Origin of the sequence: Pseudoalteromonas sp. P1-13-1a, from assembly GCF_001401875.1 — a bacterium.
Taxonomy (GTDB): domain Bacteria; phylum Pseudomonadota; class Gammaproteobacteria; order Enterobacterales; family Alteromonadaceae; genus Pseudoalteromonas.
Genome location: NZ_LKDV01000004.1, coordinates 115343 through 173013 on the forward strand (window position 1 = coordinate 115343; position 57671 = coordinate 173013).

Here is a 57671-nt window from a genome sequence, read left to right on the forward strand (position 1 = left end):
TTTTATTCCCAAGTAATTGAAGCCATTGTGTGTTTATCAAATCTTCCGGTGATTGTGGGTAGCCGTTACGGCTAAAATACTCTTTACTACCAAATACTCCTTGCCATAACATGCAGAGTTTTTCTTGGCGTTGGCTGGTCTCTGGGAGAGAGCCCATACAAAGTAAAATATGATCTCGCCACTGATTTGAATTTGCCTTTATATCTGTTTTTAAAGTCACGCTCACATCAGGAAAGCGCGTTAAAAACTGAGCAACCACATCGCCTAGCCAACCTCTTAATAAACCATTATCAACATACACAACCACCTCGCCTTGTATCTTTTCATCGAGTGTAGCTAGTTCATGTTTGGCCTCATTAGCAATGCGAAGTATTTGCTCGCAATAACTATAAAAGCGCAGCCCTGCCTCCGTAGGGACTAAGCTTTTAGGCATTCTTTTTAATAAAGTATAACCTGTATCTTGCTCTAAATTTTTTAGGTGTCGGCTAAGAGTTGATTTAGATAACTGAAGCGTTTTTGCAGAACTTGATAAACTGCCCGAACTAACAACAGACACAAAACTATGTAATTCTTTAAACTGTAACACTATAACCTCCTGCAACGTTTGAAATAAAAAACAGGCTTATACCTACAGTTAAACCTGTTTGTCATAAACAAACGAGTGCAATGTGTTGCGGCTTTTGCAACACATTGTTCCATTCAATTTTCTTTACATGATAACAATAAGAATTATCATTTGCACTTTATAAATAAAGGTCTACACGTAAAGGAGAACATTTTAATGTGCAACCGCTCATTGTTTAAGCAAGCACCATTGACCTGTAAAAAGTTGCCTTTGGCTATTTTTGTCCCTTTAGCCATGGGAGCTTCGGCCACAGAAAATAACAACGAAATGGAAACAATGGTTGTAACAGCAACCGGTTACCAACAAAAAATTATAGACGCCCCTGCTTCTATCTCGGTCATATTACAAGAAGAGTTACGTAAACAGTCTTATACCACTGTGGTGGATGCTGTTCGCGATATACCCGGCGTATACGTCAGTGGGGGCGGTAATATGCAAGATATTAGTATTCGTGGTATGGATGATCAGTACACCCTATACCTTGTTGATGGCCGCCCTATTTCAGCGGGTCGCTCTGTCAATACCAACGGTGCCGATGGAGGCAAACAAATTGGTATTCCACCGCTTGCAATGATTGAGCGTGTAGAAGTTATTCGCGGCCCTATGTCATCGCTTTATGGCTCAGAGGCAATGGGGGGTGTAATTAATATTATTACCCGTGCAGCCCCTCAACACTGGTCAGGCAGTTTGGCGGCCAGTTATACCTCATCGATGAATGATGTAAGTAATGATGAGTACAATAGTGACTTTTATCTGGGCGGCGCTTTAATAAAAGACGTATTAGGCGTTGAGCTTACAGGGTCTTTACAGCATACCGATGAAAGTGGTTATTCAGGCGGTGGAGACTCTGCTGCAAGCCGCCCTGATTCGGATACAACGCAATTAGGTGTAAAATTTAATTGGGCTGTAAATGCTAAAAACCGAATGAGCTTAGCTTACAATACATCAAACATTGATTTTAAGCATACGCCAGGTGAGTCTATTGCGGCTGATGCCGAAGGGTCTCAATACGAATATGAGAAGCAAATGTATGTAGTTACTCATAATGGTAATTATGGCAAGCTAACTACAAATACGTATCTTCAGCAAGACTTATCGGAACGTGTTCAAAATGAAGATAAAAAAGAAGAAGTGATCACGCTAAATAGTTCGGCAACTTACGCAGGCGATAAGCACATTTATACTGTTGGCGCACGCTATAAAACAGAAGAGCTCGTTGATGAAACCAACGGTTTACTTGATGCTAATGTTGCTATTGCAAGTGACACGGTAGATCGGTGGATTGGTGCTTTATTCACAGAGGTTGAGTGGAACTTTATTGACGACTTAGCCATAACAACAGGCTTAAGATACGATAACGATGAACAATTTGGCTCGCATTGGTCACCCCGCCTGTATGCCAACTGGCATACCACTAATAATTTTACTATTAAGGGCGGTGTTTCTACCGGGTATACGCAACCTTCACTCTCTCAAGCCACAGCTGGCTTTGGACGCGGTACTGGTGGCGGCGGGTCGCCTAATTTATCTGCAGATGGGACATCAATTTCACGTGCCTTGATCATAGGTAATCCTGATCTAGAGCCTGAAACCAGCGTAAACTACGAAGTAGGTTTTATTTATAACGACCCCAAAGTAGGTCTATCCACTAGCTTAACGCTTTATCAGACAAACTTTGATGATAAAATTGCAGAAGATAGATACTGTGTTAGCGAAAATATTGATAGGAATGACTTTGAAAACTACCAATGTGAATTCAGCGGCAATACCTATCAGTTTTTAAGTACGCAAAAAAATATCTCAAAAGCGCAGATGCAAGGGTTAGAAGCAACGATAAGCTACCGTATTAACCAAAGTTTACGTGTTAAAGGCGACTATTCTTACACTGATTCTGAGCAAAAAACAGGTGACTTTGCAGGCGAGCCTTTAAATAAAATACCAAAGCAAATGGCTAACATTAGCTTAAATTGGGATGCCAGCGATACTGTAAATTTATGGAGCCGTGTAAATTATCGTGGCGAAACAACCGACTACTTAAGTCGTACCAGCCTAAGTGATGGCACTCCGGGTTACACCATGATGGATATAGGTGCTCGTTATTGGATTACTGATGACTTAAAACTCATGGCTGGCTTATATAACGTAACAGACCGTGTAGTTACCAACGAGACTTATGGCGTTGTATTAGATGGTAGAAGGCTTACTCTAAGCTTTAACTATGACTTTTAATACACTCTAATTTAATAGGGGCGTTTAACACGCTCCTATCTTCCCTATTTTGCCAATTTATTTAAATAACCTTACAAATCCCTATCCACGTTGATTCATTATAAAACTTGCCATTAATGGCTTTGATAACCTACCGCCCCTTATGCAGCATTTAATTAAATTACATGAAATTTATTAAACGGCTAAACAGTACAAAAAAAATAAGAACAAAGTTATACTGGCGCTAATTTGTCTGGCGAATAAAGCTATAAGTAATACGATTAAATTACCCCAATTAGGAGTTGTACATGGAACATATTATTTCGGGCGTGGCTAAGTTTCAAAAAGAAGTTTACCCATCAAAAAAAGCAGCGTTTCAAAAACTAGCCAATGGTCAAAACCCAGAAGTGTTATTTATCACCTGTGCCGACTCACGTATCGACCCTAACTTAGTAACTCAAACCGAACCCGGTGAATTATTTATTTGCCGTAACGCGGGCAATATTATCCCGCCGCACAGTAATCAAACCGGTGGCATGACTGCCTCAATTGAATTTGCAGTGGCAGCGCTGGGCGTATCACACATTATTATTTGTGGACACTCAGACTGTGGAGCAATGAAAGGCGCTATAAATACTGAGGGGTTATCAAGCTTGCCGCACGTAAAAGAGTGGCTTGGTCACAGCCGCGTAGCAACAGAAGTTGTAAAAGAAAAATGCGGTTGCGCAGAGCTAAATAATAACGACCACCTAGGCTTGGTAATCGAAGAGAACGTAGTACAACAGTTACAGCATATAAAAACACACCCTGCTGTGGCTGCAAAAATTGCAACTGGTCAAATTAAGCTACACGGCTGGGTATATGATATTGAATCTGCAGAAATTAAAACCTACGATGAAGCAACAGGCAGCTTTAAACCTGTTGAAGATACCGATGTAGAAACCCTGGCAAAGCAAAGTAAGTAAGCCGCTTTACAGTATTAATACGCCTAGTGTTTTTTATCTCAAAATAACATTAGGCGTATTTTTTTATTCATACCCTAAACGTCTCCCCCGTTATTAGTTAACAGCACAAAATGCACTTTTTTGACTACTTAGCACGTCGTAACCTCTTTATTTGCACTTCTATAGTGCTAGCACCGCACCAAAACCACTCAAATATGTGTAAATAAAACCATTCAAAAGCAGTGTAGCTCTTAAAAAACAAACACTTATAAAATTGGTCGTATTTTTGCTTACAAGATAACCATACTGTTCGTTATTAAAACGACACACATTTAGGTTGTTATGACCACAGGCAAAGAAGCCCGCTCGCAGTTACATTAACTTGTATCTGTGGCGGGCTTTTTTGTTTTAAATTAAACCGTCATTGAGGGGATACCAATGCAAACACCAACAAAAATACTCATTATTGGTAATGGGATGGTTGGGCACCATTTTGTAGAGCAAATGCGCCAAAGCGACGCTAATGCACACATTACCGTACTGTGCGGGGAAGCAAATTTAGCATATGACCGTGTTTACTTATCCAGCGTATTTGATGGTAAAACAGCCGCCGATTTAGCCCTCACCACCTTTGATAATTACCAGCAGTTAAATATAAATGTACATACTAATCAGTGGGTTAATGAAATAGATAAAACAAACAAAGTAGTTAACACTCAAACTGGTGATACGTTTAGTTACGATAAGCTTATTTTAGCAACAGGGTCATACCCGTTTGTACCGCCTATTAAAGGGAATGACCAACCCCATTGCTTGGTTTACCGTACCCTAGAGGATTTAGAGCAAATAAAAGCAAGCGCCGCTCAAAGTAAAAGTGGCGTAGTGATAGGTGGCGGTTTATTAGGACTTGAAGCGGCCAATGCAATTAAGCAACTTGGACTTGATACACATGTTGTTGAATTTGCACCGCAACTTATGGCAGTCCAACTCGACTCTCAAGGTGGCACGCTGTTAAAAAATAAAATAGAAAAGCTGGGCGTGAGCGTGCATACCGCTAAGGTCACCAGCGAAATAGTAAAAGGCGAAACAAGCCGTTACAGACTAAATTTTTCAGATAGCACGTTTTTAGAAACCGACTTAATTTTGTTCTCGGCCGGTATTCGCCCTTACGATGAGCTAGGTAAAGTAGCCGAGCTAGAACTAGGAGAGCGCGGCGGTATTGTAATTAATAACCAATGCCAAACATCAGACCCTGATATTTATGCCATTGGTGAGTGCGCCCTTTGGGATAAAAAACTTTTTGGTTTAGTAGCACCTGGCTACAACATGGCCCGCGTTGCAGCAAGTCAACTCACAGGCGGCAACCTTGAGTTTTTAGGCGCCGATATGAGCACAAAATTAAAGCTCCTTGGTGTAGAGGTAGGTTCTATTGGCGATGCGCACGCTAAAACCCCCGATTGCAAAGTGCTCATTTATCAAGATCCTATTCGTGATTGTTATAAAAAAATTATTTTAAATGAGGCCGGCAATAAGTTATTAGGCGCAGTACTTGTTGGCGATACTAGCGATTACGACACACTGTTGCAGTACATGTTAAACGACATGGAATTACCCGCACACCCTGAGTGCCTCATTTTACCTGACAGCGAAGGCGCACCTGTTTTAGCTGGGAATGCCCTGCCCGATACCGCCACCATTTGTTCATGCCACAATGTAAGTAAAGGCGATATAGTGGGTGCCATTGATGGCGGCTCATGCGATTTATCTGCAGTTAAAGCGTGCACCAAAGCCGCCAGTGGCTGTGGCGGCTGTGCCGCGTTATTAAAATCGGTAGTCGACAGTGAGCTTGAAAGCCGTGGCGTTGAAGTAAATAACCATGTGTGTGAGCATTTTGCTTATTCACGCCAAGAGCTACTGCATATAGTAAAAGTAGAAAGCATTAAAACCTTTGATGATTTACTCACTAAGCATGGCAGCGGTCATCACGGCTGTGAAATATGTAAACCCGCAGTGGCTTCTATTTTAGCCTCAACATGGAACGACTTTATTTTAGAGCCTGCTCATGTTGGCCTGCAAGACACTAACGACACTTACCTTGCTAATATGCAAAAAGATGGCTCCTACTCAGTAGTGCCTCGTATTGCTGGTGGTGAAATTACCCCCGACAAACTCATTGTTATTGGCCAAGTGGCCAAAGACTTTAATCTGTATTGTAAAGTCACCGGTGGGCAGCGTATTGATTTATTTGGTGCACGCCTTGAAGAGCTCCCTATTATTTGGGAAAGACTTATAGCCGCAGGTTTTGAAACAGGCCATGCGTATGGTAAATCGCTCAGAACGGTTAAATCGTGTGTTGGCAGTACGTGGTGTCGCTATGGTGTACAAGACAGTGTTGGCCACGCAATAGCGATTGAAGACCGCTACAAAGGATTACGCGCACCGCATAAAATTAAAATGGCCGTTTCCGGCTGTACTCGCGAATGTGCTGAGGCACAAAGCAAAGATATAGGCGTAATAGCGACCGAAAATGGCTGGAACTTATACGTGTGTGGTAATGGCGGTATGCGCCCACGCCATGCTGATTTATTTGCGACCGACTTAGATACCGACACACTCATTAAATACATTGACCGTGTGCTCATGTTTTACATTAAAACCGCCGATAAGCTACAGCGCACCTCAGTGTGGTTGGAAAATTTAGAGGGCGGGTTAGATTATTTAAAAAGCGTAGTAATAGACGACAGCTTAGGTATTTGCCACGAACTTGAAACACAAATGGCGCTTATAACTAAAACTTATGCCTGCGAATGGAAAAAAGCAGTCGAAAGTCCTGAGGCCTCAAAACGGTTCCGCCAATTTATTAATAGCCCAGATGCCGATAGCAATATTTTATTTGTACAAGAGCGCAACCAAATTCGCCCTGCTACTGAGTCTGAAAAACGTAACCAACAAAATTCAACAAACCGTATCCCCGTAATGGAAATTGAGCAGGAGCAAGCTGATGTATTGGCATAAAATTGGAACAACCGATGACCTAGTTGCTAATAGTGGCGTATGCGCATTAGTAAACAACCAGCAAGTGGCCATATTTTATGTTCCACAAAATAGTGAGCCTGTGTTAGCCATTAGCAACTACGACCCGATAGGCAAAGCCAATGTACTATCGCGCGGTATTATTGGCTCTATTGATGGCAAATTAGTAGTGGCCTCCCCTTTGTATAAGCAACATTTTTGTTTAAATACTGGCGAATGCCTAGAAGCAGAGGCAATACAGCTCCCCGTATTTGAAGCCAAAATAGACAATGGCAATGTCTTTGTTAGTGCTGAGCCAAAAGCCATTACAGCATTAGCATGAGGAGCATAAAATGAGTGTTCTTTCATATTTTTCAGGTATTGAAAGCCCATGGCTAAACAAATTTGTTAATAAGCTAACTCAAAATACAAAGCACAAAGCTGAACACCCAAAAAGCGGCCACGTGTATTTAATAGGAGCAGGCCCGGGCGATGCTGAGCTTATAACGGTTAAAGCGCAGCGCCATATTGCAGCAGCCGACGTAGTATTGTACGACAGCTTAGTAAGCGAAGCGCTTTTAGATACCATACCTAAACATGCACAGCGTGTATATGTAGGTAAACGCGCTGGTAAACATTCTATGCCCCAAGCTGCCATAAGTGCCCTATTAGTAAAATATGCACAACAAGGGTGTAAAGTTGTTCGTTTAAAAGGGGGTGATCCGAGTATTTTTGCGCGCATCAATGAAGAGGCGAGCGCCCTAACAGAGCATAATATTAATTTTGCTATTATACCTGGCGTTACCACAGCCTGTGCTGCCTCAGCGTATACCGGTATCCCCCTTACCGCCCGCGATGTAGCCCGAAGTGTTACGTTTTTAACGGCACAATTTGCCGATCCTAATAAACTCCCAAATTGGCACAATTACAGCTATGTGCAAAACGCCAATAATCCCACATTAGTTGTCTATATGGGATTAGCACGATTAAGCGCATTAAGCACGGGCTTGCTATCAGTTGGCTGGCCTAAAACAACCCCTATCGCACTAATAGAAAATGCGACAACGAATAAACAAAAGATAATAACCAGCACGCTTGAGCATATTGTCAGTGAAGGTGCAGTTCATACATTAACAGGCCCTACGCTCATTATGATAGGCGAGGTAATAAATCATAAAATGGCTGTTAGCCCAGAGCTACTTAAGTATAGCGAGGTATAAATTCCCCCTCTGGTGTTTGCTCTGTGTAGTTTACAGAGTAAACACTTTTTTTTCTTATTTTACAAAGGACGCAATGGGGTGCATAAATCACAAATTTTGCACCAAAAAGGTTTATTACTGTATTAAATACACAACAGTTAATAGGCAAACACATAAAAACAATGGCTTTAAGAGACTGTTTTAATTTAGTTTTAAATTCAATCAATGCATTTTTAAATGTTTGGAACAGTGGTTGCACTTTAAAAACAAAAAAATGCGGAATAAGTCCTATGTTATCGAGCAATCCTCTCACAAAACAGTTTTTATTAGCAGCAAAATACCAAGAGATTCATGCCTTAAAACAGCTTCAAAAAAGCTGTGCATCACTTACTAAACTGGGCGATTTTATACATCAGTTACAAAAAGAGCGCGGCATGAGCAATATTTATCTCGCCTCAAACCGCAAGCGTTTTACTTCGCAGCTAAAGCAACAGATTAGCTTAACAGAACAAACGCAAACACAGTTTTACAAGTCAATAAAAACGACTTTTATTACCGATAACGCCGACACAGGTCACACCCGTTTATACAATTTAATTACCCATAGTTTGCAATCGTTAGATGCGCTACCAAACCTTAGAGTGCAAATAGCAAATCAAAAAGTGAGTCCTGTGCATGCTACGCAATCATACACACAGCTTATATCGTATTTACTTAATATTATTTTAGAAGCCGCCGATGGCGCAAGCGACCCACGCGTTACTCGCTTGCTTGTTGCCTACTTTAACTTTATGCAAGGTAAAGAATATGCTGGGCAAGAACGTGCATGTGGCGCGCAAGCGTTTGCATCAAGTAAGTTTACTGTAGAGCAAAAACAACAGCTTGCGCATTTTGTTCAACAACAGCACCACAGCTTTACGTTTTTTAACGAGTACGCCGACGACCATGTATTAAAATGCTACCGATCTTTAACTGATCACCCCGTCAATAAACAGGTAGATCAGCTGAGGGGGCTTTTACAAAATTTAGATGACGAAAACGCGCAGCCGCTCTCTCAACTTAGTGAAGTGTGGTACGAGGTGACAACAACGCGCATAGATATTATGCACAAGATTGAGCAAAACCTCAGTGACTACCTTATTGACTCTGCGGCTATGCAAATAGCTCAGGCACAGCGAACTTTAAATTCAAACAAACAGGTTATAAGCAGCCTTGAAGAGCAATACATGCCAATTACTGATGGCCAACTCGCGTTTAAGCAAAGCACACCCCAAAATACCGCCGCCAATAAACTCAATAGTAATAAAAGTATGTACGACTTAATCATGGAGCAAAGCCAGCATATTAAGCAAATAAATCAGGCTTTAGTTGATGCTAAACGAGTAATAACAGAACAAAAAGTAATACATCAAGCAAAGTATATTTTAATTGAACAGTTAAGCCTTAGCGAAGAGCAAGCTCATAAAAAGTTACAACAGCAAGCAATGAACTCGCACTGCTCGCTTTATAATATTGCACAAAAAATTGTAGAGCTAAGCGATTAAAATCGGGCGTGTGGTTAGCGCCCAAAACCGCCTTAAAGTAAGGGTTTTAAAAAGCGGTTTTTACGCGGTAAGTAATAATCGTCGTAATCAAGCGACACAATAATGCGCTCTGCTTTGCCAAGTAGTTCGCTGCGAGGAATTAAACCAATCACACGCGAGTCAGCACTGTGGTCGCGGTTATCACCCATTGCTAAATAATAATCATCTGGAATGGTTATTTTATTAAAACCCGATAGCTGCGAAGGCGTATGCGCAACACGAATCGTGTGCTTATGACCATTTAAGTCTTCTATTTTATCTAAAGAATCAATATTGCTTTGCAGATTATTGTAATTAACTTTAACGCCATTAATGACAAGCTCGTTATTGTAAAGCGCAACAGTATCGCCAGGTACACCAATTACGCGTTTAATTAACCGATTTTCTGCAGCTTGTGAATCAAATACAATAATATCGCCTGTTTTTGGGTCGGCTAATTTTACTAAAGGTATATGCGTAAATGGAATGCGAATATCGTAGGCCATTTTATCAGTTAATATTCTATCGCCTTCTAAAATAGTGGGTTTCATCGAGCCTGTCGGTACTTCATACCAATCGGCAACCGCGCTTCTAAACACGCTCATAAGCGCAATAAATAAAATTAACGAACGGTTATTTTTCCAAAATTTATAAAGTGCCTTCATACCTAGTCCCTACCTATCATAAGTACTAGTATGACTCGCTTAATACCAAGCAGTTCCATGAACAATGTAACAAAAAGTGTGTGGAACTTAAGGCAAGATTACCAAGGCTTATGCCTTGGTAATGAGTAACTTGTAGGGCTTATTGCTGGTTTAGCTTATCTTTCGCTTCTTTTACCTTTTCAAAGTCTAAGCCTAGCTCGTCGGTAGCCTCTTTAATTAAATGCGGTTGAGTCATTACCACCGCCATTAATTGCTGTAGTTTTTCAGGTGGGATACCAAGCTCTTGCACTAGTGCCATAGCCATCATTGGGTTTTGCGTAAAGGCTTCGAATAGTGCTTTTACTTTTTCGTCGCTTACGTTGTGCTCTTTAAGTATTGCTAGTATTGGATTCATTATTAACCTTATGTGTTTTTTATAGGGCTTAGTATATGGGCTAAACCCTAAAATTAAAGAGTTACTCTACCAGTAGTACCACTTTACCTGCATTTTCATTACGCTCTAATATTGCGTGCGCTTCGCTTGCATCGCTCCACGGTAATGTTTTATACACGTTAAAGTCGTACTTTCTAGTTGCAATATCATTGTAAAAACGCGCGACTAAATCATCGCGTAATTGGCGTTTAAACTCAATGCTCCGGTTTCTAAGTGTTGAGGCATGAAACGAAATACGTTTGCGTAACAACGCTGCAAAATCAACCTCAGCAAAACGCCCATCTAAAAAAGCAAGCATAATAATTTGGCAATCCATGGCGGCAATAGCCGCATTTTTATTTAAATAACTGCCCGAAACAGGATCTACAATTACATTTGCTGAAAGCTCATTTGCTTGCATATATTTTACAAAGTCAGTTGTTTTGTAGTTAATGGCATGATCGGCGCCAAGCGCTTTTGCATGTTGGCATTTTTCATCTGAGCCGGCAGTAATAACCACCGTTGCACCTGCACTTTTAGCCATTTGAATAGCCGCCCCACCTACTCCACTTGCCCCTGCATGAATAAGCGCTGTTAGGCCTTGTTGTAATTTACCAAGTTCAAAAAGGGCGCCAAATGCTGTTAGGTATACTTCGCTAATGGCAGCACCTTCTACCATGGTTAGCTCATCGGGTAATGCCATTAATTGTTTGGCATCTATAGCTACGTACTCGCTGTAAGCCCCACCTGCGCACAAGCTAAAAATACGTTTATGAAGCCAGCTTTTATCCACTTCACTGCCAAGTTCAACCACTGTGCCTGCGCACTCTAAACCTAAAATGGGGCTATCCCCAGCTGGCGCTGGATATTTACCTTGGCGCTGCATGCAATCAGCGCGATTTACACCTATAGCAGATACTTTTACTAGCACTTCGTGGCTTTTTAAAACCGGTTTATCGGTTTCACTAAATGCTAGGGTGCCATCCTCATGAGAAATATATTTCATTAATGCTCCGTATTTAACCTTTTAATTAGGGCCTGTTAACCTTTCAGGATTAAAATTTGTTCGCCTGTTTGGCATTTATGCTACGTTATCGCCTATTTATGGGGAACAACCAAACAGACGGCTGCAAATTTAACCTCGAAAGATAAACAGGCCCTAGCTAGACATGGGGTTAGTTATTTTTATTTAAACCGCCAGCTTTGTTTATATGGGTACACATCGGGCAAATAGCCTGATTTGATTTGTTGTTGGCAAGCTTGCCAAAAATCGGCTAAAAACAGATCGCTATGTTCATCGTTAAAATAGTTAAATGCCGTTTCGTTTGCACTAAAAAACACCTTAAACTGGCTGGGGAATATATCGTTTTCTGCTATATCAAAGTAAGTATTACTACTTAACTCCTCAAGCGCATTTTGCGCAATAGGCACATCTCTAAAGTGACAATCAGTAAGTGGGCAAATTTCATCATAGTCGTAAAAAACCACACGACCCCAACGGGTTACACCAAAGTTTTTCATTAGCATATCCCCTGGGAATATATTAGCACCCGCTAAGTCTTTAATCGCTTTACCGTAATCGGTCATAACCTGTTGTAATGCTTTGTCAGAGCAGTGATTAATGTATAAATTAAGCGGCGTCATTTTTCGTTCAACATACACATGCTTTAAAATAAGCGCCTTACCCGATATAACCATGCTACTGCCAATTTGTGCCTTCATTTGCTTAAGTAACTCGTCGCTAAAGCGGCTGAGGTCGAACGCTAAATACCTAAATTCGTGTGTATCAACTAAGCGCCCTACACGGTCGGCTTGCTTTACAAAATTGTACTTGGCTTTTACTTGTGCTTTTGTTGCTGTTTTGGGTGCACTAAATTTATCTTTTATTACTTTATAAACGTAGTCTAGCCCTTCAATGGTAAATACCAGCATAACCATGCCGGGTGTACCTGGTGCTGTCACGTATTTAAAATGAGTCGGGCTATTTTTAGTGGTATCAACTTTGTATCGATAAAACTCTGTTTTGGCATGCTTAATAAAGCCAATCGCATTAAATAATTCAAACCGTTTTTTATGAGGCATTAGCACGCTTAAGTAATCGACATAACGTGCGGGCTGGTCGGTATCAACCATAAAATAGGTGCGAGCAAAACCAAACAGTAAACTTAACTGATCGGCGCCCATCATTACGGCATCAAGCTTTAACCCTCTATTAGTATTTAATATGGCGATAGCAAAAGGCATATTATCACCATTTTTAGCAATGCAGCGCCCTATTAAGTAACAGGCTTTGTTTCTAAAAAATAATGAATTTGCGTATTCTATATATCCATTATTTAAATTTATAAGCTCATACACTTGTTTACATTGCTGCTTTGCACCGGCTATTAAGGTTGTTTGCAATGCCTGTAGTTCGGCGTCTAAATGACTAAAAGGCACTCTAAATGCTTGGCGAGCAATAAGCGTTTTTACAGCATGGTTAAACCCATCTTTAAACGATATTCTACTCACTAAGTTTTCATACGAACGCGGCTCGCTTCTGTATTTTGCTTTTAATACAAACAAATGTACGGTACGTATTTTTTTATCGTCCCAAATTGCACCAAAGGTAGAATTAAAAAAGGTATGCGCTATGGGTTTATTTTCATGGTTTTGCACCATATCGCCGTATATATTCTTAGCTAGCTGCCATGTTTGCGGGCACGTTAGTTCAGCGTAAGCAATTACTCTGACAGCTTCACTGACATTTTTTACTTCACGTTCGTACACTTGTAAGCGTTCGCGCATGGCAGTTTGCACATCGTGATATTTTTGTTGTTCAAACCGGCTTTGCGCACCTAGCGTAATGTTTAAAAACTGCGCAAACATGGCTTCAAAGCCTGCAAAAACAGCGCGGGCCAACTTAGTAGCAATAACTTGCTTTAGCGCATTATTGGATTGATTAGTTAACGATTTTGACATGATTACAGCACTTTTATTTTTACCACTTATAGCGGTTATTTTTTATTAATTGTTTACACCTTAGCAAGCAGGCTTTAATTTAGGTAATTAATAAAGCATATAAATAAAATTTATTGGGCGTATTGACCTTTCGAGGTTAATTTTGCAGCCGTGAATTTGGCTTTTAAGCAAGGCAAAGCACATGTAGTGTGGTTACTCCCCATAAATGTACTTTAACGCCGCATAAAGGCCAAATACACACTGCCCTGAGGGTTCTTCCTAGGGACGATTAACTCTTTGTTGCACGATTTTTACTTAGCCCACTAGGTGGCAGATCTCGCGCCGCGATTTAACCGTCCCTAGATTGAACAAATTTCAACCCTGAAAGGCCAACACGCCCACATGAATATACGTAACGTCGATCTCAACTTATTAGTGTACTTAAATGTGCTCATTGATGAAAAAAGTGTTTCAAAAGCGGCTAATAAACTCGCGCTAACACAACCTGCCATGAGTAACGCACTTAAACGATTACGTGATTTATTTGACGACCCACTACTGGTGCGTGCCGCAGGCTCTATGACCCCCACCAGCAAAGCACTTAGCTTAAAGCCTGAAATAGAGTCTCTTTTAAAAATGGCAGAGGCGATTACTCAGCCCAGTGAGCAATTTAACCCAGCAACGGCAGAGGTGACCTTTAGAATAATGGCAAACGACTACATGGAGTCGACCTTAATTGCCCCCTTTATCACTGAGCAGTTAACTAAAAACCCAGGGATTAATTTTGATGTACTTAGCCCAAGCGATGTAAATCTGCAAGATATGGAAAAAGGCACTATCGATTTAGCTATTAATCGTTTTAACGGCCTACCACGCTCGTTTCATCAAGCCAGCGTTTGGCGAGATAATTACTGCTGTTTAACCCATCCTAAAAATACCTTTTTACAGCTTTCAAGCCTTGATGATTACCTACAAAAAGAACACATTTGGGTAAACCGTGCTGGTTGGGGACCAGAAGCCGCCGTTACCAACAAATCAGGTAAGCAAAAGCTAGGCTGGGTAGATGAAGCACTTTGGCAGTTAGAGCAAACCCGAAAAATACGGGTGTTTACCCGCCACTACATGATTGCAAGTTTGCTTTGCCAATCTGAGCAACTTATTGCTACCTTGCCGCGCAGGCAAGCTAAATTGTTAACCACACATACCGATTTAGTCATTAGCCCAGTACCGTTTCAAATAGTCCCTATTGAGGTAAAAATGATATGGAGCCCGCTACTTCACCATGCACCCGCACACCAGTGGTTACGCCGTGAGTTGCTTGAGTTTGCTAAAACAGTGGCTGATAGGTAATTAGTAATTTTCTTTAATTTAAAATTCTGATTACAGCTCAAAATGTATTAAAAAGATTTAAGGAAAATCATTATCAACATTGATTACTCTAATTATTCTCTTAAAGAATTACATGAAGCACTTGAAACTATTGATGCAAACAAGTACCCACAAAGATACAAGCGCATAATAGAAGAGCTCAACAACCCAAAGAGAGTAGATCCTAAAGTTTTAAAGCAATTAGAAATATCAGAGCAAAACTCAAAGCAAGAAACAAAAGCATACGTAACTATTTTACTGGGCTTGTTTTTCATTCTATGGAGCTACTTTACTTATAACGATGGCGTTATACATAATAAAGGAGGGGAACGGGTAATTGCTTCTATCGAATCGAGTCCCAAAAAGTTCTATTTTTTTATTTTTGGTGGAATAGGTTTAGGGTGTATAACCGTCGCGCACGGCATAGAAAAAATAGTAAAGCAAAAAAGAAGCTTACATGAATAACAATTATGAAGAATAAAAAAGAATATCCTTACCTGTGCGACAGCCGCCTTAGCTATATTTATAGATGTATAAAATGTGGTGCGTTTATTAAAAAAGGTATACAAGAGTGCTACCGATGTGAACATGTTTTTTCAAAAGACGATGTTGATATTATGATCAAACAGTATCGAAAAAATTATAAGAAAAACTGGCATCATAAACTTTATTTCGTCGTTTTTATCACAACCATTATATGCGTATTGCTCTTTTAAAAATAAAAAAGCGCCATGGTATTCAACTTTGGGAAAATACCATGGCGCTTTTGAAATCGTAGAAATAGGAGTGAACCCTACCCTTTATATTTAGCAACCTTGATGCCAATCCTCCACATAAATAAAAAACATTTAAAATCAAACACCTAGTTAAATTATGCTTTTAACTATTATTTAGTGTGTCCCAGTTTTGTGCATTTTTATAGGTTTTTGCACCACTTTAATTAAGCATGCTAGGTGAGTTTTAGTAAGCTTTCATTTACTATTGATAAAATCAATATCAGTTATTGAAAACAACAATTTCATAAATAATACACTTAGCGCTAAAGTGAAGTTAAGCCAACAAACTAAGAGTAATGATTATGACAACATCAAGCTTCACACAACAAGACGGGTTATTTATTGATGCTAATTTACATCAGTTTATTACCCAGCAGTTATGCACTAAAACCAATACCGCAGAGACATACCAAGCTCTTGCAACCTTGGTTGACGAGTTTGGTTGTAAATGCCGTAAAACAAAGCACCAGCCCGATGACATTTTAGAAGTAGATACGCTACTGCATGCATACCAGCGTAAAGACCACCCGCTTTGTCATGTAGATGCACAAACAACCGAGGCCGTACTTGATGAATACTGCTGCCAAGTACCAGCAATTATAGTGGTTGCATTAATGGATACACTTAGCGGTACGCAGTGTGATGAACCTAATGCACACGATATTTACCACCGCGCTGCACAGCTTACTAATCGCCCATGTGTACACAAGGCAAAAACAGCCACAGCGGCCTAATAATGGAGCTGCTTAAAAATACTCGATAACCTTTTGTGCAAAGTCACTGCAACTTAGGGTTATCGAGTCATTGCTATTCTGCGCTAAATCAAAAGTTAAATTACCGTTTTTGAGTGCTTGTTCGAGCGCGTGTTCAATCAGCGTTGCTGCTTCATCCCAGCCCATAAACTTAAGCATTAAAGCGCCACTTAAAATACTGCTGCTAGGATTTGCTTTGTTTTGCCCTGCTATTCGCTCAAACGTGCCATGGGTTGGCTCAAAAAAAGCCACATCGTTATTTAAATTGGCTGCAGGCATTATTCCTACCCCCCCAACTTGTGCGCTAAGCATGTCGGCCAAAAAGTCGCCATTTTGATTTGTGGTTGCCACTACATCAAATTGCTCTGGGTTCATTAGGCATTGCTGCAGCATATTATCGGCTATCACTTCTTTAATGATTAAAGGCGGTTTATTTGCGCGTGCTATTTTAAGCCAGCGTCCGTTTTCGTGTGGGGTAGCGCTAAACTCATTTTGCGCTAAAGCAAACCCCCAACGTTTAAAGGCGCCATCGGTAAATTTAAGCACGTTCCCTTTATGGACAAGCGCTAGCGATTCGCTGTTATTTTTAAGGGCGTAATTAATTGCATAGCGTACTAGGCGCTCGGAGCCTTCTTTAGATATATTTTTTATGCCTATGCCACACTCTTGTGAAAACCTTAGACGTGTTACCCCCATTTCTTCACATAAAAAGTCGAGCATTTTCTCACTCTCAACGCTGCCGGCTTGCCACTCTATTCCTGAATAGACATCTTCGCTGCTATCTCGCAGCACTGTTATGTTAGTTAAAAATGGATTTTTTAACGGCGATGGCAACGCACTTAATCCTTTAACAGTGCGCATATTTACAAATAAATCCATTTCATGCCTTAGCGCCACATTTAGTGAGCGAAAACCGCCGCCAAGAGGTGTCGTTAACGGCCCTTTAATTGCTATTTTACAGGCTCGCACGGCATTAATCGTCTCCTCTGGGAACCAATCGCCATCATATAACTTTGCTGCTTGTTCGCCATTATATACTTGCATCCAATGGATTTTTCGCTCCCCGCAGTAGCAGTGTGCAATGGCATTATTGACCACATGCTGCATGGCAGGGGTGACCTCTTGCCCGACCCCGTCACCATTAATATAAGCAATAATAGGATTTACAGGCACATGCCACTGGCCTTTAGCATCAATAGTGATATTTTGTCCGTGCTCAGGGATTTTAATATGCTGATAAGCCATGCTTAATACCTATACTAAAAATAGTGTTAGTTGATTAAATCATGCTTGCTTGTGCATGTATGCAATTTGCTTTTTATAATTGATATTAGTTAAAAAAATAGCAAATTACATGTGCTTAATTAATTGAAAAGTGGGTCTTGTATAAAGCGCGTATTTAGGGGGTATAAATGAAGTATTTTTGGCTATTATTGTTAACCTACTCTTTGCAAGTCTCAGCGGTCGATGTGGTTATTCATAATTTAGACTCGCTTACGACTAAGGGCCAAAAAACAGTGGCTACTTGGATAAATCAAAGCCTTACAAAAACACAAAATACGTTAGGTCCATTACAACAAAGTGCCTTACCTATTTATTTAAAGCCACAATATTTTGCTTTTGAACCCGTGCCATGGGCAAGTGTAAAACGCGATAACCCTGATGGCTTAGAGCTGCATATTGACCGCTATGCAAGTTTAAATGCTTTTACAAAAGATTGGACGCTCTACCATGAGCTTTCACATTTATATCTACCATTGCTGCCTTACTCAGGCTTTTGGCTCAGCGAAGGGTTTGCTAGTTACATGCAAAACGTCATAATGCGCGACAGCGGTGTGATCAGCCAAGCGCAATTTGTTCAGCGCTTGAACGCAGGGTTTGAGCGAGCACGCTTACAGACCAAAACAAAACAGCAACCGCTTAATAAGCTTTCAAGTGATATGTGGAAACAGCGCGCACAACAGCGCGTATATTGGACAGGAGCTGCATTTTTTGCAGAGGCTGATTTAGCTCTTCAAAAGCAAGGTAAAAGCGTCGCTACTGTAATAAAGCAATACCAAAAATGCTGCAGAACTGCACGCGCGAGTGCCAAAACACTTATAAAAGATTTAGATAAGCTCTCGCGCAGTAGTATTTTTACCACCTTGTACGCACAATATAATACACGTATCGACTTTCCTGTTATTACTAAAACGCAGTTAAATTCACTTTAAAGGCTTTTAATAAGTGCGCAATATTCATCATACGCATTGCCATCGTAATTAGCTGAGTACGCATTCATAAACCCGTGTAAAAATGGTGTTTTGTTACACGTAACTTGGTTTTTACTGGCTAAAGCACTTATCACTTCATCTACATTAAAATGCTTTTCTGTATGTGGAAAAATAAACGTGCAAGGTACTTTTGCCGAAATATCTAAATGATTTCTAATTTGCGAAGGGTAAAAGCCGATCAGCTTTTTTAGGTGTGGATTGCCTGTTAATAACTGCGCACGCCATGCAGCACTTGCCCCTGCACTAAACCCTATGCACGTTGTGGGCTCTTTAAGGTTATTAAATACATTTAAAAGTTTTGCGGCATAATTATCATGACCACAGTCATTTATAAATTTATTATAATAATATTTTTCACTATCAATGAGTTGTAGCTGACCATTGTAGGGGTCTATGGCCACTGAAGTGACTTGTATATTATCTAATAACCGCTTGAAAGGTGCCGTTAAACCATAAATATCACTGACTATTATGTAATTCATACTTACCTTTTAAAGATTAAAATCCATGCGTTTAAGCAGTTGATAAAATTAAGTATAAATAATTTTTAAATAAATAGCTTGCACACATTTTTAATTTAGGTTACCTTTCCTCTCTGGTTTAAATAAACCATCGCGGTTAACCTTTTTACCCTGATCCAGTAAGCCCCGCAAAACGTATATTTTAAAGCTAAGTTATCGTACGGCGAGAACCCCTATTAATACCTTGATGATTTTTTTATATCATCGCAAAAGTGTCATAAAGATCGTCAACACTGTAATGAAGCTAAACACAACATCGTTAATTTATTAACTGCATTTGGCTATAAAAAATAGCGCAGAGTAAATAACAAGAATAAAGTGAGTTTTATTATGTCTTATAAATACAACGGATCTATGATCCAAATTGCCCATCCGGTGCAATCAATTTCTGTAAACAAACAACGTGTTATTTTTAGTGATACGCAAGGTTTGAAAAACGCAATGTTTCAAAAAGCAAGCGAAGCACGCGAATTTGTAAAATGGTTAAAAGCCAACTAATCATTGCGAGAAATTAACTGCCCAGACAGTTAATGTTAAAAAAATGTGCCAGCTTTGTAGCTGGCATTTTACTTTGTTGCACTTAATTGACTACAATAGCAATACTTTCGATGTTTTAGGTTGTTGTAGTAATGCTCCGTGCATTTTTGTGTATCACCTTTTATTTAAGTATTTCTTCACCGAGTTACGCCCACACTATTAACTGGCTAACGCACGACTTTGCGCCCTATTACATTTTAAATGGAAAATACCAACACCAGGGCCGTGATGAAAGCGTTATAACCTTACTCGAACAACAACTTCCTCACATCACGTTTAATCGCCTTGTTATCCCCTCTGGCAAAGTTACGCAAGAACTAGCCAATAAATCAGCCACACATTGCGCCCTATCACTTTATAAAAATGCATTTAGAGAACAATTTATTCATTTTAGCGAACAAAGTTCAACTACAGGGCTCTCACCCTCTATTGCTATGCACAAAGGCTTGGCAGACTCGCTTGAAGTGCCTAGCGATAAAGCGGTGTCATTGTATGATTTATTAGCAGAGAAAAAGCTCACGTTAGGTGTCTCTATGAACCGCTCATACGGCGAACAACTCGATAGTGTAATAAATAACACCCCCGATGTTGATATTGTTATTCGCCCAACACGAAATAGTTTAGCAAGCCTTACTTATATGCTTAATTTAAAGCGCTTAGATATTTTATTAGGCTACCCAAGCGAGCATCATTACTTAGCTAAATCTATGTACTTTGAAGAAAATCTCACTCAGCGAGCGATTGTTGAAGCGCCACCGTTGAGCTATGGCTATATTGGCTGCACTAAAAATGAACAAGGCGCTAAAAATATTCAACTATTAGATGAACAATTAAAAAAAATTAAGCAAACCGAGCAATACCACCAAGTCATGTTACGCTGGTTACCAGCGCATTTAAAACCCTTATTAGAATCAAGAATTCACGCTACAAAAAGCAAAAACGACGCGCCTAAATTATAATACCCCCTTAAGCGGCCGATTTTAAACTCATTTCGCCCTCAACATCAGCACGGTGGCCGCCTCATAGACCTTGCCCTTAGCTAGTTTACCTAATTCAAACGTAATGCGTTTAGTTACGCCATGTAAATTAAAGTTAGCCGATATTGTGTCTGTATCATCATCGGTAAATTTCACATTCATGCTTTTAAATGGTGCTGTTGGGTGTATCGGTGAGGTTTATATAAATTAGGCTATCAGGTGAGACTTGCAAACAGCTTATTAAACCTTCTTTTATAAGCTCAAGCATAGCAATAAAGCTCACCACTACACCGCTTCGGCCTTCACTAAGGGTGAATAAATCGCTAAACGGCAGTGCTTTTTTAGCGTTACTCAGCTGGGCTAAAATTTGGCTCATCCGCTCCCGTGTAGAGAGTGCTTCAGCTGTTACTTGGTGATGCTCAAATGTTTTGGCGCGCGCCATCACGTCGCTCAGTGCTAACATTAAATCTTTTAACTCAAGCTCTGGCAGGTTTTGAGCGGTATTTTCAATAACCGGCATAGTTGCATTAGCTACAAAAATATCACGGCCTACGCGGGGAATGGCATCTATATTTTCGGCTGCTTTTTTAAACTGTTCGTATTCTTTTAAACGCTTAATTAGCTCTGCGCGGGGGTCTTCCTCTTCTTCGAGCTCCTCGTGTACAGGTAATAACAGACGCGATTTTATTTGCGCCAATAACGCGGCCATTACTAAGTACTCACCGGCAAGCTCTAACTGAAACTCACTCATCATTTCTACATAACTGACATATTGCTCAGTAATGCTAAAAATAGAGAGTTCGAGTACATCTAACTTATGCTTTTTTATCAGATACAACAGTAAATCAAGCGGGCCTTCAAAGGTTTCCAAAATAACTTCAAGTGCATCGGGCGGAATGTATAAATCTTCGGGTTTATCTACAACGGCTTTGCCATGCAAAAAAGCCAGTGGCAGCTTTTGCTGCACTGGCTCGCTTTGAGTATTATCAACGCTCGGTGTTGTATCACTCACACAGATTACTCAAACGGACTGGTGTCGCCACAGCCTACACGCAAAATATGAATATCATCTTCTGATAGATCAATAACCGTGGTTGCTTGCTCTGCAAGGTGTCCGCCGTCAATAATTAAATCGACGTGTTTATCTAAACGCGTTAAAATTTCATCTGGATCTGATTCTGTAAACTCTTCTCCCGGTAAAATTAACGAGCACGACATTAACGGCTCCCCAAGCTCTGCAAGTAATGCACATGCAATAGGGTGTTCTATAACGCGCATACCAATGGTTTTTTTCTTATCGTTTAATAAACGCTTTGGCACCTCTTTTGTGCCTTTAAAAATAAAGGTGTATGGCCCTGGCGTATTATTTTTAATAAGTCTAAACATTTGGTTATCTACACGGGCATACGTTGCAAGCTCAGACAAATCACGGCATACCAGCGTAAAGTTATGGTGTTTTTCTATACCACGGATACGCTCTATACGCTCTTTTGCTTGCTTATTACCGAGGTTACATCCTATGGCATAGCCCGAATCTGTTGGGTAAACAACAACCCCGCCCTGTTTTATAATATCAACCGCTTGGCTGATCAATCGTGGCTGTGGGTTTGCTGGGTGAATATGAATTAATTGACTCATGATAATGCTCCTTCTTGCCCTTCCCACACTTGCCAAACCCCTTGGCAGTCTTTGGGTAAGTATAAGTTTTTACCTAGCTCTAAATAACTAGTTGGAAAATGAAAGTCAGAACCTTGCGAGCACAGTAAACCATACTCTTGGCTCAGTTGCCCTAAAAATTGGCGTTCAGTGGGCGCTTGTTGTGGCTGTGCAACTTCCATGGCATCGCCCCCGTCACTTTTGTATTGCACAAGTAACTTACGTAACCATTTATTAGACATTTGATAACGCCCTGGGTGTGCAAGTACGGCCACGCCACCTGCAGCATGTATGGCACTAATGGCTGTTTGCATATCACACCAAGCACTAGGTACGTAACCTGTTTTACTGCGCCCTAAGTACTTTTTAAATACTCCAGGAAAATTTTTAGCCACCCCTCGCTCTATTAATGCACGCGCAAAATGAGCACGGGTAATTTGGGCGTTTTCTGCCAGCGCCTTGGCTTGCTCATAAATACCATCAAAGCCGTTTTTTGCCAGCCTTTTACCAATTTCAATCGCGCGCTCATCCCGCTTTTGCTGCTGCGCCAATAGTAACGATGTAAGGGCAGTGTTATTTATATCAATATTTAGCCCGACAATATGTATTTCAAAGCTTTCCCACTTGGTAGAAATTTCTACGCCAGATATAAGCTTAAGCGGTAGGTTTTGGGTTTCGATATACGCTTTTGCCGGCGCAATAGCAGCCACAGTGTCGTGATCGGTTATTGCAAACACATCAATGTTTTTTTCTACAGCCCGGTTTAATAATTGCTCAACCGTTAACTGCCCGTCTGAATGTGTTGTATGACTGTGTAAATCGTATTTTATCAAAAGGAAACTGCTTAAATTTAAGGGGAATGAATGTTTATATAAGTATAACAACTTTTTTGACTAAATTGTTTTAAATAAACACTTGACACAAAAGCGCTAAATACGTTTTACTGTAGCCACTTTAAGACACATTAAGAATTAAAAATAATGATCAATTCAATTCAACACACTATTTGGTGGTGGCACTCATAATTTTTGGGTGATGAATTGTCGTGTCTAGCAAAAATTCAAAACCCGCATAATGCGGGTTTTTTTATAACTAAATTTTACGTATTTAATTTTTTATTTTGAGGCAAAAAAACATGAATAACGGTCTTACTCTTACACATCGTTGGTGGTGGCGCCTGATATAGCGGGACGGTAATGATCTGTTTGTAATTTAGATATCGTTATTCAAACCCCGCACTGCCAAGGCATTGCGGGGTTTTATTTTTTGAGGGAATGAGGTTTGATTTTTAGTCATATAACTACCACACCAGGCGAAGTTACTAGCATAACGCAAGTACGCGACTACATTAGTAGCCCACTTGCACTTTATGCTGCACTTGATAAGCCTAACTCGCTACTGCTTGAATCAGCCGAAATTGATTCTAAAGACAGTGTTAAAAGCTTAATTTTAGTTGACTGTGCACTGCGCATTGTATGCCAAGGTAAAACCGTGACGCTAAGTGCTCAATCTAATAACGGAAAACAGTTACTGCCGTATTTAAGAGACAATGTACAAAGCTGCGATGCGACCTTAACCGACACCAACCTAACCCTTGTTTACAAAGGCTGCTCAAACGACATTGACGAGGCAAGTAAACTGGTTGCCGACAATGCATTTAGCGCGTTACGCACCTGTATAAACAGTATCAAAAGCACCACCGAAAACCCGTTTTCGGTATTTTTAGGTGGCGTATTTGCCTACGATATGGTGGCTAATTTTGAGCAGCTAAGCGACGTTCCCGATGGCGAAAACACCTGTCCAGACTACGTTTTTTACTTAGCCGAAACCTTAGTGGTTATCGATCATCAAAAGCAAACTACTGAGCTTATTGGTAATGTATTTAATGGCCCAGACGTACACGCTAATTGTTTTGAGGTAGGTAAAGAACTTGAACGATTAAATGCCTTATGTGACAAAGCTGAAGAATTTAGCGCCCCTATGCAAACAGGCACTTGCGATGTAAGTGTTGATATAAGCGATGAAACTTACTGCGAACAAGTAGTTAAGCTTAAAAAGAACATAGTTGATGGTGATATTTTTCAGGTTGTGCCTTCGCGTACATTTTCACTGCCCTGCCCTGATTCATTGCACGCATATAGCCAGCTTAAAAAGCAAAATCCAAGCCCTTATATGTTTTATATGCGCGATGAAGAATTTGCTTTATTTGGTGCCTCTCCTGAGTCGGCGCTTAAGTACGAAGTAAATAGCAAACAAGTTGAAGTTTACCCTATTGCCGGTACTCGTCCACGCGGAAAATTTGCCAATGGGGCAATCAACCCTGATTTAGACAGCCGTATTGAACTTGAACTAAGAAACGATCAAAAAGAGCGTGCTGAACATTTAATGTTGGTTGATTTAGCCCGTAACGATGTGGCACGCATAAGTGTAGCCGGTACGCGCCATGCAAAAGAGCTATTAAAAGTAGACCGCTATTCGCAAGTCATGCACTTGGTTTCTCGTGTGGTGGGCACATTAAAGCCAGAGCTTGATGCACTTCACGCTTACCAAGCGTGTATGAACATGGGCACGCTGGTAGGCGCTCCTAAGGTACGTGCCGCCGAACTTGTACGCCAAACCGAAGGCAAACGCCGTGGCAGCTACGGTGGCGCGGTAGGTTATTTAACCGGCGATGGTGCAATGGATAGCTGCATTGTTATTCGCTCAGCGTTTGTAAAAAATAATACCGCCTATGTACAAGCAGGTGCTGGCGTTGTGTACGACTCTGATCCGCAAGCCGAAGCGAACGAAACCCGCGCTAAAGCCCAAGCGGTGATCACCGCCATAAAATCAACTTATAAGGCGGTATAAAATGAGTACAGCAAACCCAATGAAAATATACTTTTTAGATAACTTTGATTCGTTTAGCTACAACCTTGTTGATGAACTAACCATGCTGGGCTGTGAGCTTGTGGTATACAGAAATAATATAAGCGCAGAGGTTATTTTTAATAAAATGCGCCAAGAGAAAGGGCAAGTATTATTAGTGCTTTCGCCAGGGCCTGGTGCACCAAGTGATGCAGGTTGCTTAATGGAATTAATCGAACTGGCTAAAGGTCACTTCCCCATGCTGGGCATTTGTCTTGGGCAACAGGCACTTACCCAAAGTTACGGTGGAGTAATCGGCCACGCGGGCGAAACAGTACATGGTAAGTCATCAATCATTAATTTAAACCCGCACCCGGTGTTTGAAGGAATGGGCAATACTATGCCTGTAGCGCGATACCATTCATTAATGGCAACCAAAGTACCTGAAAATATAGAGGTAATTGCACAATTTGACGATATTCCTATGGCCATATATCACCACGACGATAAAGCATTAGGTTATCAATTTCATCCTGAGTCAATACTGACGCCAAATGGTGCAATGCTACTTCAACAAAGCGTTGCGTACTTAACGCGCACCAACTAATAGAGGACATTATGAGTACACAAACACAAGAGACCATAAATGTTCAATACGCTATTGAGCAACTTATTCAAGGCAAGTCGTTAAACTATGCCCAGTCAAACGCATTATTTAACCAAATAATGCAAGGTAACATGAGCGAAATAGAGCTCACAGCATTGTTAATTAGCCTTAAAATGAAAGGCGAAGTAAGCGATGAAATCGCTGGTGCTGCTGCGTCAATGCGTCAAAACGCAGTGGCGTTTAAAACCTCAAGTACGCAACTTTCCGATAGCTGTGGCACCGGGGGCGATGGCTCAAACACAATTAATATTAGTACTACCGCGGCTATTGTTGCCGCTGCCGCAGGTATTAATGTGGTAAAACATGGTAATCGTAGCGTATCGAGTAACTCGGGCTCTGCTGATTTATTAAAAGCATTGGGTATTAATATTGATATGAGCCCAGCACAGGCTGCACACTGCCTTGAGCAAACACATTTTACCTTTTTGTTTGCCCCGCATTATCACAGTGGTGTGCGCCATGCGATGGGCGTACGCACTGCACTGAAAACACGGACTATTTTTAATATTTTGGGCCCACTTGCTAACCCTGCTGCACCACAAGTGCAATTACTGGGTGTTTACGATGAGTCTTTATGTATGCCAATGGCACAAACACTTAAAACATTAGGCACTCAGCGCGCAATGATAGTGCATGGTTCTGGCACTGACGAAATAGCCCTGCACGGCCCAACCAATGTAGTTGAGCTAAACAATGGCGAAATAACCCAGTACACATTAAACCCAAGCGACTTTGACCTTGCAAACTATTCACTTGAACAACTAGCCGGTGAAGGCCCACAATACAACGCAAATGCAAGCCTTGCTATTTTACAAGGTAAAGGCAGTGATGCGCACAATGCTGCAATCGCGGTCAATGTGGCTGCACTTTTATACCTAAGCGGTAAAGTACAGTCATTAAAAGAAGGCGCACAACAGGTACACACATTACTCAGTTCAGGCAAAGCCATGAACACATTAAATGCAATTATTGAGGTAAGTCATGGCTAATGTATTAGACAAAATTGTTGCTGATAAAAAACAAGAACTCATAGAGCGCAAAGCCACGCGCCCTCTAGAGAGCTTTAAACACCTAGCAGTGCCAACTAGCCGCAGCTTTTATGAAGCGCTGGCAAAGCCGGGAACGCAATTTATTTTAGAATGTAAAAAGGCATCGCCTTCAAAGGGGCTAATAAGAGAGCCGTTTGATTTAACTGAGATCACCTCTGTTTATAAAAAATACGCTACCTGCATGAGCGTACTGACTGATGCTAAATACTTTCAAGGTAGCTTTGATTATTTAGAATTTGTACGTAGCCAAGTCGAGCAACCTCTTATTTGTAAAGACTTTTTTATAGACGAATACCAAGTGTACATGGCACGTATTTATGGCGGCGATGCTATTTTATTAATGCTCTCAGTGCTTGATGATGAGCAATATAAAGCACTACATGCAGTCGCCGACTCGCTTAAGATGTCGGTATTAACCGAGGTCAGTAACGAAGAAGAAGTGCACCGCGCCCTTGCACTTGATGCACAAATTATTGGTATTAATAACCGTAACCTTCGCGATTTAAGCACGGATTTAGCCACCACCGAAAAATTACGTAAACTCATCCCTGCAGATAAAGTGGTTATTTCCGAGTCAGGCATTTATACCCACCAAGATGTTAAACGTTTAGCGCCGTTATGCGATGGCTTTTTAATTGGCAGCTCTTTAATGGCTGAGGCCGATTTAGAGCAAGCCTGCAAAAAAGTGATTTTAGGTGATAACAAAGTGTGCGGTTTAACCCGAACACAAGACGTTCAAGCCGCTCATAACAATGGAGCTATCTACGGTGGGCTCATTTTTTATCCTAAATCACCTCGTTATGTTGACTTAGATTGCGCTATTGAACTAAGCCAAAGTGCACCACTTAAATTTGTGGGCGTGTTTGTTAATGCAAGCGAGCAGCAAGTGGTACAATACGCGCATGAACTAAAACTGGCCGCAGTACAATTACACGGTCAAGAAACTGACGATTACATTGCAGCACTGCGTACACAGTTACCTAAAGGGTGTGAAATTTGGAAAGCACAGGCAATTAAAGATACATTGCCACCCCCCGTAAAAGGCGTAGACCGCCACCTATACGATACACACAGCGATACACAAGCCGGTGGGACAGGTAAAGCATTTGATTGGGCGGTACTGCAAGATGCAACAACCCCCTTTATGCTAGCGGGTGGCTTAAATCCAGACAATATAAAAGACGCACTTTCTCAAGGTGCCCTGGGCCTTGATCTAAATTCAGGCGTTGAAGAATCTGCGGGTAAAAAGTGCCCTATCAAATTACAAAATGCTTTTACAAGCATCAGAAATTATTGAGGTTATAATGCAAAATCCAGCTTATTTTGGCGAGTTTGGCGGTATGTTTGTACCTGAGCTACTTGTCCCTGCGCTTAAGCAGTTAGAAAACGAATTTAACAAAGCACAAAAAGACCCTGAGTTTCAGGCTGAGTTTACAAAGCTATTAAACGAGTATGCCGGTCGCCCTACGCCGCTCACATTAACGCGTAATTTAATTAAAAACCCTAAGGTAAAACTTTACCTTAAGCGCGAAGATTTATTACACGGCGGCGCACACAAAACCAACCAAGTTCTTGGTCAAGCATTGCTAACTAAGCGTATGGGTAAAAAAGAAGTTATTGCCGAAACGGGTGCGGGCCAACATGGCGTGGCAACAGCGCTTGCCTGTGCATTACTTGGCTTAAAATGCCGCATTTATATGGGTGCTAAAGATGTTGAGCGTCAACAGCCTAACGTATTTAGAATGAAACTAATGGGCGCAGAGGTTATCCCGGTAACCGCAGGTTCTGGTACTTTAAAAGATGCAGTAAACGAAGCGCTACGCGACTGGTCTGCAAACTACCAAGACGCTCACTACTTACTTGGTACCGCAGCGGGTCCTCACCCATTCCCAACAATTGTACGAGAGTATCAAAAAGTGATTGGTGAAGAAGCTAAACAACAAGTACTAAAAGCAGAAGGTCGCTTACCAGATGCCGTACTTGCGTGTGTTGGCGGTGGCTCTAATGCCATTGGTATGTTTACTGACTTTATAGACGAGCCAAGTGTCAAACTTATTGGTGTGGAGCCTGCAGGTAAAGGGCTAGATACCCACGAGCACGGCGCTACAATTTGTAAAGGCACTAAAGGTATACTGCACGGTACCTATACGTACATTATGCAAAATAATGATGGTCAAATAGAAGAGTCATACTCAGTATCTGCCGGTCTTGATTACCCAGCTGTAGGCCCACAACATGCGTTTTTACACGAAACAGGCCGTGCTCAATATGTCGGTATTACCGATACAGAAGCCCTTGATGCATTCCAAGCACTTGCTAAAAACGAAGGTATTATTCCAGCTTTAGAATCAAGCCATGCCCTTGCTTATGCGCTTAAATACGCCGAAGAACAAACAGAAGAAAGCATTTTAGTGGTTAACTTAAGTGGCCGTGGCGATAAAGATTTAACCCACGTACACAGTGTTTTATCACAAGGAGGTCAACTATGAGCCAGTTAAATACAGATCGTTACGGTAAAACTTTTGCTGCACTTAATGAACAAAAACAAGGTGCATTTGTGCCATTTGTGACCATTGGTGACCCAGGTAAAGAGCAAAGTATTGCGATTATTAAAAGCCTAATTGACGGTGGCGCTGATGCACTAGAGCTTGGTATTCCGTTTTCGGACCCAATCGCTGATGGCCCTGTTATTCAAGCCGCTAATATTCGCGCGTTAGATGTAAACATTAACACGCAAGATTGCTTTGATATTATTAAAGAAATACGCGATTACAATGCAGATATTCCTATTGGTTTATTACTGTATTCAAACCTTGTGTTTAAGCGCGGATTAGAAACATTTTATAAAGATGCTAAAGCAGCAGGCGTAGATTCTATTTTAGTTGCAGATGTACCACTGCACGAGTCTAAAATGTTTAGAAAAGCAGCCATGGCAAATGGTATAGACCCTATATTTATTGCCACACCTAATGCCGATGACGATACCCTGCGCCAATGTGCATCTTATGGCCGTGGTTACACGTATTTATTATCGCGTGCGGGTGTTACCGGTACCGATACAAAAGCGCAAATGCCAGCAGGCAATATTGTTACTAAATTAACAGAATACCATGCAGCCCCTGCTTTATTAGGCTTTGGTATTTCTACACCCGATGATGTAAAAGCCGCTTTAAAAGCAGGCGCAGCAGGTGCTATTTCAGGCTCAGCCGTGGTTAAGATTATTGAAGCAAACCTTAATGATTTAGACGCGATGACCGCACAGTTAAAAGCGTTTGTAGCTGATATGAAAGCGGCAACCACATTGTAAAATGCTTACAATTTACGCATAAAAAAGGGCATTTTAAATGCCCTTTTTTTAAAACCTAACTTAGCAAGCTTAGTGAGCTTGATGTTTACCTTCTAAAATTTCTTCAATAAATTTTGCATTAAATGCTTCTAAATCTGCTGGGCTGCGGCTTGTTACTAACCCTTGGTCTACACTCACCTCTTCATCAACCCAGTTTGCACCCGCATTGATTAAATCACTTTTAATGCTCGGGAATGATGTAACGGTACGGTCGCGTAATTTATTAATCTCGGCAAGTAACCAAGGTGCATGACAAATAGCTGCAACAGGCTTATTTTTCTCAGCGCCAAAAAAACCGTCTATAAACGCTTTTGCGTGCTTATCTTGGCGTAACGTATCTGGGTTAAATAAGCCACCTGGCAGCATAAGCGCATCGTAATCGTTGGCACTGGCATTTGTAACAAGTTTATCTACGCTTACTTTGTCGCCCCATTTATCTTCGTCCCAACCGGTGATTTCACCCTCTTTTACCGACACAATATCGATATCAGCGCCAGCATTTAGTAAAGCATCACGTGGAGATAATAGCTCACTTTGCTCAAAGCCATCAGTGGCTAAAATAGCAATTTTTTTACCTTGTAATCGTGTGCTTGATTGTAATGTAGACATAGAGATCTCCTTATTGCGTTAAATAAAATGTTTTAATCATCCTATTAAAAGCATAAGCAATGCCAAACTTAAGGTACTGAAAATTATGAATAATGTAAATTCAAGCTGTCAAAGCTATGTAAATCATTTAGAGGGTTTGAATAATCTACATAGCTTAATTTAAAAGTGCATATAAAAAACAACACACAAGCTTTGCTTATAGGATGAAGTAGTTAGGCATTAACTAAAAACTGGGTATTTATTTTGTAGACGCACCCTATTAGCGGGATGCGCCGAACTATAATTTTGTGATTAATAGCGCTAACTAAACCTAAAAAGGTAACTGGGCTATTAGCAAGTATGGGTTGCAGGCACTAGTCTCTGGTACTGGTACCGGTCTATGCAAGTTGCTACTTAAAGGCGATCTTTTAATGCTTTGGCAGGTTTAAATACGGCTTTGTTAGCGCCCTCTATTTCGATGCTTTCGCCTGTTTGAGGATTTCGCCCAGTACGTGCTGGGTAGTAGCTTAATGCAAATGTACCAAATCCACTTATTTGTACTTGGTCGCCCTCAGATAACGATTTAGTGATTACTTTTTGTAAACTTGTAAGTGCTGCTTGTGTGTCTTTTTTTGTAAGCTCACTGCTTTTTGCCATTTTGGCAACAAGTTGTGCTTTGTTCATTGTAGGCTCCTAAATGCACACTTAATCAGTATTGGTTAAGCGTGGGGATATGATGATGAATAAATAAAGCCACGCAGGCTAAGGCTTACAGGGCAACAAGTCAACCTTGTAGTTGCCTAGTGTTATGTGGTAAAAACTTCTCTGACTTCTTTTTGTATAATTTAGGTAGTATATGCACGCATTGATTGAATACATCCCGCTAATATTATTTTTTGCGGTATTTAAATTAGTTGATATTTATTGGGCAACCGGCCTTTTAATGGTCACTACGCTTATTCAAGTTGCGTATAGCTACTTTAAGCACCGCCATGTACCTACTCGCCAATGGTTATTTTTTGCTATTGCAGCGGTATTTGGCACATTAACCTTAGTACTCCACGATGAACAATATATAAAATGGAAAGCCACGCTAATTTACGCCGGCTTAAGCCTCACCTTATTAATTAGCCGCTACGTGCTGAATAAAAATCTTGTTAAAAAAGCTCTTAGCTCAATCCTCGAAAACGCTAACGACTCTAAACAGGCGATTGAAGTGCCAGAACCTGTGTGGAATAAACTTAACTTAATGTGGATTACCATAACCGCAAGTATTGCGGTGCTGAATATTTACATTGCGTATAATTTCTCACTCGATTTTTGGGTTAACTTTAAAGTGTTTGGCTTAATGGCCATTACCTTTGTGAGTATTTTGATCACTATTTTTGCTTTGTATAAGTACTTCCCTGATGAAGAGGAACCTGCAAAGTAAAACATCTTCGTCATAAAAATGTCGTCTTTGCTTGATAGCGTGTAAAAAAAATCAATCAGAGACGACCTTGAACGCCAATCAATACCGCTGGTTTGAATTTACCCTCATATTTGTTTTATTGCCTTTAATAGGCTTTACCCTTCGTAGTTACCTAGCTAACTGGCTTATACCCGCACTGATTGTTTTAATGACCGTGTGCTGCATGTTATTACTGAACGACCCCCACTTTAAGCGATTTAGACTCACAAGCCTGGGGCAGTTTTCTGCAGTAAAGCGGCGTTTATTTAGTTTCTTTTTTTTAGGCGCGCTTTTCTCAGGCGTGTTTTACGGCATTATTCATCAAGAAAACTGGTTTAATATGCCGCTGCACTCATTTTATAACTGGTTACTTTTACTACTCCTATACCCGCTGCTATCGGTATTACCACAAGAGCTAATTTTCAGAACCTACTTTTTTCATCGCTATAAACGCATTATGCCCAAAAAAAGAGTGCGTATAGTGGTAAGCGCAGTAGTGTTTGCCCTTGCCCATATTGTGTATGCTAATTGGGTGGCTGTAGGCTTAGCATTTTTAGGCGGGTTATTATTCTCGTTTACCTATGCGCAAAGCCGCTCAACCATAGTGTGTGTTATTGAGCATAGTTTATGGGGCTTGTGGATGTTTACACTGGGGATTGGCAGTTCTCTAGACTCAGGGGCTATAAGCTAAGCCGCTATTTTCAACAACAAAAAAAGCCGCGTTAATACGCGGCTTTTGGCAATTTTTTAGCCTAAAATCCAAATAACTTAAAGGCAAAAAACTTAGTCGCTACTGTGTTTATAAATATGGCTAATAAAATAACCGGAATAAACGTAGAAAGCGAAAAGTTAACGTATTTTTCCATAAAGCTGCCGGCGTAATTTGGTGAGCCTTGGCTTAACTCATCTGTTAGGCGCGCTTTTTTCCAACGATACATAACAAATAAACACACCATTAAACCATTAAATGGCAATATAGTGTCGTAAAATACATCATAAACAATATCAAAAAAGCTTTTATTACCGCTGCCGTAACTCGTAAACGACGTTAGGCTATCAACCATGCCAAACGACATAGTACATAATATAGTTAATACACCTGTAGCTAGCGTTAAAATACCTAAGGCTTTTTTACGGCTTATCCCTTTACGGTCACTTAGGGTTGCTGTAGGTACTTCTACAATTGATACAAGCGAGGTAATCGCAGCAAAAAACACTAATAAAAAGAACGAAAACGCCACGGCTGATGCACCAAAATAACCAATGTCATTTTGTAGTGCTAATAAAATTTTAGGTAAGTATACAAATATCATCGATACAGACGAATCAGAAAGTGCCGCTGGGTCAGTACTTGGATCAAAACTAAATATTGCCGGTAGCACCATTAAACCAGCTACAAATGCCACTAATGAGTCGGTAATAGCGACCATTTTTGCACTGCCAACAATGTCATCTTTTTTAGATATGTAAGAGGCGTACGTCATTAAAATACCCATACCTAACGATAATGAGAAAAACGCTTGGCTTAGTGCACCATTAAGGACGCTGGCGCTCATTTTAGAAAAATCAGGAATAACATAATATTTAACACCCGCCATGGCGTTATCAAGCGTTAATACATACGCAACAAGGGCAAGCAACATAACAAATAAAGCCGGCATTAAAAACTTAGCGGCTTTTTCTATGCCTTGTTTAACCCCACCCAATAAAATAAGGTTAACAATAATAACTACCACAGCCATGTAGCCAAAAACAGTGTAGCTATTTATAAAACTGCCAAAATGATTCGGATCGGCCAGTGCATCTAAATTACCCATGGCAGTTTGGCTTAAGTAACCAAAGATCCACACGGTAATAACCATGTAAAATACGGCAATCATAAACGGCGTTAATACTGCCAAAAAGCCAGCAAACTTCCATTTTTTATCGTTATTTGCCAGCGCTTTGTAAGAACCTAGTGGATCTTTTTGCGCGTTACGACCCATAGCCATTTCAGCCATCATGACCGGTAAACAAATAAAAGCAACAAACAAAGCGTATACAAGTAAAAATGCACCACCACCATTTTTAGTTGCTGAAACAGGAAAACCTACTAAGTTGCCAATACCTACTGCCGAACCTGCTGCAGCCAGTATAAAGCCAAGACGGGAGCTAAAGTGCTCTCTATTATTGCTCATGTATTAACCTTGTTATTTTTAAGTTATTCAAGCGACTCTACCAGTGTTGTGCCGCGCTTTTCAAGCAATTACCCACTAAAAATAATTAATAACTGTAAACCTAGCTTTAACGGTAATTTGTTCACCAACTATCAACGTTGTGCTAGTATTTGCGTTATTAAACTTAACATTTTTTTGAGAATGACTATGTTGTACATGATTTACTCAACCGACGTTGAAAACAGCTTACCGCTAAGAAAAGAAGCCCGCCCCGCCCACTTAGCACGCCTAAGCGAACTTGAATCTCAAAACCGTTTATTTGTTGCCGGCCCACTACCAGCAATTGATAGTGAAGACCCGCAAGATGCTGGATTTACAGGCTCATTGGTCATTGCCGAATTTGAATCTCTTGAAAAAGCACGTGAATGGGCAGCAGCAGATCCCTACGTTGCAGCCGGCGTTTACGCAAACACCGTTGTAAAACCATATAAAAAAGTATTACCGGCGTAACGAACTCCCTGAATTTAAAACGTTATTTAATTCAGGGTTGGTTCACTGCTAATTAATTAAGCTGGCGGATGTAAAAGCGCATATTGGACGTTTTTACTTGAGTTTTAGTAGCTTAGTTAATTAGAATAGCTGGGTTTGATCTAGGAGTTCCCGTCATGCGTGTATTATTAACCCTTGGTTTAATTGCCTGTATTAGCGTCAGTGGCGCCGTACACGCAAATACAACTGCTATTAAAGCAGTTAAAAAAACTGAGATCAGCAAAAAGAAAGCCGTAATACTTGCAAAAGAAGAAACTGACGGTAAAACCTTAAAAATTACAGAACAAGCAAAATTTTATACTGTACGTATACTCAAATCTGACGGCCACGTCGTTGATTTACATATAAATAAAAAAACCGGCGAAGTGAAAAAGGATTAGCAAATGCGAATTTTAGTTATAGAAGATGATTTACACTTAGCAGACAACCTACGTAATGCTTTAGAGAAAGAACGTTACAGTGTTGATTTATGTCACGATGGCGAAGCTGGCCTATTCCATATTACAGAATACCCGCTAGATATGGCGGTGGTTGATTTAGGCTTACCAAAAATTGACGGTATTGAGCTAATCAATAAAGCACGTGCACAGGGCGTGACTATTCCTATTTTAATCTTAACGGCGCGCGATCGCTGGCAAGACAAAGTTGAAGGCCTAGATGCAGGTGCTGACGACTACTTAACCAAACCGTTCCATGTTGAAGAATTAATTGCGCGTTGTAACGCACTTATTCGCCGCAGTGCGGGTAAAGCAAATCCAGAAATGACAGCGGGTCCAATTAAAATTCATACTCGCTCGCAACAAGTATGGGTTAACGACAAAGAACTTAGCCTTACAGCCTATGAGTACAAAGTACTTGAGTATTTAATGGTTAACCCGCAAAAAGTAATTTCAAAATCAGAACTTACTGAGCACATTTACGACCAAGATTTCGATCTTGATTCTAACGTTATCGAAGTATTTGTACTTCGTCTGCGTAAAAAATTAGACCCTGAAGGCACATTAAACCCAGTAGAAACACTACGTGGGCGTGGTTACAGGCTTAAAAGTCAGTGGTAGCATCGCAAATATCGCTTAAAATAAGGCAAGGATTTATCCTTGTCTTTGTTTTATTGGTGGCACTGCCTATTTTGTTTTACTCGATTGGGAAAGCGTATTACGCCTCATTAGTCGAAACCACCGAAAAAAATCTAGAAGCCCACTTATACTCCCTTATTTCTGAAGTCGACTTTACTGAGCGCGGCATTATTATGCCCAGCACAATTTTAACGCCTGAGCTTAATAACTTAAATTCAGATACCTACGCAATGATTTACCGCGATGATGTACCTGTGTGGCACTCAGAGTCTGCAGTAAACGTGAACTTTAAACCCGAGTACATAGAGCCTAAAGCAGGTGCAGCCGACTTTAGACGCGTGGTTTATAACAATGCGGTTTATTGGCAATTAAGCCTAACGGTCATTTTAAATAATATTGATCAATCTGAGCAGGCACGTTTTATATTACTCAAACGAAACGATGCATTGCTAAGGTTAATGGATGGCTTTAAGCAAACCTTAGTCGATTGGATGTTTATAATGGGTATTGCGATTGCCGGTTTAATGGCAATTGGGTTTATTTGGAGCGGCCGACCATTACAACGTCTTGATAAAGAAATAAAAGCCATTGAGTCGGGCGATATTCAAGAGATTAAAGGCTTATACCCTGTAGAGCTGCAAACGATCAAATCAGATTTAAATCTACTGCTAGAATCACAGCAGCGTCAAAAAGAGCGCTACAGAGCCTCTTTAAGTGACCTAGCACATGCATTAAAAACCCCCCTTGCTGTATTAAAATCAAGCCCGCTTGCTAATGATGCCGATGCCCAAGAGCAACTTGATAGAATAAATGTGATGATCGAGCATCAGTTAAAGCGTGCCGCTACTGGCGCCTCAGACACATGGAAAAAACAAACCCCAGTTAAACCTGTTATTGATTCTATTTTAAGTGCAATGGCCAAGGTATACCGCGATAAAGACATTATTTTTAATTGCACTGTAACCGATAAAGATTACTTTTTAGGGGATCAAACAGATTTAATGGAATTACTGGGTAATTTAATTGATAACGCCTGTAAAGCATGTCGCTCGCAAGTAGAAGTACAAGTCATTCAAAGTAAAACACTGTGCATAGGCATTAGTGACGATGGGCCAGGTGTACCCGAGGATAAACGCGAGTCTTTATTAACCCGTGGTACCCGCCTAGATACTTATGAAAGCGGCCACGGTGTGGGTATGGCGATAGTCTCTGACTTGGTTAACTCTTATAACGGCCACTTAACGATTAATAAGTCTGACACCCTAGGCGGCGCACAATTTATTTTAGAGTTTAATTACAATGATAAAAAATAGCCTGTTAATCACACTTACAAGCCTATTAGCCCTAAGTGCTAATGCCAGCGCGAAAACACAGTGTACGCTTGAGCAAAACGCAACACCGAGCCAAACTAAACGCTATACGCAGTGTTTAGACACGCAAATAAATCAGGCTAAGTATAGTCAAGGTACGTGGATTCAAAAACGTAAATATGAACTCACTAAACTAGAAGAGCAAAGCGGAAATACGCAAATCCTGATGTTGTTCAAGCGCAGCGTCGATAACCACCAAAAGTATATTGAAGCAAGCTGCCAATGGCGCTATATATTAAAACTGCCAAATGCCAGCCAAGCCGCTATAGATTACAAATTATGTGAACTTGCTCTTATTGAGCAGTTTACTCAAGTGCTTAAAAACCCGCTTTAAATGGGGGTATTAACCTCCATTAAAAAAGCGATTAGTACTGTGTATTAATCGCTTTTTTGTATTAATCAAATATGCATATTTAACGAACTGATATTATTTATCGTCTATCGACTCGCCAGTGCCAAGTAGCGTGGCAACCCAGCGCCCTTCATCACTTGCCTCAAGAGCTATTTTAACTATCATAGTAAGCGGTACCGATAGCAACATACCTACAGTTCCTAATAACCAGCCCCAAAATATTAACGACAAAAACACCACTAAGGTAGAAAGCCCAAGGCCTTTCCCCATAAATTTAGGCTCTACAATGTTACCCATTACCGTATTAATAATTAGATACCCTGCGCCTACGAGGCCTGCAGTTAGGGGGCCTTGTGTGATAAGTGCTAACAATACGGCGGGTACTGCGGCAATAATAGAGCCTATGTTAGGAATATAGTTAAACATAAAGGCTAAAACTCCCCACAACACAAAGTAGTCAACATCTAAAATCCATAAATAGAATGCGGCAATAACACCTGTGCCTAAACTAACCAAGGTTTTAATTGCTAAATATGAATTAATTGAAGCCAAAAAGCGGTCTATTTGTTCCATTTTTCGATCTGGATCGGCAAGTGCCATGTGGATTTTTTTGCTTAGAGTAGGCCCTTCAAAAAGCATAAACACCACAGTTAATATAATTAAAAACATGTTTGCCATTACACCGCCTAAGCCAGTAAGCATATTAGTGGCTACATCGACCATTTTACCTGGGTCAAACATGGAGAGGATTTGATCTCTATCGATTAAAATATTGTATTGCGATGCAAGATCGACCAACCACACAAACTCTTCTTTTAGCCGAGCTTTATATTCAGGAAGTTGCTGCGAAAAGTCGTTAACAGATTGCCCCACAAGGCCGCCTAAGCTTACACCTAAGCCGACAATTATAAGTACCACAATAACAACAGAAACCCCTTTTGGGATGCGATAGCGGCCAAAAAAAGTGATCAGCGGGTTACATACAATGGCAATAAACGCTGCCAAAATAAAGGGGATAATAATAACACTTGCGGCCTTAATACCGGCTAATACAACCACCAGTGCTGCAAATATTATTAAGCTTTTATTTACGCCAGTTAAACTTGCCAACGCGCCAATCCTTTTCTTATGAAATTCGCTTTAGTGTAAGGCAAAAACTAATTAAATGAAATATTTACAAAGTGATCGTTGTTTTTTAGTTAACGTAATAATTTGCATTAAGACAGTTTAAATAGTATACATTTTAAACAAATCGTACACTTATTTTTAGTAAGGTTTTTATGCATATTTTTTTTACAGGCGCCACCGGTCTAATTGGTAAACACCTAACGCCATTTTTGCTACATCATCATAAAGTAACGGTACTTAGCCGAAATAAAACCAAAGCTCATGTATTGCTTGGCCATAATATTGATGTAGTAAGCACCGTTGATGAGGTTAACTTTAACCATGTAGATACCGTGATTAATTTAGCCGGCGAACCTATCGTCAACAAACGTTGGACACAGGCACAAAAACAAATAATTAAAAACAGTAGGATAAATCTTACCACGCAACTCAGCGATGCTATTTTAAATTGCACCACGCCCCCGGCTACATTTATATCTGGTAGTGCCATTGGCTATTATGGCCGCCAAGGTGATACCCCAGTAGACGAAGACACTAACGATGTTAATGATGAATTTAGCCATCAACTCTGTAAAGAGTGGGAGCACGCAGCACTAAAAGCACAAAGTGACAAAACACGGGTGTGCTTACTACGCACGGGCATTGTTTTAAGCAAAAATGGCGGCGCGTTAAGTAAAATGCTTCCTGCGTTTAAATTTTTTGCAGGTGGTCCCATTGGCGATGGGGAGCAAGGTATGTCGTGGATTCATATTGATGACATGATTCAGCTTATTTTATTTATTATTAAGCACACAGAGGTATCTGGGCCTGTTAATGCGACTGCTCCTGCCCCCGTAAGCAATAAAACATTTAGCAAAAGCTTGGGTAAAGCATTGTCTCGCCCATCCGCTCTCACTATGCCAACCCCAGTGCTAAAAGTGTTAATGGGTGAAATGTCAGATTTGCTTACAACAGGGCAGTATGTAATACCCAAAAAAGCGTTAGCGCATAACTATCGTTTTCATTTTACAGATATAGACTCTGCATTAAGCAGCTTAATAAAATAAGGGGATTCAGCATAGATACACCTTACAAAGGTTATAAAATACTACTTAAAGCTAAGCTGTTGTAATCAATGTAAGCCTTAGTATCTCGCCATAATTTAAAGTAGCCATTTAATAATAAAAGAACTTTTCTATGCTGCACTTACCAACCGTTATAAGCCTTTCTTTTATTTTAAACCTTATAATCGGGCTGTATTTTGTCTCTATTTATCAATATAAAAAACAAACAAGCTTTTTATATTTGGGCCTTGCTTGTGTCACCTTTACATTCGCCATTCTATGCGCAAGCTTACGCGTGATCATTGCATGGCCGTTTATTACCCATTATTTTGCCAGTCTATTTATTATTGCTTGCCCACTTTTTTTAATTATGGGATTAAAAGCACTCAATCCGTTAAATAAAGGCATATGCAGGCAAGTTAGCTCTTTACTCATTGTGGCTGCGGTATTTTTACTCGCAGTTTACAACACTGCAGCAGAGCAAATATTGGTCAGTTTAACTGTGGCAGGGTTATTTGTGTATGCTTCGTATATTGTTTTAAACGCCCGCTTTATAGCAAAATTACAACAACGTATGTTATTGCTTTGCCTATTACTGCATGCGCTCGTTATGCTAATACAGGGAGTTTTATTACTGTTGCCGTTTGTTACTGCGATAAACTTTAACTTTACCTCTGTTTTGCAATTTACTTTGAGCGTGCACTTAATGCTTGCCACCAGCGCCGCCCTATTGCTGCCTTTTTTAGTGTTTGCCAATACAGAGCATACGCTCAACTCACTCGCTAATCGCGATCCATTAACCCAGCTATTAAATAAACACGGCTTAAATGCAATTGCCAATACGTTATTTAGTAAAAATAATGCCGAACACCCTATTAGCATAATCATGGTCGATATAGACTTTTTTAAGCGTGTTAACGATGAATATGGGCACGATGCAGGCGATGAAGCAATAAAATGGATTGCACAGCATATTGCAGCACTTTTTTCTAAGAGCGCGGTTACCGCGCGTGTTGGCGGCGAAGAGTTTGCTATTTTACTTAGCCACTGTACGTTAAATGAGGCGCAGAGCGCGGCAAACACCCTAAGGAAAAACATTAAAAATAAGCCTTTTAGCTATTTCGACAACACCATTTGTTTAAAAATAAGCGCAGGGGTTGCATGCAGCAATACGCACACAAGCTCTTTTAAATCGCTACTTAGTGCGGCAGATAAGCGCTTGTATATTGCTAAAACCACAGGACGCGACAAAGTCATATATGAATCTGCACAAAACCCGTTTATAAGTAAAAAATCCGTATGCACATAAAAAAAGCCCTTCAATTGAAGGGCTTTGACATACACACTAAAACAAAATGATTACTGACATTTAAGCCCAGCAGAGTCTGCCTTATTTGGCACAAACTGAATGTTTGCTACCGACACTGAGGTCTTGCTGCTTGCATGTAAACTGAACGGGCTTGTAAGGCTTGCAAAGTCTACACCTTGGTTAGCAAAACAACGTAAGTCTACCGACACCGACTGCCATTTATTTGCGATTGTTTGATCAACCATTTTACTCAAGGCAATCGCACCACCACACTCACCTGAACAAGTCATAGCAAGGTTTACGTCATCGGTTAGTGGTTCATTGAGTTTAATATCAAAACTAATCACGCCATTAGCCTCTAAATACGTAATGGTATCTTCAGCAAAACTTGTGACTATTTCAGCACTTGCCTTTTGCTCGCCACTAAAACTAAATTGGCGCGCGTCTTCTTGAACTGTTTTATCCTCAGTACGGTATTTAAGTGCACCCAGTTGATGAGTACTACTTGATACATCTAATAGTTCATCGCCAGATTTAAGTAATAAACGCCATGGAGCAACCGGTGCGCCAACTAAAATATCCATACTAGTTAGCGCCGAATTATCCAAGTTAGACTCTTCATTTAAGTTATCAGCTAAAACATTTTTATCGCCGTACGTTAAGCCAAAACCGTACGGTAATAGAGGGCTGTAATCGTCATCGCCTTTATTAACCGTTGCTTGTACTGCTGTTTTAGGCCACGAAAACGAAAGCTTACCGCTAAAGTTATGCTGAATACTGCCATCTTTGGCTTTTAAAATAACATCGGCAATACCGCCACCCTCTGTACCAGGCAGCCACGCTGCAACAAATGCATCAGAGGCATTGAGCTCGCTGTTAACCCACATAGGACGACCCGAAATAAATACCGATACAACGGGTATACCTTGTGCCTTTAACGACTTTAATAATGCGAGCGATTTTTTATTACCGCGCTCAAATTCTAGGTTATCTCTATCACCATGCCCTTCTGCATAAGGCTCTTCACCAAATACCACAACAGCTACATCTGGGCGCTGTTCATATGAGCCATCCACACTTAAAATGGCACGACCACCCGCCTGCGTAATTTGTTTTTCAAGGCCTGCATAAATAGATGTGGCACCAGGAAAATCAGCATTTTTATTATTAGTCCCTTGCCAAGTGATACTCCAACCACCCGACTGCTTACCTATGTTATCAGCTCCATCGCCAGCAATTAATACAGTTTGGTTTGCATCAAGAGGCAAAATATTGTTTTTGTTTTTAAGTAAAACAAGTGATTCGCGTACTGCTTGACGCGCAACTTCGCGGTGCTGCTGAGCACCAATTAGCTCAGTTTTACCCGAAAACTGACGTTTAGCCGGGCTTGGCTTATCAAATAAACCGGCACGTAATTTAACGCGTAAAATTCTACTTACTGCATCATCAATACGCGACATGCTGATTTCGCCAGCTTTCACTTGCGCTATGGTGTTTTCGTACAATGGCTTCCAAGCGCCAGTTGGCACCATAAAAATATCAAGCCCCGCGTTAACAGCCTGTGCACAACTTTCGTTTGTACAGCCTTTAATTTGGCCATGGCCGTTCCAATCACCTACAACAAAACCATCAAAGCCCATGCGGGTTTTAAGCACGTCGGTTAACAGGTATTTGTTGCCGTGGTTTTTAACTCCATGCCAGCTATTAAACGATGCCATAACCGACTGACTCCCCGCCGATAAGCCTCCTACATAACCTTGCGCATGTATATCAAACAAATCTTGCTCGCTGTCGATATTATTACCTTGGTCATCGCCATCGACTGTGCCGCCATCACCTAAAAAGTGTTTAACAGTACTAATAACACGTTTATCACTTAAAAAATCGCCATCGGCCTTGCCCTGTAAACCATTTACAATTGCAGCTGAATAATCGCGTACAATGCGAGGGTCTTCTGAATAACCTTCATAGGTTCTGCCCCAGCGGTCGTCGCGCACAACAGCCACTGTAGGTGCAAATACCCAATCTATACCCGTTGCCATTACTTCAACCGCAGTGATAGCTGCTATTTGCTCAATCAATGCAGGGTTATTTGCCGCACCTAAACCAATATTATGCGGAAATAAAGTCGCGCCAATTACATTATTGTGACCATGCACAGCATCGGTACCCCACATTGTGGGTATTTTACTGCCATCGATAGAATCATCTACCGACGCCTGATAAAAATCTTCAGCCAATTTTACCCAATCCATGGGGGTTGCGTGTTTATCACCATTAGGAAACGCTCCTCCCCCGTTTAGGTATGAGCCAAAGCCATATTTGCGCATGTCTTCAACGGTAATATCGCGAATTTCTGGTTGAATCATTTGAGCTACTTTTTGCTCAAGCGTCATTGTTTTTAAATAATCTGCTATTTTGGCTTCAATTTGTGGGTCTTGTTTTACGGCAATATTAAGTTTTGGCCAAATTTGCGCTGTTTTAGACACCCCATTATTCGCCTCAGGAGTTGTTGTCGCGTCATTTGAACAAGCCGATAAAATGCCTACTGATGCAATTAATGAGGCACGTGCTATTTTGTTAAGTGAAAAAGGGGTTTTCATTATAGAGTCTCCTGAACTTGAACTGGTTTGCTTCCGCTTAAACCATAAAACGCGATAAATAAGTAACAAAAAATTGGTAAAACATACGAAAGCTGAACACCCACATTATCAGCAAGCGCACCTTGTAAAAGTGGCACAATTGCCCCCCCTACAATCGCCAAACACAATATGCCAGAGCCTTGCGCGGTATGCTTACCCAGACCATTTAGCGCTAAACTAAAAATAGTAGGGAACATAATAGAATTAAATAATCCAACCAGTAGGATTGACCACATTGCTAATTGACCCGACGTGCTCATGGCTATAACCACTAAAATAATAGCCATAGTTGCATTAAAGCCAAGTACTTTGCCAGCGGGTAATTTTTGCATTACAGCTGCACCAATGAAACGCCCTACCATAGCACCACCAAAATAATAGGTGATGTAATGAGCAGCCACATGTTCTTTTAAACCGGCAATATTTTCTTGCGCTAAAAAGCTAACTAAAAAACTGCCAATGGCAACTTCTGCACCTACATACATAAAAATACCGACAGCACCGAGTGTAAGGTGGCGGTATTGCCATGCACTGCCCTCTATTGTCTCTGACTTTTGTGCGGCTTCTTTTTGCTCACTCATTATGTCTGGCAATTTAAGCCATGCAAAAATAGCAGCGAGTAAAATAAGCATGCCAGCTAATAGTAAATAAGGAAGTTGTACTGATTCTGCGTTTTGTGCCGGTGTTAAAAACGCCTCAGAGGCAGAGTCAAGAATCAAAAATGCACCAAATGTAGGAGCAACCGTAGTGCCAAGCGCATTAAATGCTTGCGTTAAGGTAAGACGAGAAGACGCTGTTTGAGGGGCGCCAAGTAAACTCACATAAGGGTTAGCCGAAACCTGCAACAGGGTAATACCGCTTGCCAGAACAAATAAAGCAAACAAAAATACTGGGTAATTATGTAGCGCCGCAGCCGGGTAAAAAAGCACACAACCCAATGCTGCTATAAGTAACCCCGCTACAATGCCTTTTTTGTAACCTAATTTTTTAACTATATGGCCACTTGGCAATGACATTAAAAAATAAGCCCCAAAAAAACAAAACTGAACCAGCATTGCTTGGACATAAGTTAAGTTAAACACCGCTTTTAAATGCGGAATTAAAATATCGTTTAAGCAGGTAATAAATCCCCACATAAAGAATAAAGTAGTTAAAGACGTTAATGCAAAACCATAGTTTTTATCTTGGTAGTTTTGCGACTGTGTGTGTGTCGTCAGTGGTGCTGAACTGGCCATAGGCTCTCCGCAATTTATTATTATAAATTAGGGCGTGTTGTTCTTTGCGGATTGAAATTTGTTCAATCTAGGGGAGATTAAATCGCGGCGCGAGGTTTGTAACCTAGCGGGCTAAGTAAAAACCAAGCAACAAAGAGTTAATCGTCCCTAGAAAGAACCCGAAGGGCAACGCATGTTTGGCATTTATGCTGCGTTATCGCCTATTTATGGGGAATAACCACACTTCATAGGCTCTGCCTTGCCTAAAACCAAACATACAGCTGCAAATTCAACCATCAAAGATCAATGCGCCCTAATACAAAAGTCGTTATTAAAAATTGCCGTGTAACCCAGCAACATTAAAGAGTTGACCTTCGTATCAATTAACACTAATCTAAAAATGTAAGCGCTTTCACGTGTAATTAAATACGAACCTGTAACATATTTCAACAAGTTTTATTTTTTTATAAACGCGCTCTTACGCTTCATCGCAGTAAATACAGTGGCTATTTATGCATTTAAGGTTTAAAAAGGTTTGTTACTAATGACAAAATTATCGTTACCATCTCATTCACCTCTATTAACAAAAAACTTTGTTTATGGTGTGGCTACGGCATCATTTCAAATTGAAGGCGGGTATGAGCATCGCCTACCCTGTATATGGGATACCTTTTGCGATACACCCAACAAAATAGCCGACAGCTCAAATGGGCATGTTGCCTGCGATCATTACAATCAGTGGCAAAACGATATTGAATTAATAGACTCGCTTGGCGTAGATGCATATAGACTTTCTATCTCTTGGCCGCGAGTAATCACCTTATCGGGTGAGCTAAACCCTGAGGGCGTAAAGTTTTATACTAATATTCTTGATGAGCTTAATAAGCGCAACATTAAAGCGTTTGTAACGCTATATCACTGGGATTTACCTCAACATTTAGAAGACAAAGGCGGCTGGTTAAATCGCGACACAGCTTATGAATTTGCTCGGTATGTAAAGCTTATTAGCCAAGCATTTGGCGAGCGGGTATTTTCGTACGCGACCCTAAATGAGCCATTTTGCAGTGCCTTTTTAGGCTACGAAGTAGGCATACATGCCCCAGGTTTAGTGGGCAAAGAGTACGGTAAAAAAGCGGCGCACCATTTATTGCTTGCTCATGGTTTGGCAATGGATGTGTTAAAGCAAACCTCGCCTAATACTCAAAATGGTATTGTGCTTAATTTTACACCTTGCTACCCATTAACGCAGTCAGCAGAGGATATAAACGCAGCTCGCTACGCCGATGATTATTTAAATCAATGGTATATGAAACCAATAATGGATGGCCAATACCCAGAAATTATAAAACAGCTTCCTAGCAATCAGCAGCCTGAAATCCACCCAGGCGATATGGACATAATTTCACAATCTATTGATTACTTAGGCATTAATTTTTATACGCGCCAAGTATACAAAGCGCATCCTAGCGATATATACGAGCCACTTGATCCACAAGGGCCTTTAACCGACATGGGCTGGGAAATTTACCCGCAGTCGTTCACCGACTTACTTGTAACGCTTAACAACACTTACACCTTACCGCCTATTTATATTACCGAGAACGGCGCAGCTATGCCCGACACCATTAAAAATGGCGAGGTAAACGATGTAGATCGCCTAAACTATTATCATAGCCACTTAAATGCTGTGCACGATGCCACAGCGCAAGGGGTTAATATTATTGGTTACTTTGCGTGGAGCTTAATGGATAATTTTGAATGGGCTGAGGGCTACTTAAAACGCTTTGGCATTGTTTACGTTGATTATAAAACTCAGCAACGTACTATAAAAGCCAGTGGCCAAGCTTATAAAAGCTTGATACAAAGCCGTAAATAGCCAATAAAAGCTATTCGACTAATCGCATAAATAAAAATCAAAAAGCGAGAACCTAACATCATGATAAGTGTAAAAGAAAAAATAGCCTATGGCCTTGGCGATACGGCAAGTAATATTATTTTTCAAACAGTTATGATGTTTTTAATGCTTTACTATACAGATGTAGTAGGGCTTTCTCCAGCGGTGGTAGGCACCCTATTTTTAGTGGTTAGGTTATTTGATGCCATCACCGACCCAGTTATGGGCAACTTAGCCGATAAAACTCAGTCGCGCTTTGGCCATTTTAGGCCCTATTTATTGTGGCTTGCCTTGCCCTTTGCGCTTATTAGTATTTTAGCTTTTACCACGCCAGAGCTTGAAGGCACCGATAAAATTATTTACGCCTTTACTACCTACACCTTGCTTATGGTGGCGTATACCGCCATAAATATTCCTTATTGCTCATTAGGTGGCGTGCTCACAAGCGATGTAAAAGAGCGTGTTAGCGTGCAATCGTATCGTTTTGTGTTTGGTATGTTAGGCGGCGTTATTGTTGCGGGCTGTACAATGCCAATGGTTGAATACTTTGGCCAAGGCGATAACGCCAAAGGTTACCAATACACCATGACGGCAATGAGTTTGCTTGGCTTAGTGTTATTTTTACTGTGTTTTTTTGGTACTAAAGAGCGCGTAGAGCAACCGCCTGAGCAAAATCTGTCGTTGTTTAAAAGTCTAAAAACCTTAATTAAAAACGATCAATGGCGAGTCCTGTGCGCTGCCGCGCTATTTTTACTCACTGGCCAAGTATTACGTTTAACCTTAGGTGTTTATTACGTTAAATACTATTTAGGGCAAGAAGATTTAATTACCTCTTTTATGACCCTAGGAGTGGTTGCCAGTATGGTTGGGTGTGCGTGTGCTCAGGCGTTGGCTAAGCGATTTTGTAAAATAAAAGCCTATATTAGTTTGCAGTTAATCGCTGCGGGCATATGTATTGCGAGCTATTTTATCTCCCCTGATAACATTACCTTGGCATTTGCCGCCTTTATTTTGTGGAAGTTTTTTTTAGATATGGCCACCCCGCTACTGTGGGCAAAAATGGCCGACACCATAGACTACGGGCACCACAAAACTGGGGTAAGAATTACTGGCCTAGTGTATTCGGGCGTTATATTTTTTATAAAAATGGGTGTGGCGTTAGGCGGTGCAATTGCAGGCTGGCTGCTGTCTTTTTATAATTACCAAGCGCAAACAATGCAGAGCCTTGATACGCAACAGGGTATTTTATTATCGTTTACTATTATACCGGCGTTTGGTTCTTTGTTTGTTGCATTTATTATGCGTAAATACACGCTCAATAACGCACAGTTAGCCTCTATACAGGCATCGCTAAAAACTAGTGCTAGTTAACATTTGGTGGGTACGGTATTATTTGCCCGCCAAAATAAAGGATATAAGTGAGTTAACAATAACATGGCCACAATTTATGAAGTGTCGGAGCTTGCTGGCGTATCGTTAGCTACAGTGTCACGGGTAATGAATAAAAACACCCGCGTAAGTGAAAAAACCACTAAAAAAGTACTCGATGCAATGCAGCAGCTGGGCTATAAGCCCAATTCTATTGCGCAATCGCTTGCCTCTAACAGAACCAACAGCGTGGGTATTTTGGTATCAGAGCTTCATGGTCCTTTCTTTGCTCAAATGATGGCAGGCATAGAGTCAGCCCTGCGCGCCGCGGGTAAGCACGTTATTATTACCACCGGCCACAGTGAAGACGATAAAGAAAAAGAAGGCATTGAATTTTTAATTAGCCGCAAATGCGATGCACTCATTTTACATGTAGAGTCAGTCAGTGATGACTACTTAATTGAGCTAAGTAAAGGTAAAACCCCTATTTACCTTATTAACCGATACGTACATTCACTTGAAAGTAACTGCATTAGCCTAGATAACGAACTCGGCGGCTACTTAGCCAGTAAATCTATTGTTGAACAAGGCCACACAAATATTGCTTATATTGCGGGGCCGCAAGTTAAAGCCGATGCCAGAAACCGTTTAAAAGGACATAAAAAAGCGCTGCACGAAAAAAACATCCCCTTTAATGAGGCGCTGTTTTACGAAGGTGATTTTAACGAAATTGGCGGCAGCAAAGGCCTTGAAAAACTACTCAACACGCGTATTCCGTTTAGTGCTTTAGTGTGTGCCAACGATGAAATGGCATCAGGTGCTATGAAATACGCCCGAGAGCATGGCTTTAATTTACCAGAGGATTTATCGGTTATAGGCTTTGATAACGTTATATTTGCCAACTACCTTTACCCTACGCTAACTACCATAGATAACCCAGTGGAAGAAATGGGTGAAATGGCTGCTAAAATGGTGCTACAAGATGTGTATCAGCATAAAAACTTACACATAAACCGCGTGTTTGAACCCACCCTTATAAAACGTGACTCAACCCAACCACTGCCAAAATAACGCATAAAAAACGGCGCTATTTAAGCGCCGTTTTTATTAACCCCCAGTAATACCAATCTGCAATAATACTTAATCATTTAATTATGCGGATTGGTATAACTTATTTTGCTATCCACGGGGTTACTTTGACTACATTTTCTACATTGCCGAGCAGATTTACGTCACCTTCCCAGTTATCCTGTACTGCAAAGTAGCAGATTAATTTTTCGCACTGTATATGTGGGTTATTAAAGGTCACAGGCTCTTTAAATGTTACAGCAACGCCTTTTTGCTCAGGCAATAAAAACCACATAAGCTTACTAACAAAAAAGCCCGATAAATCGGTTAAAAGTTCATCTAACTCGTTATTAATTGTGTACAACGAATCTTTAGTTAAGCTAAGCCCTTCAAACTCACTGGCCTCAATTTGCAATTTTAACTGACAATCGTGATCAGGATTTTGTGGCTCTACAACAATAACGGCTTTATCCGTATCGAGCTGCTTATCAAACGGTAAAAGTAACTGTGCCTTATCGGTAAAGTTGAGCGGGTATTCGTTATTTTCAGTTAAAATTGTGCCGCTTTTAATAGCGCACGCCTCGTTTGTGGCAATATCGCTAATGTAAAAGTTAACTCGTGCATACTGAAAGTCGCCCTTGTTAACCACTTTTAATCTATCGTAAAAGCCATCGTACGACATAACAAACTCTTTGGCATTGACGGTACTTGCCGCCAAACTTAATAAAATGAGTATGGCGTTAATATTTATGAGTCGTTTTTTATTCATCAAAGTAAGCTCTGTTTTGGTTAATCATGGTGTTTAGCTCTTCTATGTAGGCCTCGCCGCGCTCTGAGTACGACATTAAACCATGCGTTAGTGCCGTTGCCGCAATGGGCTTTTGCTGTTGTCGTAAGTCTTCGCGTATCAGGCGTAAATCTTTGTAGGCGTTATGCGTGTTAATATTTCTAAAATACGAGCTTACTGCTGCGCGTACCGACTTAAATGCAGCAACTTCGTGCGCCGCTCCACTATTGCGGCGTCTTGGCACCATACCGCAGCCTTTTGAATAACACCATTGGCCAAAAAAGTTAAGCCCTATGCGTGCAAAGCGCGATGTGCCCCACGCCGACTCATTCGCCGCTTGCATTAGCGCAAGCTCTTTAGGAATAATATCAACACGGCGCAGCGCTTGGCTTAAAATTAGGGTGTTTACTGTTTCAGGTAAGCCATAGGCTTTTAAAATATTAACGATGTCGCGCTGTTGTTTTTTCTCGAGCGGTTCGTTGTATTCAAGCATCATACGCGCAATTTCTAACTTAGCGCGTTGCTGTAATATTTTTTTATTTTCAGCCTCAACATGTGGGCGAATAAAATCAAAAAATGCCTGTTTTTTCTCTTTTACATCCGCAAATTCAGAAAATTTAGGTAAGGTAACATTGTGCAGAGGTTTTTCTTTTTTCTTTACTTTTTTAGGTTGTTCACCTGTGGTTTGTTCTTCAACCTCTTGCTCATTACTTTGCATAAACGGATATGCAAGCGCCCATAAAAAAAATACGCTTAGTAACAGCTTTAAAATGGTTTTTAGCATGTAGTCTCTCTTTCAAACAACAATTATGCATGGGTAATACACACACATACGAAACCCCATTATACCTAAGCCACTATATAAACGCGAATAACTCCCTGTGTGTAACCCTTTAAGGGCCGCGCTTTGCTAAAAAATGCTAAAGTGGCTGCTTGCGATAAATATATTATCCACCAGCTCAGGTTATGTACTTGTTCATTCGCATTTTATTAGGGCATGGGTATACTGAGCTTATACCGTGTATAACAATGTTTTGTGAGTAAGCAGTATGGATAAGCAATGGCAAAGCCGAATAATAGAACAGTATAAAAATCGCCCTAACGATAATCGCTCCCCCTGGCAGGTAGACCGCTCTCGTATAATTCATGCTGCAGCTTTTAGGCGCTTACAAGCAAAAACCCAAATTATGGGGATAGGCTTAAACGATTTTTATCGTACACGCCTAACCCACTCGTTAGAAGTCTCGCAAATTGGTACTGGCATATTACGGCATTTAAAAGCACAGCACAGCGACTTTACACACTTTCCTTCTACTGGTTTATTAGAAACCTTATGTTTAGCGCACGATATAGGCCACCCCCCGTTTGGCCATGGCGGCGAAATAGCCTTAAATTACATGATGCGTGAGCACGGAGGGTTTGAAGGAAATGCACAAACACTACGTATAGTCGCTAAACTTGAGCCATACTCTGATGGCCACGGCATGAACCTAACCCGCCGCACCTTGCTAGGATTTATAAAATACCCTGCCTATATAAATGATTTATGGCACACAATTCCTGATGTAAATAGCGTACGCTCATTTATAAAAGCAGATGATTGGCGCCCCGCTAAAGGCTTATACCACGATGACGCGCAAATATTTGAGTGGATCATTGCCCCTTTAAGCAACAACGATAAGGCCCTATTAACAAGCCATACGCCAGTAGATCAGTACCGAGCAAAAACCCGTTATAAATCGTTAGATAGCGCCATAATGGAACATGCCGATGACATAGCATATGCAGTGCACGACCTAGAAGATGCCATAGCTACTAAAGTGCTCACATTAGATGATTGGCAGACACATGCATTACCCCACTTAAACGCACTTAATTACGATTGGTTAAACACTAAATTAGACTCGCTCACCCAACGCTTGTTTTCAAAAAACGATTTTGAACGTAAAGACGCCATAGGCGAGCTGGTCAATATGTTTATTATTCATATTCATTTAGATGTGCAGCATGGTGATTTTGAATGCCCTATTTTAAAGTACACCGCAAAGCTGGACCCGCAGTACGAGCGCGTTTTGCAAATATTAAAGCATTTTGTATTTAAGCGCTTAATACGTGACCCCGAAATGCAGCAGATAGAGTTTAAAGGTCAAAACTTACTAATTGAGTTATTTACCGCTTTTGCCAGCGACCCACTGCGTTTATTACCCGAAACAACACAAGCACTGTATCTAGACGCTGAAAAACAAAACCAAGGGATGCGCATAATATGCGATTACCTAAGCGGCATGAGTGACGAATACGCTTATAAAACGTACCAAAGGCTGTTTTCGCCAGTTCAATAAATTTAACTACGTGCATTGGTGTGTATTGCGCTTTCTTACTCAAAATTTACCTGCAAAGATTATTAAACCTTTGTATATTTATTAAACTATAAAAATAAGAGCATGGATTATGAACACACCACACACTTTTAACTCCTTTAAAGCGTTTTACCCCTACTACCTAAAAGAGCACCGTAATGTAACCTGCCGACGCCTACATTTTATAGGCAGCACTTTAGTGCTTGTAGTTATTACTATTGCCTTAATTAAACAACAATATAGCTTGCTGTGGCTATTACCGATTATTGGGTATGGATTTGCGTGGGTTGGGCATTTCTTCTTTGAAAAAAACCGCCCTGCTACATTTAAGCACCCATTTTATAGCTTATGGGGAGATTGGGTTATGTTTAAAGATATACTTATCGGTAAAATCAAATTTTAATTTTTATATTATTTTCTTATAAAAATCATTCGTAACCTTTTTAAACGCTATACAACTTGTTCTCAGGTACAGAGCTGCGTCGCTTTGAAGTAAGCACCCCGCGCAATAAATACAATTTAAGCGCTACTTGGACCCATGATGCGCTGCGTACCACACTAAGAACTACGCGTTACGGTGAAACCCAAGACCCATCGTCAACGCCTGAGCTAAACGAGGTATTAAAACCTAAGTGGATCACTGATTTAGATGTCGCCTATGCCGCTACCGATAACCTAACGCTTAGTTTAGGTGCCAATAACATTTTTGATGTATACCCAGATCCAACCCGCGAAAATGTAGAAGAAGTCTCTACTTTTTCTCGCTTGTTTGCATATTCAAGCTTTTCGCCCTACGGATTTAATGGCCGTTACGTGTACGGCAAAATAGAAATGAAATTTTAAGTGCTCAACATTTCAAAAAGTACTCAAAACACAAAAGCCACCTAGTCGGTGGCTTTATACTGTGAACTGGTTAAATTAATTAGACTTTAGTTAACCAGCTGTGTTTATCTTCACTTTTACCCCATTGGATATCGTTCAATGCTTGGCGTAAACGCGCTGTTGTTGGGCCTGGCTCGCCACTGCCTACTTTGTATTCTTTATCGTTATGAATAAACGTGCCTACCGGCGTTAACACCGCAGCAGTACCTGAAAGCGCAGCTTCTGTGCCCGGCTTTGCAGCGCGCTCTAAAAGCTCGGTAACGCTAAAGTTACGCTCGCTTACTGTCATGCCTAAATCTTTTGCAATGGTTAAAATGCTATTACGCGTTACGCCATGTAAAAAGGTGCTATCGAGCGCTTTGGTAATAATTTCGTTACCATCAATAAGAATAAAGTTAGCAGCACCTGTTTCTTGTACGTCGCCGCCTGGGCAAAACAAAATTTGATCGGCTTGGTATTTTTCGCGCGCTGCGCTAATTGGTGCAAGTGCACTGGCGTAATTACCGCCACTTTTTACCATGCCCATGTGCGGGGCACAGCGCATGCCGTCTTCTTCAAGTAATACACGCAGCGCAGTAGCGCCGCCGGTAAAGTAATCGCCAACTGGCGATAAAAGTGTATATAACAACGAGCTCATTGACGGTGCAGCCGCTTTACCAATGGCAGCCTCTGTTCCTATGTGAGTTGGGCGAATGTACATAGAGCCCGGTGGTAATGGCGTTTCATCAGCATACTCTTTAACAATTTTGATAATCATGTCTTTTAGCATTTGACCATCAAAGCTTGGTAAGCTTAATAACGCAGAGCTTTGCTGCATACGCGCAATGTTTGCATCTATTCTAAAAATATAAATAGAGCCATCTTCGTGGCGAAACGCTTTTAAGCCTTCAAAACACGTACTTGAATAATGAAGAACGTGCGCACCCGCATGAAGTTCAAGTTTATCGGAAGGGACGATTGAGCTTTCGCTCCATTGGTTATCTGAAAAACGAGCTTGAATCATCTGCGGCATAAACACAGTACCGAATGCGGCCATTTTAATCTCTCTTGTGTGGTCTATTTTTCTCCATTGTATGACAATCATGCATCGTTTAACCATAGCAAAACTGAGGCTTTTTTAATTATCAAAAAGAATTTTTTGCAACTACTGTTTATAAATTAGCCACATTGCTAAGCACATACAAAAAAGCCGATTAATGCATCTTCATTAATCGGCTTTTTAAAGGCACATTATTTATTTAAACGAGTACCTAATAATACGTTTTAATACCGAGCCGTACTGTTTAAAAAAACCACCTGTATGATAATCAATACCGTGCTTTTGCATAACGGCTTGCACTTGCGGGGCTACCTCTTGATAGCGAGAGGACGGCATATCAGGAAATAAGTGATGCTCAATTTGGCAGCTTAAATGCCCAGTTAAAACATGAAACCAATGCGGGCCTTTGATATTTGATGAGCCTAACACTTGGCGATAGTACCACTGCCCTTGCGTTTCGTTTATGCAGTCTTCTTGTTTAAAGGTTTCGGTGTCCTCAGTAAAGTGGCCACAAAAAATAATGGTTGAGGTCCATAAATTACGGATTAAATTTGCCAGTAAGTTGCCTGCTAATACCCATAAAAACAAAGGCCCTGCCAATAAAGGAAATATCACATAATCTTTTATTAATTGGCGCGCGCCTTTACTAAAAAAACGCTGTTTTAGGGTAGAATGCGATACACCCCCTTCGCGGTTTTCTTTCTTTTTACCTATAAACACACGCTCTGCAGCCAGCTCGTGGTACGACACCCCCCACTGAAACAGCACACTTAAATTAATATACGTAATAAACTGCCACACATTTTTTAACCGCCATTTAAAATCATTGCTTAAACGCAATAAGCCATAACCAAAGTCGCGGTCTTTACCAATAATATTAGTGTAGGTGTGGTGCTCAAAGTTATGAACGCGATGCCAACTTTGGCCATCGCATGCAATATCCCATTCGTAGTTTTGCGAGTTAAGCTGCTTGTCGTTCATCCAATCGTATTGGCCGTGCATAACGTTGTGGCCAATTTCCATATTGTCCAAAATTTTTGCAACCGCTAATAGCAGCACACCTACAACCCATAAAATTGGCTGAATAAAGCCCAGCATAAGTAAAATACGCCCACTCCACTCACATAGCCGCTGCTTTTTAACAACCGAGCGAATGTAGTTTGCATCTTGTTGCCCTACTTTGCTTAGTGTATTCATTTTTATGCTATCTAAATCGTGGGCTAACTGATCAAAGTTTATGTTTTTCATAGCTGTAACTCCAAGTCGCTAACAGGTTGACTAACACACAGTTGAATTAACTGCTCGCCACTATCACTCAGCTCGCCAGTTTTTAAATTACGCACCACGCCTGACTTTTTAATGCACTGGCACTGGTGGCAAATACCAATGCCACACCCGCGTTTAACTGGTAGTTGTTTTGCCTCAAACTGTACTAACAAAGGGTTGTTAGCATTGACGAGATGAGCGGTGCTATTAATCTGTACGTTAAATAGGCTGTCGTCATTTTGGCTTGGCAGTGTTAAACCAAATGCCTCTTGGTAATAATTTAAATGGTGCTTTTTAGCAAAATCACTCACCGTTTTCATAAAGTTTGCTGGCCCACAGCAGTAAATATCTGGGTTTTCCCACACATTTACATGGCGCGTAATGTCACCTGATTGCTCGCGAGTGAGCAATAAAAATGAAAAATGTGAAAACTGATTTGCTAATGCACTTAGCTCATCTACACATTGGTGTGCTGCGGCTTTGGCATAATAAATTAACGATACTTTTTGTGTTGTATGTTTTAAATGCTCACTAATCATGGCAAGCATAGGTGTAATACCCGAGCCGCCTGCTATAAACGTTGTATTGTTTTGGGAATTTTTATAAACAAAGTCGCCACTAGGCGCTGAAATATTGCACCACTCACCGACTCGTAAAGCACTGCTTAAAAGGCTTGTAAAACGCCCTTGCTGATTAGTTTTAATTAATAAACGCACTAACCCCGTTTTTTTAAATTGCTCAGGGCTTGAGGCAACCGTAAACACACGTGTTAATAAACGCCCATTTATTTCTACCGTTAAACTAATATGTTGCCCAGCAATGTGTGCCTGCCAGTGCTGAGTAGGCTTTAAGGTAATACTTAAAAAGTCACCATTGTACTGCGTTAACTCTTCAATTTTTGCTCTATATAGACCTGCACGCCACGCAGGCTTAACCATTTGCATAATGGGCTCAATATAGCCTGCAAAGCTTTGATGGTGTAAAAACCACTTCGAAAATTGGTCTAATACTTTAGTAATCATCACTATTAATCTCTTGGATATTAAATATTGAATTTAAACTTACATGTGTACGCTCAAACTTCAGCGCACAAGTGTACGCCCAAAAAAATTAATTTCAATAGTATTAGAGTAAATAGTCAGTTTTTTAGTGCAATTTTTACGCAGCCCTCTAATTTAAAGCGCTGTACTAAAGCCTTAATAAAGGTGCAACAAGTAGCTGTTTTAAATACTAAAGGTAGCTATGTAGCACTGTAGATAAACTCTTGTTGATTGAAATATATATAGTTTTATTAAATCGCCACATTTAGCAAAATCAGCAGTAGCATGCTAATGTAGGCATTACTTGCTTACTTATTAAACAGGACAAAAACTGTGTTTTTCCCTATAAAATCGATTGCTAAAACAGTATCAACAGCGTTAATAGCTGCATTGATTTCAATGCCAGTGGCGGCTGTTGATTACAAAACCCTTGATGTGTTACCGCTCAATGTAAAAGCCGTCAGTGTGGCTAAAGGAGTAACTATCCCCTGGGCTATTGAGCCGCTAAGTAATGGTGATTTACTTATAACCGAGCGAAGCGGCACACTTTATTTGCTGCCTAAAAAATCATCAACCTTAACTAAGCTCTCGGGTTTGCCACAAATTGATGCTAACGGGCAAGGCGGTTTACTCGATTTAGCCCTACATAGCCGACCAGACAATAATCAATGGCTTTACATAACTTACTCAAGTACCCAAGGCGCTAAAAGTGGCAGTAATACAGCCCTAATGCGCGCCAAGCTGAGTGACGATC

General features: G+C 40.7%; 54 protein-coding genes and 1 pseudogene (2 of these 55 running past the window's edge). 33 read left to right on the forward strand and 22 right to left on the reverse strand.

Annotated features, from left to right (window positions below; all coding sequences use genetic code 11):
- Positions 1–586, reverse strand: the 5' portion of a protein-coding gene (locus AN391_RS04955; RefSeq protein ID WP_004586768.1) for a LysR family transcriptional regulator. It extends 332 nt beyond the left edge of the window; the window shows 586 of its 918 coding nt (coding positions 1–586); its start codon is at positions 584–586; the stop codon falls past the left edge of the window.
- A gap of 195 nt (positions 587–781) precedes the next feature.
- Here AN391_RS04955 and AN391_RS04960 point away from each other — a divergent pair, with 195 nt between their 5' ends.
- The 6 genes from AN391_RS04960 to AN391_RS04990 all read left to right on the forward strand — a co-directional run bounded on the left by AN391_RS04960 (position 782) and on the right by AN391_RS04990 (position 9532).
- Positions 782–2854: a TonB-dependent receptor domain-containing protein gene (locus AN391_RS04960; protein WP_055014360.1), complete on the forward strand. Its 2073-nt coding sequence runs from the start codon at positions 782–784 to the stop codon at positions 2852–2854.
- 287 nt (positions 2855–3141) lie between these two features.
- A complete protein-coding gene (locus AN391_RS04965) occupies positions 3142–3798 on the forward strand; it encodes a carbonic anhydrase (protein WP_055014361.1) in 657 nt (218 codons plus the stop codon).
- Between the two features lie 417 nt (positions 3799–4215).
- Positions 4216–6792: a nitrite reductase large subunit NirB gene (gene nirB / locus AN391_RS04970; RefSeq protein ID WP_055014362.1), complete on the forward strand. Its 2577-nt coding sequence runs from the start codon at positions 4216–4218 to the stop codon at positions 6790–6792.
- Positions 6779–7132: a nitrite reductase small subunit NirD gene (gene nirD, locus AN391_RS04975; protein WP_024033472.1), complete on the forward strand. Its 354-nt coding sequence runs from the start codon at positions 6779–6781 to the stop codon at positions 7130–7132. Before nirB ends, nirD begins: the two co-directional genes overlap by 14 nt.
- 10 nt (positions 7133–7142) lie before the next feature.
- Positions 7143–8009: a uroporphyrinogen-III C-methyltransferase gene (gene cobA, locus AN391_RS04980; protein WP_055014363.1), complete on the forward strand. Its 867-nt coding sequence runs from the start codon at positions 7143–7145 to the stop codon at positions 8007–8009.
- 269 nt (positions 8010–8278) lie between these two features.
- The gene (locus AN391_RS04990; protein ID WP_055014365.1) at positions 8279–9532 is read left to right on the forward strand and encodes a nitrate regulatory protein; all 1254 of its coding nucleotides are present in this window, start codon (positions 8279–8281) and stop codon (positions 9530–9532) included.
- 32 nt (positions 9533–9564) lie between these two features.
- Here the strand turns inward: AN391_RS04990 and lepB are convergent, their stop codons facing one another.
- The 4 genes from lepB to aceK all read right to left on the reverse strand — a co-directional run bounded on the left by lepB (position 9565) and on the right by aceK (position 13588).
- A complete protein-coding gene (gene lepB / locus AN391_RS04995) occupies positions 9565–10215 on the reverse strand; it encodes a signal peptidase I (RefSeq protein WP_055014366.1) in 651 nt (216 codons plus the stop codon).
- Between the two features lie 139 nt (positions 10216–10354).
- Positions 10355–10609 (reverse strand): DUF2999 family protein, encoded by a 255-nt coding sequence (locus AN391_RS05000; RefSeq protein ID WP_004586776.1) that lies wholly within the window; start codon positions 10607–10609, stop codon positions 10355–10357.
- 61 nt (positions 10610–10670) lie between these two features.
- A complete protein-coding gene (locus AN391_RS05005; RefSeq protein WP_055014367.1) occupies positions 10671–11633 on the reverse strand; it encodes a zinc-binding dehydrogenase in 963 nt (320 codons plus the stop codon).
- A 179-nt stretch (positions 11634–11812) separates the two neighbouring features.
- Positions 11813–13588, reverse strand: coding sequence for a bifunctional isocitrate dehydrogenase kinase/phosphatase (gene aceK / locus AN391_RS05010; RefSeq protein WP_055014368.1), 1776 nt, complete (start codon positions 13586–13588; stop codon positions 11813–11815).
- Positions 13589–13969: 381 nt separating this feature from the next.
- On the opposite strand from aceK, the gene AN391_RS05015 reads away from it, so the two are divergent.
- Positions 13970–14917, forward strand: a complete 948-nt coding sequence (locus AN391_RS05015; protein WP_055014369.1) for a LysR family transcriptional regulator — start codon at positions 13970–13972, stop codon at positions 14915–14917.
- Between the two features lie 1096 nt (positions 14918–16013).
- Entirely contained in the window at positions 16014–16445 is a 432-nt protein-coding gene (locus AN391_RS05020) for a hypothetical protein (protein ID WP_055014413.1), read from the forward strand.
- Positions 16446–16457: 12 nt separating this feature from the next.
- On the opposite strand, the gene icd is transcribed toward AN391_RS05020, so the two are convergent.
- Positions 16458–17708 (reverse strand): NADP-dependent isocitrate dehydrogenase, encoded by a 1251-nt coding sequence (gene icd / locus AN391_RS05025; protein ID WP_055014370.1) that lies wholly within the window; start codon positions 17706–17708, stop codon positions 16458–16460.
- Between the two features lie 167 nt (positions 17709–17875).
- Between icd and AN391_RS05030 the strand changes: the two genes are divergently transcribed.
- Positions 17876–18676, forward strand: a complete 801-nt coding sequence (locus tag AN391_RS05030; protein ID WP_055014371.1) for a hypothetical protein — start codon at positions 17876–17878, stop codon at positions 18674–18676.
- On the opposite strand, the gene AN391_RS05035 is transcribed toward AN391_RS05030, so the two are convergent.
- Complete coding sequence (locus AN391_RS05035) at positions 18673–19218, reverse strand: dienelactone hydrolase family protein (RefSeq protein ID WP_055014372.1); 546 nt, start codon at positions 19216–19218, stop codon at positions 18673–18675. The genes AN391_RS05030 and AN391_RS05035 overlap by 4 nt on opposite strands.
- A 369-nt stretch (positions 19219–19587) precedes the next feature.
- Between AN391_RS05035 and AN391_RS20670 the strand changes: the two genes are divergently transcribed.
- Together AN391_RS20670 and AN391_RS05040 are read left to right on the forward strand one after the other, a co-directional pair.
- A complete protein-coding gene (locus tag AN391_RS20670) occupies positions 19588–19755 on the forward strand; it encodes a hypothetical protein (RefSeq protein WP_024033460.1) in 168 nt (55 codons plus the stop codon).
- 131 nt (positions 19756–19886) lie between these two features.
- On the forward strand, positions 19887–20753 hold the full coding sequence (locus tag AN391_RS05040; protein WP_055014373.1) for a transporter substrate-binding domain-containing protein: 867 nt from the start codon (positions 19887–19889) through the stop codon (positions 20751–20753).
- Between the two features lie 27 nt (positions 20754–20780).
- Here AN391_RS05040 and AN391_RS20605 read toward each other — a convergent pair whose 3' ends face one another.
- The 4 genes from AN391_RS20605 to rnm are packed head-to-tail and all read right to left on the reverse strand — an operon-like array spanning position 20781 to position 23260.
- Positions 20781–20927 (reverse strand): hypothetical protein, encoded by a 147-nt coding sequence (locus tag AN391_RS20605; protein WP_161804101.1) that lies wholly within the window; start codon positions 20925–20927, stop codon positions 20781–20783.
- A gap of 10 nt (positions 20928–20937) precedes the next feature.
- Positions 20938–21783 carry a ScpA family protein gene (locus AN391_RS05045; protein ID WP_055014374.1) on the reverse strand — a complete coding sequence of 282 codons (846 nt, stop codon included), beginning with the start codon at positions 21781–21783 and terminating at the stop codon, positions 20938–20940.
- 5 nt (positions 21784–21788) lie between these two features.
- Entirely contained in the window at positions 21789–22409 is a 621-nt protein-coding gene (locus tag AN391_RS05050; RefSeq protein ID WP_004586789.1) for an L-threonylcarbamoyladenylate synthase, read from the reverse strand.
- Positions 22406–23260 carry an RNase RNM gene (gene rnm, locus AN391_RS05055; RefSeq protein ID WP_055014375.1) on the reverse strand — a complete coding sequence of 285 codons (855 nt, stop codon included), beginning with the start codon at positions 23258–23260 and terminating at the stop codon, positions 22406–22408. The genes AN391_RS05050 and rnm overlap by 4 nt, the downstream gene beginning before the upstream one ends.
- A gap of 448 nt (positions 23261–23708) precedes the next feature.
- Here rnm and AN391_RS05060 point away from each other — a divergent pair, with 448 nt between their 5' ends.
- The 6 genes from AN391_RS05060 to trpA are packed head-to-tail and all read left to right on the forward strand — an operon-like array spanning position 23709 to position 30297.
- Positions 23709–25277, forward strand: a complete 1569-nt coding sequence (locus tag AN391_RS05060) for an anthranilate synthase component 1 (protein ID WP_055014376.1) — start codon at positions 23709–23711, stop codon at positions 25275–25277.
- A gap of 1 nt (position 25278) precedes the next feature.
- A complete protein-coding gene (locus AN391_RS05065; protein WP_055014377.1) occupies positions 25279–25881 on the forward strand; it encodes an aminodeoxychorismate/anthranilate synthase component II in 603 nt (200 codons plus the stop codon).
- An 11-nt stretch (positions 25882–25892) separates the two neighbouring features.
- The gene (gene trpD, locus AN391_RS05070; RefSeq protein ID WP_055014378.1) at positions 25893–26930 is read left to right on the forward strand and encodes an anthranilate phosphoribosyltransferase; all 1038 of its coding nucleotides are present in this window, start codon (positions 25893–25895) and stop codon (positions 26928–26930) included.
- Positions 26923–28287 carry a bifunctional indole-3-glycerol-phosphate synthase TrpC/phosphoribosylanthranilate isomerase TrpF gene (trpCF, locus tag AN391_RS05075; RefSeq protein ID WP_055014379.1) on the forward strand — a complete coding sequence of 455 codons (1365 nt, stop codon included), beginning with the start codon at positions 26923–26925 and terminating at the stop codon, positions 28285–28287. The genes trpD and trpCF overlap by 8 nt, the downstream gene beginning before the upstream one ends.
- Positions 28288–28294: 7 nt before the next feature.
- Positions 28295–29479 carry a tryptophan synthase subunit beta gene (gene trpB / locus AN391_RS05080; protein WP_055014414.1) on the forward strand — a complete coding sequence of 395 codons (1185 nt, stop codon included), beginning with the start codon at positions 28295–28297 and terminating at the stop codon, positions 29477–29479.
- Positions 29476–30297 carry a tryptophan synthase subunit alpha gene (gene trpA, locus AN391_RS05085; protein ID WP_055014380.1) on the forward strand — a complete coding sequence of 274 codons (822 nt, stop codon included), beginning with the start codon at positions 29476–29478 and terminating at the stop codon, positions 30295–30297. Before trpB ends, trpA begins: the two co-directional genes overlap by 4 nt.
- A gap of 69 nt (positions 30298–30366) precedes the next feature.
- On the opposite strand, the gene AN391_RS05090 is transcribed toward trpA, so the two are convergent.
- On the reverse strand, positions 30367–30945 hold the full coding sequence (locus AN391_RS05090; protein WP_055014381.1) for a type 1 glutamine amidotransferase domain-containing protein: 579 nt from the start codon (positions 30943–30945) through the stop codon (positions 30367–30369).
- 393 nt (positions 30946–31338) lie between these two features.
- Complete coding sequence (locus tag AN391_RS05095; protein ID WP_055014382.1) at positions 31339–31608, reverse strand: HU family DNA-binding protein; 270 nt, start codon at positions 31606–31608, stop codon at positions 31339–31341.
- A 172-nt stretch (positions 31609–31780) separates the two neighbouring features.
- Here AN391_RS05095 and AN391_RS05100 point away from each other — a divergent pair, with 172 nt between their 5' ends.
- Entirely contained in the window at positions 31781–32356 is a 576-nt protein-coding gene (locus AN391_RS05100; protein ID WP_055014383.1) for an inner membrane-spanning protein YciB, read from the forward strand.
- 67 nt (positions 32357–32423) lie between these two features.
- On the forward strand, positions 32424–33065 hold the full coding sequence (locus AN391_RS05105) for a CPBP family intramembrane glutamic endopeptidase (RefSeq protein ID WP_055014384.1): 642 nt from the start codon (positions 32424–32426) through the stop codon (positions 33063–33065).
- A 61-nt stretch (positions 33066–33126) separates the two neighbouring features.
- Here the strand turns inward: AN391_RS05105 and AN391_RS05110 are convergent, their stop codons facing one another.
- Entirely contained in the window at positions 33127–34551 is a 1425-nt protein-coding gene (locus AN391_RS05110) for a sodium-dependent transporter (protein WP_055014385.1), read from the reverse strand.
- 186 nt (positions 34552–34737) lie between these two features.
- Between AN391_RS05110 and AN391_RS05115 the strand changes: the two genes are divergently transcribed.
- The 5 genes from AN391_RS05115 (at position 34738) to AN391_RS05135 (ending at position 37859) form a co-directional block, all read left to right on the forward strand.
- Positions 34738–35040: a YciI family protein gene (locus tag AN391_RS05115; protein ID WP_055014415.1), complete on the forward strand. Its 303-nt coding sequence runs from the start codon at positions 34738–34740 to the stop codon at positions 35038–35040.
- Between the two features lie 155 nt (positions 35041–35195).
- Entirely contained in the window at positions 35196–35459 is a 264-nt protein-coding gene (locus AN391_RS05120; RefSeq protein ID WP_055014386.1) for a PepSY domain-containing protein, read from the forward strand.
- A gap of 3 nt (positions 35460–35462) precedes the next feature.
- Positions 35463–36137 carry a response regulator transcription factor gene (locus tag AN391_RS05125; protein WP_004586804.1) on the forward strand — a complete coding sequence of 225 codons (675 nt, stop codon included), beginning with the start codon at positions 35463–35465 and terminating at the stop codon, positions 36135–36137.
- Positions 36131–37468, forward strand: coding sequence for an ATP-binding protein (locus AN391_RS05130; RefSeq protein ID WP_055014387.1), 1338 nt, complete (start codon positions 36131–36133; stop codon positions 37466–37468). The genes AN391_RS05125 and AN391_RS05130 overlap by 7 nt, the downstream gene beginning before the upstream one ends.
- Positions 37455–37859 (forward strand): hypothetical protein, encoded by a 405-nt coding sequence (locus AN391_RS05135; protein WP_055014388.1) that lies wholly within the window; start codon positions 37455–37457, stop codon positions 37857–37859. Before AN391_RS05130 ends, AN391_RS05135 begins: the two co-directional genes overlap by 14 nt.
- A 93-nt stretch (positions 37860–37952) precedes the next feature.
- Here the strand turns inward: AN391_RS05135 and AN391_RS05140 are convergent, their stop codons facing one another.
- A complete protein-coding gene (locus AN391_RS05140) occupies positions 37953–38987 on the reverse strand; it encodes an AI-2E family transporter (RefSeq protein ID WP_055014389.1) in 1035 nt (344 codons plus the stop codon).
- Positions 38988–39157: 170 nt separating this feature from the next.
- Between AN391_RS05140 and AN391_RS05145 the strand changes: the two genes are divergently transcribed.
- Positions 39158–40051: a TIGR01777 family oxidoreductase gene (locus AN391_RS05145; RefSeq protein WP_055014390.1), complete on the forward strand. Its 894-nt coding sequence runs from the start codon at positions 39158–39160 to the stop codon at positions 40049–40051.
- 130 nt (positions 40052–40181) lie between these two features.
- Complete coding sequence (locus tag AN391_RS05150; RefSeq protein ID WP_055014391.1) at positions 40182–41357, forward strand: GGDEF domain-containing protein; 1176 nt, start codon at positions 40182–40184, stop codon at positions 41355–41357.
- A gap of 50 nt (positions 41358–41407) precedes the next feature.
- Here the strand turns inward: AN391_RS05150 and AN391_RS05155 are convergent, their stop codons facing one another.
- Positions 41408–43960, reverse strand: coding sequence for an exo 1,3/1,4-beta-D-glucan glucohydrolase (locus tag AN391_RS05155; RefSeq protein WP_055014392.1), 2553 nt, complete (start codon positions 43958–43960; stop codon positions 41408–41410).
- On the reverse strand, positions 43960–45234 hold the full coding sequence (locus AN391_RS05160; RefSeq protein WP_055014393.1) for a sugar MFS transporter: 1275 nt from the start codon (positions 45232–45234) through the stop codon (positions 43960–43962). The genes AN391_RS05155 and AN391_RS05160 overlap by 1 nt, the downstream gene beginning before the upstream one ends.
- Positions 45235–45757: 523 nt before the next feature.
- On the opposite strand from AN391_RS05160, the gene AN391_RS05165 reads away from it, so the two are divergent.
- The 3 genes from AN391_RS05165 (at position 45758) to AN391_RS05175 (ending at position 49546) form a co-directional block, all read left to right on the forward strand.
- The gene (locus AN391_RS05165; protein ID WP_055014394.1) at positions 45758–47089 is read left to right on the forward strand and encodes a GH1 family beta-glucosidase; all 1332 of its coding nucleotides are present in this window, start codon (positions 45758–45760) and stop codon (positions 47087–47089) included.
- A gap of 60 nt (positions 47090–47149) precedes the next feature.
- Positions 47150–48478, forward strand: coding sequence for a glycoside-pentoside-hexuronide (GPH):cation symporter (locus tag AN391_RS05170; protein WP_055014395.1), 1329 nt, complete (start codon positions 47150–47152; stop codon positions 48476–48478).
- Positions 48479–48541: 63 nt separating this feature from the next.
- Positions 48542–49546, forward strand: coding sequence for a LacI family DNA-binding transcriptional regulator (locus AN391_RS05175; protein WP_055014396.1), 1005 nt, complete (start codon positions 48542–48544; stop codon positions 49544–49546).
- Between the two features lie 100 nt (positions 49547–49646).
- Here the strand turns inward: AN391_RS05175 and AN391_RS05180 are convergent, their stop codons facing one another.
- Positions 49647–50312 (reverse strand): DUF2987 domain-containing protein, encoded by a 666-nt coding sequence (locus tag AN391_RS05180; protein WP_055014397.1) that lies wholly within the window; start codon positions 50310–50312, stop codon positions 49647–49649.
- Positions 50305–51114 (reverse strand): glucosaminidase domain-containing protein, encoded by an 810-nt coding sequence (locus tag AN391_RS05185; RefSeq protein ID WP_029772709.1) that lies wholly within the window; start codon positions 51112–51114, stop codon positions 50305–50307. Before AN391_RS05185 ends, AN391_RS05180 begins: the two co-directional genes overlap by 8 nt.
- A 265-nt stretch (positions 51115–51379) precedes the next feature.
- Here AN391_RS05185 and AN391_RS05190 point away from each other — a divergent pair, with 265 nt between their 5' ends.
- The 3 genes and pseudogenes from AN391_RS05190 to AN391_RS05200 all read left to right on the forward strand — a co-directional run.
- Positions 51380–52672 (forward strand): anti-phage deoxyguanosine triphosphatase, encoded by a 1293-nt coding sequence (locus tag AN391_RS05190; protein ID WP_055014398.1) that lies wholly within the window; start codon positions 51380–51382, stop codon positions 52670–52672.
- A gap of 109 nt (positions 52673–52781) precedes the next feature.
- A complete protein-coding gene (locus AN391_RS05195; protein ID WP_055014399.1) occupies positions 52782–53093 on the forward strand; it encodes a DUF962 domain-containing protein in 312 nt (103 codons plus the stop codon).
- A 53-nt stretch (positions 53094–53146) separates the two neighbouring features.
- Positions 53147–53533: pseudogene (locus AN391_RS05200) on the forward strand (TonB-dependent receptor domain-containing protein); the annotation flags it as partial.
- Between the two features lie 79 nt (positions 53534–53612).
- On the opposite strand, the gene AN391_RS05205 reads toward AN391_RS05200, so the two are convergent.
- The 3 genes from AN391_RS05205 to AN391_RS05215 all read right to left on the reverse strand — a co-directional run bounded on the left by AN391_RS05205 (position 53613) and on the right by AN391_RS05215 (position 56899).
- Positions 53613–54656, reverse strand: coding sequence for a branched-chain amino acid aminotransferase (locus AN391_RS05205; RefSeq protein ID WP_082429300.1), 1044 nt, complete (start codon positions 54654–54656; stop codon positions 53613–53615).
- Between the two features lie 150 nt (positions 54657–54806).
- Positions 54807–55859 carry an acyl-CoA desaturase gene (locus tag AN391_RS05210; RefSeq protein WP_055014402.1) on the reverse strand — a complete coding sequence of 351 codons (1053 nt, stop codon included), beginning with the start codon at positions 55857–55859 and terminating at the stop codon, positions 54807–54809.
- Complete coding sequence (locus tag AN391_RS05215) at positions 55856–56899, reverse strand: flavin reductase family protein (RefSeq protein WP_055014403.1); 1044 nt, start codon at positions 56897–56899, stop codon at positions 55856–55858. Before AN391_RS05215 ends, AN391_RS05210 begins: the two co-directional genes overlap by 4 nt.
- 417 nt (positions 56900–57316) lie before the next feature.
- Here AN391_RS05215 and AN391_RS05225 point away from each other — a divergent pair, with 417 nt between their 5' ends.
- Positions 57317–57671 carry the beginning of a PQQ-dependent sugar dehydrogenase gene (locus AN391_RS05225; protein ID WP_235576471.1) on the forward strand. 728 nt of this gene lie beyond the right edge of the window, so only the first 355 of its 1083 coding nucleotides appear in the window; the start codon lies at positions 57317–57319; its stop codon lies off the right edge, out of view.

Excerpts from the sequence above, each read along its gene's own strand:
- AN391_RS04960 (WP_055014360.1), top strand. The coding sequence starts at position 782 with ATGTGCAACCGCTCATTGTTTAAGCAAGCACCATTGACCTGTAAAAAG.
- AN391_RS04965 (WP_055014361.1), top strand. The coding sequence starts at position 3,142 with ATGGAACATATTATTTCGGGCGTGGCTAAGTTTCAAAAAGAAGTTTAC.
- nirB (WP_055014362.1), top strand. The coding sequence starts at position 4,216 with ATGCAAACACCAACAAAAATACTCATTATTGGTAATGGGATGGTTGGG.
- nirD (WP_024033472.1), top strand. The coding sequence starts at position 6,779 with ATGTATTGGCATAAAATTGGAACAACCGATGACCTAGTTGCTAATAGT.
- cobA (WP_055014363.1), top strand. The coding sequence starts at position 7,143 with ATGAGTGTTCTTTCATATTTTTCAGGTATTGAAAGCCCATGGCTAAAC.
- AN391_RS04990 (WP_055014365.1), top strand. The coding sequence starts at position 8,279 with ATGTTATCGAGCAATCCTCTCACAAAACAGTTTTTATTAGCAGCAAAA.
- lepB (WP_055014366.1), bottom strand. The coding sequence starts at position 10,215 with ATGAAGGCACTTTATAAATTTTGGAAAAATAACCGTTCGTTAATTTTA.
- AN391_RS05000 (WP_004586776.1), bottom strand. The coding sequence starts at position 10,609 with ATGAATCCAATACTAGCAATACTTAAAGAGCACAACGTAAGCGACGAA.
- AN391_RS05005 (WP_055014367.1), bottom strand. The coding sequence starts at position 11,633 with ATGAAATATATTTCTCATGAGGATGGCACCCTAGCATTTAGTGAAACC.
- aceK (WP_055014368.1), bottom strand. The coding sequence starts at position 13,588 with ATGTCAAAATCGTTAACTAATCAATCCAATAATGCGCTAAAGCAAGTT.
- AN391_RS05015 (WP_055014369.1), top strand. The coding sequence starts at position 13,970 with ATGAATATACGTAACGTCGATCTCAACTTATTAGTGTACTTAAATGTG.
- AN391_RS05020 (WP_055014413.1), top strand. The coding sequence starts at position 16,014 with ATGACAACATCAAGCTTCACACAACAAGACGGGTTATTTATTGATGCT.
- icd (WP_055014370.1), bottom strand. The coding sequence starts at position 17,708 with ATGGCTTATCAGCATATTAAAATCCCTGAGCACGGACAAAATATCACT.
- AN391_RS05030 (WP_055014371.1), top strand. The coding sequence starts at position 17,876 with ATGAAGTATTTTTGGCTATTATTGTTAACCTACTCTTTGCAAGTCTCA.
- AN391_RS05035 (WP_055014372.1), bottom strand. The coding sequence starts at position 19,218 with ATGAATTACATAATAGTCAGTGATATTTATGGTTTAACGGCACCTTTC.
- AN391_RS20670 (WP_024033460.1), top strand. The coding sequence starts at position 19,588 with ATGTCTTATAAATACAACGGATCTATGATCCAAATTGCCCATCCGGTG.
- AN391_RS05040 (WP_055014373.1), top strand. The coding sequence starts at position 19,887 with ATGCTCCGTGCATTTTTGTGTATCACCTTTTATTTAAGTATTTCTTCA.
- AN391_RS05050 (WP_004586789.1), bottom strand. The coding sequence starts at position 22,409 with ATGAGTCAATTAATTCATATTCACCCAGCAAACCCACAGCCACGATTG.
- AN391_RS05065 (WP_055014377.1), top strand. The coding sequence starts at position 25,279 with ATGAGTACAGCAAACCCAATGAAAATATACTTTTTAGATAACTTTGAT.
- trpD (WP_055014378.1), top strand. The coding sequence starts at position 25,893 with ATGAGTACACAAACACAAGAGACCATAAATGTTCAATACGCTATTGAG.
- trpCF (WP_055014379.1), top strand. The coding sequence starts at position 26,923 with ATGGCTAATGTATTAGACAAAATTGTTGCTGATAAAAAACAAGAACTC.
- trpB (WP_055014414.1), top strand. The coding sequence starts at position 28,295 with ATGCAAAATCCAGCTTATTTTGGCGAGTTTGGCGGTATGTTTGTACCT.
- trpA (WP_055014380.1), top strand. The coding sequence starts at position 29,476 with ATGAGCCAGTTAAATACAGATCGTTACGGTAAAACTTTTGCTGCACTT.
- AN391_RS05090 (WP_055014381.1), bottom strand. The coding sequence starts at position 30,945 with ATGTCTACATTACAATCAAGCACACGATTACAAGGTAAAAAAATTGCT.
- AN391_RS05095 (WP_055014382.1), bottom strand. The coding sequence starts at position 31,608 with ATGAACAAAGCACAACTTGTTGCCAAAATGGCAAAAAGCAGTGAGCTT.
- AN391_RS05100 (WP_055014383.1), top strand. The coding sequence starts at position 31,781 with ATGCACGCATTGATTGAATACATCCCGCTAATATTATTTTTTGCGGTA.
- AN391_RS05110 (WP_055014385.1), bottom strand. The coding sequence starts at position 34,551 with ATGAGCAATAATAGAGAGCACTTTAGCTCCCGTCTTGGCTTTATACTG.
- AN391_RS05115 (WP_055014415.1), top strand. The coding sequence starts at position 34,738 with ATGTTGTACATGATTTACTCAACCGACGTTGAAAACAGCTTACCGCTA.
- AN391_RS05120 (WP_055014386.1), top strand. The coding sequence starts at position 35,196 with ATGCGTGTATTATTAACCCTTGGTTTAATTGCCTGTATTAGCGTCAGT.
- AN391_RS05125 (WP_004586804.1), top strand. The coding sequence starts at position 35,463 with ATGCGAATTTTAGTTATAGAAGATGATTTACACTTAGCAGACAACCTA.
- AN391_RS05135 (WP_055014388.1), top strand. The coding sequence starts at position 37,455 with ATGATAAAAAATAGCCTGTTAATCACACTTACAAGCCTATTAGCCCTA.
- AN391_RS05145 (WP_055014390.1), top strand. The coding sequence starts at position 39,158 with ATGCATATTTTTTTTACAGGCGCCACCGGTCTAATTGGTAAACACCTA.
- AN391_RS05150 (WP_055014391.1), top strand. The coding sequence starts at position 40,182 with ATGCTGCACTTACCAACCGTTATAAGCCTTTCTTTTATTTTAAACCTT.
- AN391_RS05155 (WP_055014392.1), bottom strand. The coding sequence starts at position 43,960 with ATGAAAACCCCTTTTTCACTTAACAAAATAGCACGTGCCTCATTAATT.
- AN391_RS05160 (WP_055014393.1), bottom strand. The coding sequence starts at position 45,234 with ATGGCCAGTTCAGCACCACTGACGACACACACACAGTCGCAAAACTAC.
- AN391_RS05165 (WP_055014394.1), top strand. The coding sequence starts at position 45,758 with ATGACAAAATTATCGTTACCATCTCATTCACCTCTATTAACAAAAAAC.
- AN391_RS05170 (WP_055014395.1), top strand. The coding sequence starts at position 47,150 with ATGATAAGTGTAAAAGAAAAAATAGCCTATGGCCTTGGCGATACGGCA.
- AN391_RS05175 (WP_055014396.1), top strand. The coding sequence starts at position 48,542 with ATGGCCACAATTTATGAAGTGTCGGAGCTTGCTGGCGTATCGTTAGCT.
- AN391_RS05180 (WP_055014397.1), bottom strand. The coding sequence starts at position 50,312 with ATGAATAAAAAACGACTCATAAATATTAACGCCATACTCATTTTATTA.
- AN391_RS05185 (WP_029772709.1), bottom strand. The coding sequence starts at position 51,114 with ATGCTAAAAACCATTTTAAAGCTGTTACTAAGCGTATTTTTTTTATGG.
- AN391_RS05190 (WP_055014398.1), top strand. The coding sequence starts at position 51,380 with ATGGATAAGCAATGGCAAAGCCGAATAATAGAACAGTATAAAAATCGC.
- AN391_RS05195 (WP_055014399.1), top strand. The coding sequence starts at position 52,782 with ATGAACACACCACACACTTTTAACTCCTTTAAAGCGTTTTACCCCTAC.
- AN391_RS05205 (WP_082429300.1), bottom strand. The coding sequence starts at position 54,656 with ATGATTGTCATACAATGGAGAAAAATAGACCACACAAGAGAGATTAAA.
- AN391_RS05210 (WP_055014402.1), bottom strand. The coding sequence starts at position 55,859 with ATGAAAAACATAAACTTTGATCAGTTAGCCCACGATTTAGATAGCATA.
- AN391_RS05215 (WP_055014403.1), bottom strand. The coding sequence starts at position 56,899 with ATGATTACTAAAGTATTAGACCAATTTTCGAAGTGGTTTTTACACCAT.